The organism is Thermodesulfomicrobium thermophilum DSM 16697 (assembly GCF_059568695.1).
The window spans coordinates 1-53,819 of record NZ_JCANTW010000012.1 but is presented as its reverse complement, the minus strand read 5'-3'; the positions used below and the strand labels follow the sequence as shown (position 1 = coordinate 53,819).

General features: G+C 61.1%; 71 protein-coding genes (1 of these 71 running past the window's edge). 8 read left to right on the top strand and 63 right to left on the bottom strand.

Annotated features, from left to right (window positions below; translation table 11 throughout):
• Both BR00_RS03875 and BR00_RS03870 read left to right on the top strand, forming a co-directional pair.
• On the top strand, window positions 1-48 hold the end of the coding sequence (locus tag BR00_RS03875) for an amylosucrase (RefSeq protein WP_496476304.1). It extends 1,902 nt beyond the left edge of the window; 48 of the gene's 1,950 nt are visible here — the last part of the coding sequence; its start codon lies off the left edge, out of view; it ends in the stop codon at window positions 46-48.
• 48 nt (window positions 49-96) lie between these two features.
• Complete coding sequence (locus BR00_RS03870) at window positions 97-1,326, top strand: YihY family inner membrane protein (RefSeq protein WP_496476303.1); 1,230 nt, start codon at window positions 97-99, stop codon at window positions 1,324-1,326.
• Between the two features lie 107 nt (window positions 1,327-1,433).
• Here BR00_RS03870 and secA read toward each other — a convergent pair whose 3' ends face one another.
• From secA to BR00_RS03790, 16 genes are all read right to left on the bottom strand, one after another.
• Window positions 1,434-3,974, bottom strand: coding sequence for a preprotein translocase subunit SecA (gene secA / locus BR00_RS03865; RefSeq protein ID WP_496476302.1), 2,541 nt, complete (start codon window positions 3,972-3,974; stop codon window positions 1,434-1,436).
• A 23-nt stretch (window positions 3,975-3,997) separates the two neighbouring features.
• Entirely contained in the window at window positions 3,998-4,459 is a 462-nt protein-coding gene (smpB, locus tag BR00_RS03860) for an SsrA-binding protein SmpB (RefSeq protein WP_496476301.1), read from the bottom strand.
• Window positions 4,456-6,231, bottom strand: a complete 1,776-nt coding sequence (ptsP, locus tag BR00_RS03855; RefSeq protein ID WP_496476300.1) for a phosphoenolpyruvate--protein phosphotransferase — start codon at window positions 6,229-6,231, stop codon at window positions 4,456-4,458. Before ptsP ends, smpB begins: the two co-directional genes overlap by 4 nt.
• Window positions 6,231-6,515, bottom strand: a complete 285-nt coding sequence (locus tag BR00_RS03850; RefSeq protein ID WP_496476299.1) for an HPr family phosphocarrier protein — start codon at window positions 6,513-6,515, stop codon at window positions 6,231-6,233. The genes ptsP and BR00_RS03850 overlap by 1 nt, the downstream gene beginning before the upstream one ends.
• Complete coding sequence (locus BR00_RS03845) at window positions 6,512-7,237, bottom strand: PTS system mannose/fructose/sorbose family transporter subunit IID (protein WP_496476298.1); 726 nt, start codon at window positions 7,235-7,237, stop codon at window positions 6,512-6,514. The genes BR00_RS03850 and BR00_RS03845 overlap by 4 nt, the downstream gene beginning before the upstream one ends.
• A complete protein-coding gene (gene rsmI, locus BR00_RS03840; RefSeq protein ID WP_496476297.1) occupies window positions 7,234-8,049 on the bottom strand; it encodes a 16S rRNA (cytidine(1402)-2'-O)-methyltransferase in 816 nt (271 codons plus the stop codon). Before rsmI ends, BR00_RS03845 begins: the two co-directional genes overlap by 4 nt.
• The gene (locus BR00_RS03835) at window positions 8,009-8,416 is read right to left on the bottom strand and encodes a YraN family protein (protein ID WP_496476296.1); all 408 of its coding nucleotides are present in this window, start codon (window positions 8,414-8,416) and stop codon (window positions 8,009-8,011) included. Before BR00_RS03835 ends, rsmI begins: the two co-directional genes overlap by 41 nt.
• Window positions 8,413-9,021 (bottom strand): ribonuclease HII, encoded by a 609-nt coding sequence (rnhB, locus tag BR00_RS03830; RefSeq protein ID WP_496476295.1) that lies wholly within the window; start codon window positions 9,019-9,021, stop codon window positions 8,413-8,415. Before rnhB ends, BR00_RS03835 begins: the two co-directional genes overlap by 4 nt.
• A gap of 15 nt (window positions 9,022-9,036) precedes the next feature.
• Window positions 9,037-9,387 (bottom strand): 50S ribosomal protein L19, encoded by a 351-nt coding sequence (gene rplS / locus BR00_RS03825; protein ID WP_496476294.1) that lies wholly within the window; start codon window positions 9,385-9,387, stop codon window positions 9,037-9,039.
• A gap of 48 nt (window positions 9,388-9,435) precedes the next feature.
• Window positions 9,436-10,707 (bottom strand): tRNA (guanosine(37)-N1)-methyltransferase TrmD, encoded by a 1,272-nt coding sequence (gene trmD, locus BR00_RS03820; protein WP_496476293.1) that lies wholly within the window; start codon window positions 10,705-10,707, stop codon window positions 9,436-9,438.
• A 19-nt stretch (window positions 10,708-10,726) separates the two neighbouring features.
• Entirely contained in the window at window positions 10,727-11,263 is a 537-nt protein-coding gene (locus BR00_RS03815; RefSeq protein ID WP_496476292.1) for a ribosome maturation factor RimM, read from the bottom strand.
• A 1-nt stretch (window position 11,264) separates the two neighbouring features.
• Window positions 11,265-11,498, bottom strand: coding sequence for a KH domain-containing protein (locus BR00_RS03810; RefSeq protein ID WP_496476291.1), 234 nt, complete (start codon window positions 11,496-11,498; stop codon window positions 11,265-11,267).
• Between the two features lie 28 nt (window positions 11,499-11,526).
• Window positions 11,527-11,772, bottom strand: a complete 246-nt coding sequence (gene rpsP / locus BR00_RS03805) for a 30S ribosomal protein S16 (RefSeq protein ID WP_496476290.1) — start codon at window positions 11,770-11,772, stop codon at window positions 11,527-11,529.
• A 32-nt stretch (window positions 11,773-11,804) separates the two neighbouring features.
• Complete coding sequence (ffh, locus tag BR00_RS03800; protein ID WP_496476289.1) at window positions 11,805-13,259, bottom strand: signal recognition particle protein; 1,455 nt, start codon at window positions 13,257-13,259, stop codon at window positions 11,805-11,807.
• Between the two features lie 79 nt (window positions 13,260-13,338).
• Window positions 13,339-14,526, bottom strand: coding sequence for a pyridoxal phosphate-dependent aminotransferase (locus tag BR00_RS03795; RefSeq protein WP_496476288.1), 1,188 nt, complete (start codon window positions 14,524-14,526; stop codon window positions 13,339-13,341).
• Between the two features lie 17 nt (window positions 14,527-14,543).
• Window positions 14,544-15,926, bottom strand: a complete 1,383-nt coding sequence (locus tag BR00_RS03790; RefSeq protein WP_496476287.1) for a sigma-54 interaction domain-containing protein — start codon at window positions 15,924-15,926, stop codon at window positions 14,544-14,546.
• A 137-nt stretch (window positions 15,927-16,063) separates the two neighbouring features.
• Here BR00_RS03790 and ercA point away from each other — a divergent pair, with 137 nt between their 5' ends.
• A complete protein-coding gene (gene ercA, locus BR00_RS03785) occupies window positions 16,064-17,224 on the top strand; it encodes an alcohol dehydrogenase-like regulatory protein ErcA (RefSeq protein ID WP_496476286.1) in 1,161 nt (386 codons plus the stop codon).
• A complete protein-coding gene (locus tag BR00_RS03780; RefSeq protein ID WP_496476285.1) occupies window positions 17,208-19,037 on the top strand; it encodes an ATP-binding protein in 1,830 nt (609 codons plus the stop codon). The genes ercA and BR00_RS03780 overlap by 17 nt, the downstream gene beginning before the upstream one ends.
• Here BR00_RS03780 and BR00_RS03775 read toward each other — a convergent pair.
• A complete protein-coding gene (locus tag BR00_RS03775) occupies window positions 19,034-20,599 on the bottom strand; it encodes a lytic transglycosylase (RefSeq protein ID WP_496476284.1) in 1,566 nt (521 codons plus the stop codon). The genes BR00_RS03780 and BR00_RS03775 overlap by 4 nt on opposite strands.
• A 127-nt stretch (window positions 20,600-20,726) precedes the next feature.
• Here BR00_RS03775 and BR00_RS03770 point away from each other — a divergent pair, with 127 nt between their 5' ends.
• On the top strand, window positions 20,727-21,494 hold the full coding sequence (locus tag BR00_RS03770; protein WP_496476283.1) for a TrmH family RNA methyltransferase: 768 nt from the start codon (window positions 20,727-20,729) through the stop codon (window positions 21,492-21,494).
• Here the strand turns inward: BR00_RS03770 and fliQ are convergent.
• Genes fliQ through era form a run of 11 tightly spaced genes read right to left on the bottom strand, consistent with a single transcriptional unit; the run spans window position 21,469 to window position 28,808 of the window.
• Window positions 21,469-21,738 (bottom strand): flagellar biosynthesis protein FliQ, encoded by a 270-nt coding sequence (gene fliQ, locus BR00_RS03765; protein ID WP_496476282.1) that lies wholly within the window; start codon window positions 21,736-21,738, stop codon window positions 21,469-21,471. The genes BR00_RS03770 and fliQ overlap by 26 nt on opposite strands.
• A gap of 9 nt (window positions 21,739-21,747) precedes the next feature.
• Window positions 21,748-22,512: a flagellar type III secretion system pore protein FliP gene (gene fliP, locus BR00_RS03760; protein ID WP_496476281.1), complete on the bottom strand. Its 765-nt coding sequence runs from the start codon at window positions 22,510-22,512 to the stop codon at window positions 21,748-21,750.
• Window positions 22,427-22,783, bottom strand: a complete 357-nt coding sequence (fliO, locus tag BR00_RS03755) for a flagellar biosynthetic protein FliO (RefSeq protein ID WP_496476280.1) — start codon at window positions 22,781-22,783, stop codon at window positions 22,427-22,429. The genes fliP and fliO overlap by 86 nt, the downstream gene beginning before the upstream one ends.
• Window positions 22,784-22,786: 3 nt before the next feature.
• Window positions 22,787-23,368 (bottom strand): flagellar motor switch protein FliN, encoded by a 582-nt coding sequence (gene fliN / locus BR00_RS03750; protein WP_496476279.1) that lies wholly within the window; start codon window positions 23,366-23,368, stop codon window positions 22,787-22,789.
• Window positions 23,369-23,377: 9 nt separating this feature from the next.
• The gene (gene fliM / locus BR00_RS03745) at window positions 23,378-24,355 is read right to left on the bottom strand and encodes a flagellar motor switch protein FliM (RefSeq protein ID WP_496476278.1); all 978 of its coding nucleotides are present in this window, start codon (window positions 24,353-24,355) and stop codon (window positions 23,378-23,380) included.
• Between the two features lie 3 nt (window positions 24,356-24,358).
• Complete coding sequence (locus BR00_RS03740) at window positions 24,359-24,883, bottom strand: flagellar basal body-associated FliL family protein (RefSeq protein WP_496476277.1); 525 nt, start codon at window positions 24,881-24,883, stop codon at window positions 24,359-24,361.
• 21 nt (window positions 24,884-24,904) lie between these two features.
• Entirely contained in the window at window positions 24,905-25,618 is a 714-nt protein-coding gene (locus BR00_RS03735) for a flagellar motor protein MotB (protein ID WP_496476276.1), read from the bottom strand.
• 3 nt (window positions 25,619-25,621) lie between these two features.
• Window positions 25,622-26,449 carry an OmpA family protein gene (locus BR00_RS03730; protein ID WP_496476641.1) on the bottom strand — a complete coding sequence of 276 codons (828 nt, stop codon included), beginning with the start codon at window positions 26,447-26,449 and terminating at the stop codon, window positions 25,622-25,624.
• 2 nt (window positions 26,450-26,451) lie between these two features.
• Window positions 26,452-27,207 (bottom strand): motility protein A, encoded by a 756-nt coding sequence (locus BR00_RS03725; protein WP_496476275.1) that lies wholly within the window; start codon window positions 27,205-27,207, stop codon window positions 26,452-26,454.
• On the bottom strand, window positions 27,208-27,894 hold the full coding sequence (locus BR00_RS03720) for a YggS family pyridoxal phosphate-dependent enzyme (protein WP_496476274.1): 687 nt from the start codon (window positions 27,892-27,894) through the stop codon (window positions 27,208-27,210).
• Window positions 27,891-28,808, bottom strand: coding sequence for a GTPase Era (era, locus tag BR00_RS03715; RefSeq protein WP_496476273.1), 918 nt, complete (start codon window positions 28,806-28,808; stop codon window positions 27,891-27,893). Before era ends, BR00_RS03720 begins: the two co-directional genes overlap by 4 nt.
• An 84-nt stretch (window positions 28,809-28,892) precedes the next feature.
• Between era and topA the strand changes: the two genes are divergently transcribed.
• Window positions 28,893-31,130, top strand: coding sequence for a type I DNA topoisomerase (gene topA, locus BR00_RS03710; protein WP_496476272.1), 2,238 nt, complete (start codon window positions 28,893-28,895; stop codon window positions 31,128-31,130).
• Between the two features lie 40 nt (window positions 31,131-31,170).
• On the opposite strand, the gene BR00_RS03705 is transcribed toward topA, so the two are convergent.
• A complete protein-coding gene (locus BR00_RS03705; RefSeq protein WP_496476271.1) occupies window positions 31,171-32,043 on the bottom strand; it encodes a DUF2156 domain-containing protein in 873 nt (290 codons plus the stop codon).
• Between the two features lie 111 nt (window positions 32,044-32,154).
• Between BR00_RS03705 and recJ the strand changes: the two genes are divergently transcribed.
• Both recJ and BR00_RS03695 read left to right on the top strand, forming a co-directional pair.
• Complete coding sequence (gene recJ, locus BR00_RS03700) at window positions 32,155-33,873, top strand: single-stranded-DNA-specific exonuclease RecJ (RefSeq protein WP_496476270.1); 1,719 nt, start codon at window positions 32,155-32,157, stop codon at window positions 33,871-33,873.
• Window positions 33,874-33,882: 9 nt separating this feature from the next.
• The gene (locus tag BR00_RS03695) at window positions 33,883-34,260 is read left to right on the top strand and encodes a DUF3568 family protein (protein WP_496476269.1); all 378 of its coding nucleotides are present in this window, start codon (window positions 33,883-33,885) and stop codon (window positions 34,258-34,260) included.
• Here the strand turns inward: BR00_RS03695 and lipA are convergent.
• The 34 genes from lipA to tuf form a co-directional block, all read right to left on the bottom strand.
• On the bottom strand, window positions 34,257-35,159 hold the full coding sequence (gene lipA, locus BR00_RS03690) for a lipoyl synthase (protein ID WP_496476640.1): 903 nt from the start codon (window positions 35,157-35,159) through the stop codon (window positions 34,257-34,259). The genes BR00_RS03695 and lipA overlap by 4 nt on opposite strands.
• Before the next feature lie 14 nt (window positions 35,160-35,173).
• Window positions 35,174-36,673 (bottom strand): ASKHA domain-containing protein, encoded by a 1,500-nt coding sequence (locus tag BR00_RS03685; protein ID WP_496476268.1) that lies wholly within the window; start codon window positions 36,671-36,673, stop codon window positions 35,174-35,176.
• On the bottom strand, window positions 36,670-37,707 hold the full coding sequence (selD, locus tag BR00_RS03680) for a selenide, water dikinase SelD (protein WP_496476267.1): 1,038 nt from the start codon (window positions 37,705-37,707) through the stop codon (window positions 36,670-36,672). The genes BR00_RS03685 and selD overlap by 4 nt, the downstream gene beginning before the upstream one ends.
• Window positions 37,704-38,621 (bottom strand): LysR substrate-binding domain-containing protein, encoded by a 918-nt coding sequence (locus BR00_RS03675; RefSeq protein WP_496476266.1) that lies wholly within the window; start codon window positions 38,619-38,621, stop codon window positions 37,704-37,706. The genes selD and BR00_RS03675 overlap by 4 nt, the downstream gene beginning before the upstream one ends.
• 87 nt (window positions 38,622-38,708) lie before the next feature.
• Window positions 38,709-39,116 (bottom strand): 50S ribosomal protein L17, encoded by a 408-nt coding sequence (rplQ, locus tag BR00_RS03670; RefSeq protein ID WP_496476265.1) that lies wholly within the window; start codon window positions 39,114-39,116, stop codon window positions 38,709-38,711.
• The gene (locus tag BR00_RS03665; protein ID WP_496476264.1) at window positions 39,106-40,149 is read right to left on the bottom strand and encodes a DNA-directed RNA polymerase subunit alpha; all 1,044 of its coding nucleotides are present in this window, start codon (window positions 40,147-40,149) and stop codon (window positions 39,106-39,108) included. The genes rplQ and BR00_RS03665 overlap by 11 nt, the downstream gene beginning before the upstream one ends.
• 12 nt (window positions 40,150-40,161) lie before the next feature.
• Window positions 40,162-40,788 (bottom strand): 30S ribosomal protein S4, encoded by a 627-nt coding sequence (rpsD, locus tag BR00_RS03660; protein WP_496476263.1) that lies wholly within the window; start codon window positions 40,786-40,788, stop codon window positions 40,162-40,164.
• 14 nt (window positions 40,789-40,802) lie between these two features.
• Complete coding sequence (gene rpsK / locus BR00_RS03655; protein WP_496476262.1) at window positions 40,803-41,192, bottom strand: 30S ribosomal protein S11; 390 nt, start codon at window positions 41,190-41,192, stop codon at window positions 40,803-40,805.
• 20 nt (window positions 41,193-41,212) lie between these two features.
• Window positions 41,213-41,584: a 30S ribosomal protein S13 gene (gene rpsM / locus BR00_RS03650; RefSeq protein ID WP_496476261.1), complete on the bottom strand. Its 372-nt coding sequence runs from the start codon at window positions 41,582-41,584 to the stop codon at window positions 41,213-41,215.
• Between the two features lie 18 nt (window positions 41,585-41,602).
• Window positions 41,603-41,716 carry a 50S ribosomal protein L36 gene (gene rpmJ, locus BR00_RS03645; RefSeq protein ID WP_281752882.1) on the bottom strand — a complete coding sequence of 38 codons (114 nt, stop codon included), beginning with the start codon at window positions 41,714-41,716 and terminating at the stop codon, window positions 41,603-41,605.
• Between the two features lie 23 nt (window positions 41,717-41,739).
• Window positions 41,740-42,507, bottom strand: coding sequence for a type I methionyl aminopeptidase (gene map / locus BR00_RS03640; protein ID WP_496476260.1), 768 nt, complete (start codon window positions 42,505-42,507; stop codon window positions 41,740-41,742).
• Window positions 42,504-43,817 (bottom strand): preprotein translocase subunit SecY, encoded by a 1,314-nt coding sequence (gene secY / locus BR00_RS03635; RefSeq protein ID WP_496476259.1) that lies wholly within the window; start codon window positions 43,815-43,817, stop codon window positions 42,504-42,506. Before secY ends, map begins: the two co-directional genes overlap by 4 nt.
• Window positions 43,818-43,821: 4 nt before the next feature.
• Window positions 43,822-44,268: a 50S ribosomal protein L15 gene (rplO, locus tag BR00_RS03630; protein ID WP_496476258.1), complete on the bottom strand. Its 447-nt coding sequence runs from the start codon at window positions 44,266-44,268 to the stop codon at window positions 43,822-43,824.
• A complete protein-coding gene (gene rpmD, locus BR00_RS03625) occupies window positions 44,265-44,435 on the bottom strand; it encodes a 50S ribosomal protein L30 (protein WP_496476257.1) in 171 nt (56 codons plus the stop codon). Before rpmD ends, rplO begins: the two co-directional genes overlap by 4 nt.
• Before the next feature lie 10 nt (window positions 44,436-44,445).
• On the bottom strand, window positions 44,446-44,940 hold the full coding sequence (rpsE, locus tag BR00_RS03620) for a 30S ribosomal protein S5 (RefSeq protein WP_496476256.1): 495 nt from the start codon (window positions 44,938-44,940) through the stop codon (window positions 44,446-44,448).
• A 15-nt stretch (window positions 44,941-44,955) separates the two neighbouring features.
• Window positions 44,956-45,309, bottom strand: coding sequence for a 50S ribosomal protein L18 (gene rplR / locus BR00_RS03615; protein WP_496476255.1), 354 nt, complete (start codon window positions 45,307-45,309; stop codon window positions 44,956-44,958).
• Between the two features lie 8 nt (window positions 45,310-45,317).
• On the bottom strand, window positions 45,318-45,857 hold the full coding sequence (gene rplF / locus BR00_RS03610; RefSeq protein ID WP_496476254.1) for a 50S ribosomal protein L6: 540 nt from the start codon (window positions 45,855-45,857) through the stop codon (window positions 45,318-45,320).
• An 11-nt stretch (window positions 45,858-45,868) separates the two neighbouring features.
• The gene (rpsH, locus tag BR00_RS03605) at window positions 45,869-46,252 is read right to left on the bottom strand and encodes a 30S ribosomal protein S8 (RefSeq protein WP_496476253.1); all 384 of its coding nucleotides are present in this window, start codon (window positions 46,250-46,252) and stop codon (window positions 45,869-45,871) included.
• Between the two features lie 13 nt (window positions 46,253-46,265).
• On the bottom strand, window positions 46,266-46,451 hold the full coding sequence (locus BR00_RS03600) for a type Z 30S ribosomal protein S14 (RefSeq protein ID WP_281751113.1): 186 nt from the start codon (window positions 46,449-46,451) through the stop codon (window positions 46,266-46,268).
• A 13-nt stretch (window positions 46,452-46,464) separates the two neighbouring features.
• Window positions 46,465-47,004 carry a 50S ribosomal protein L5 gene (gene rplE, locus BR00_RS03595; protein WP_496476252.1) on the bottom strand — a complete coding sequence of 180 codons (540 nt, stop codon included), beginning with the start codon at window positions 47,002-47,004 and terminating at the stop codon, window positions 46,465-46,467.
• Between the two features lie 9 nt (window positions 47,005-47,013).
• The gene (gene rplX / locus BR00_RS03590; RefSeq protein WP_496476251.1) at window positions 47,014-47,343 is read right to left on the bottom strand and encodes a 50S ribosomal protein L24; all 330 of its coding nucleotides are present in this window, start codon (window positions 47,341-47,343) and stop codon (window positions 47,014-47,016) included.
• Entirely contained in the window at window positions 47,343-47,711 is a 369-nt protein-coding gene (gene rplN, locus BR00_RS03585; protein WP_496476250.1) for a 50S ribosomal protein L14, read from the bottom strand. Before rplN ends, rplX begins: the two co-directional genes overlap by 1 nt.
• An 11-nt stretch (window positions 47,712-47,722) precedes the next feature.
• The gene (gene rpsQ / locus BR00_RS03580; protein ID WP_496476639.1) at window positions 47,723-47,989 is read right to left on the bottom strand and encodes a 30S ribosomal protein S17; all 267 of its coding nucleotides are present in this window, start codon (window positions 47,987-47,989) and stop codon (window positions 47,723-47,725) included.
• Window positions 47,989-48,186 carry a 50S ribosomal protein L29 gene (rpmC, locus tag BR00_RS03575; RefSeq protein WP_281751123.1) on the bottom strand — a complete coding sequence of 66 codons (198 nt, stop codon included), beginning with the start codon at window positions 48,184-48,186 and terminating at the stop codon, window positions 47,989-47,991. The genes rpsQ and rpmC overlap by 1 nt, the downstream gene beginning before the upstream one ends.
• A gap of 3 nt (window positions 48,187-48,189) precedes the next feature.
• A complete protein-coding gene (gene rplP, locus BR00_RS03570) occupies window positions 48,190-48,597 on the bottom strand; it encodes a 50S ribosomal protein L16 (protein WP_496476249.1) in 408 nt (135 codons plus the stop codon).
• Window positions 48,597-49,235 (bottom strand): 30S ribosomal protein S3, encoded by a 639-nt coding sequence (rpsC, locus tag BR00_RS03565; protein ID WP_496476248.1) that lies wholly within the window; start codon window positions 49,233-49,235, stop codon window positions 48,597-48,599. Before rpsC ends, rplP begins: the two co-directional genes overlap by 1 nt.
• 12 nt (window positions 49,236-49,247) lie before the next feature.
• Entirely contained in the window at window positions 49,248-49,580 is a 333-nt protein-coding gene (rplV, locus tag BR00_RS03560; RefSeq protein ID WP_496476247.1) for a 50S ribosomal protein L22, read from the bottom strand.
• A gap of 14 nt (window positions 49,581-49,594) precedes the next feature.
• A complete protein-coding gene (rpsS, locus tag BR00_RS03555) occupies window positions 49,595-49,867 on the bottom strand; it encodes a 30S ribosomal protein S19 (protein ID WP_281751131.1) in 273 nt (90 codons plus the stop codon).
• A gap of 8 nt (window positions 49,868-49,875) precedes the next feature.
• Window positions 49,876-50,706 carry a 50S ribosomal protein L2 gene (rplB, locus tag BR00_RS03550; RefSeq protein WP_496476246.1) on the bottom strand — a complete coding sequence of 277 codons (831 nt, stop codon included), beginning with the start codon at window positions 50,704-50,706 and terminating at the stop codon, window positions 49,876-49,878.
• 3 nt (window positions 50,707-50,709) lie between these two features.
• Complete coding sequence (rplW, locus tag BR00_RS03545) at window positions 50,710-51,000, bottom strand: 50S ribosomal protein L23 (protein WP_496476245.1); 291 nt, start codon at window positions 50,998-51,000, stop codon at window positions 50,710-50,712.
• Window positions 51,000-51,620 carry a 50S ribosomal protein L4 gene (gene rplD / locus BR00_RS03540; protein ID WP_496476244.1) on the bottom strand — a complete coding sequence of 207 codons (621 nt, stop codon included), beginning with the start codon at window positions 51,618-51,620 and terminating at the stop codon, window positions 51,000-51,002. Before rplD ends, rplW begins: the two co-directional genes overlap by 1 nt.
• Window positions 51,621-51,632: 12 nt before the next feature.
• Window positions 51,633-52,265: a 50S ribosomal protein L3 gene (gene rplC / locus BR00_RS03535; RefSeq protein ID WP_496476243.1), complete on the bottom strand. Its 633-nt coding sequence runs from the start codon at window positions 52,263-52,265 to the stop codon at window positions 51,633-51,635.
• Between the two features lie 27 nt (window positions 52,266-52,292).
• Complete coding sequence (gene rpsJ, locus BR00_RS03530) at window positions 52,293-52,607, bottom strand: 30S ribosomal protein S10 (RefSeq protein WP_496476242.1); 315 nt, start codon at window positions 52,605-52,607, stop codon at window positions 52,293-52,295.
• Between the two features lie 6 nt (window positions 52,608-52,613).
• Window positions 52,614-53,807, bottom strand: a complete 1,194-nt coding sequence (tuf, locus tag BR00_RS03525; RefSeq protein WP_496476638.1) for an elongation factor Tu — start codon at window positions 53,805-53,807, stop codon at window positions 52,614-52,616.
• Between the last annotated feature and the right edge of the window lie 12 nt (window positions 53,808-53,819).

Sequence of the window (53,819 nt, the reverse complement as noted above, 5' to 3'; positions counted from 1 at the left end):
CACCACGTCAGCATTCCCGCGCTCACGTGCTATTGGCTGGTGGCGTAGCCCCACAACGATACCCACTCGCCTCGATACGCTTCCCCAGGAGGTCCCATGAGCGCCCCCACCCTTTTGGCCCGGGCTTTCCTCCAACGCTTTGCCGAACGTTTCGCGGCCACCAACTGCGGACGCGTGGCCGGAGGACTTGCCTTTACCACGCTCCTCGCCATGGTGCCATTGGCCACAATGATGCTGCTTTTTTTACGCAATGTTCCAGCATTTGCACCCTTGGGAGAAGCACTGCGCGAATTCCTCACCGCACACCTACTTCCAGAAACCGCGGCAACCCTCATCACCCGCTACACCGAGGATTTCACCACCAACGCCGGACGCCTTACCGCCTTCGGGCTCGGAATGTTGATGGTCACTGCAGTGATGCTGCTCGCCACCATTGAAGACGTCTTCAACGCCGTATGGAACGCCCGCCGCTCGCGCGGATGGATACAGCGGATTACGCTGTACTGGTTTATGCTCACCGCCGGCCCATTGATGACTGGCGGCGGCATCGCCGCAGCGCGAGGGCTCGCACGCAAGGCATCCGCCTTTGCGGGCAACGCAGCCTGGTCCGAACACCTGTTGGCCGTTTTCGTCCCCTTTGCCCTCTTGTGGTTCTTTTTCAGTTTTCTCTACTTTGCCGTGCCCAACCACCCCGTGCGCGCCCGCATCGCCACCGGGGCTGGGCTCGTGGTGACCATCGCCTTTGCCCTCATCCAGCGCGGCTTCACCACGTTCATCACCTCCATGACCTCCTACACCATCATCTACGGCGCCATCGCCGCCGTACCCATCTTCCTGCTCTGGCTCTACACACTGTGGTTACTCATCCTCTCGGGCGCCATTGCCGCCGCAGCCTTTCAGGAAGCCAGCGCCGAGGTCCCCAGCCTACCGCCTTTTGCCGGACGCCAAGCCATGGCCGCAGTAGCCATGCTGGAGACTCTTTGGGCCGCTCACCATCATGGCCGAGGCGTCGCCAACCTTGGAAACGCTGCGCACCTCCCCCCGCACCACGCAGAGCCCATCCTCGAACGAATGCGCTCTCTGGGGTGGATCGACCGCACGCAAGACAATCTCTGGGTCCCCGGCATCGCCCCGCACGCCATAACTCCAGGCCACGTCTTCGCTGTCTTTGCCGTGGACGCGACCGCTTGGAAGGCCCACGCCCCCACTGCGGCCACTGCCGCCATGGGGGAGGTCATCGACCGCGGCCTCGCCCCGCTGCACCGCCCGTTTCCGCAATGGATGTCTCCCTCGGCTTCCCTCAAGGAAGGCGAGCCCTCCACGTAGCCGCAAAAAACCGGTGTTTCCCCAGCACGCAAAAACGCAGGGCCGGGAAAAACCCGGCCCTGAACTCCACAAACGATGCAGAGGACTTCCCCCAAAGGCATGCAAACTTACATCCCCTGGCCGCAGCACTTCTTGTATTTCTTGCCGCTGCCACACGGACAGGGGTCGTTACGCCCCACTTTGGGTTCAGCGCGGCGCTGGGTCTGAGGCCGCGCGTCGGCCTCCTCGCCCGGGGCCTGATACTGCACCGCCTGAGTCTCTTCATGGCGCAGTTCCTGCGGGACCGTGACCTCCACCTTCAGATGAGTGAGTGCCCGCAACGAGCCTTCACGGATGCGGAAGAGCATATCTTCGAAGAGCTCAAAGCCCTCGCGCTTGTACTCCTGTTTGGGGTCGCGCTGGGCGTAGCCCCGCAGGCCGATGCCTTCCTTGAGGTAATCCATCTGGAGCAGATGCTCCTTCCAGGCGCGGTCCAGCGTATCGAGAACAAAGAAGCGCACGATCTCCTGGTAGTGGTCCGGCGCGGCCTGCCGGTGCGCATCGAAAATACGCTCCACCAGGGCCTTCGCCTGCTCCCGGGGGACGAACACCGCTGTCTCGGGGGCATCCGCGCCGTCCTCCAAAGGCATGGCCCGGCGGATGGCCAGAATCTCATCCACCTTGGCCGCCACCTGGGCCTGAATTTCCGCCTCGTCGTCGCCGCGGCGGCGGTTTTCCCACGGCTCATACAGGGCATCCAAAAGGTCGTCGAGGAACTCCGCAAGCAAATCGTCCAAATGGGGGGCGGTCATGACCTCACGACGCAGCGAGTAGATGACCTCACGCTGCTGGTTCATGACGTCGTCATATTCCAAGAGCTGCTTGCGGATCTCGAAGTTGTACCCCTCCACCCGTTTCTGGGCGTTTTCGATGGAGCGGGAAATGAGGGGATGTTCGATGGATTCGCCCTCGGTCATGCCAAGTTTTTCCATGAGCCCGGAGATCCGCTCCGAGCCGAAGAGCCGCATGAGCGCATCGTCCAAGGCGATGTAGAACCGGCTCTCACCCGGATCGCCCTGACGGCCGGCACGGCCGCGCAACTGGTTGTCGATGCGCCGGCTCTCGTGACGCTCCGTGCCCAGGATGAAGAGCCCTCCCAGCTCACGCACCCCTTCGCCGAGCACGATATCCGTGCCGCGGCCCGCCATGTTGGTGGCAATGGTCACCCGACCGCGCTGCCCGGCCTCGGCCACGATCTCGGCCTCCTTTTCGTGCTGCTTAGCATTGAGCACCGCATGCGGGATGCGACGCTTGGAGAGAAGCCCGGAGAGCATCTCCGATTTTTCGATGGAAGTGGTGCCCACCAGAACCGGCTGGCCCTTGCGGTGCAAGCGCTCGATCTCCGCCACGATGGCGAGATATTTCTCCCGCTGGGTACGGTAGACCACGTCGGGATGATCAATGCGGATCATGGGCTTGTTGGGAGGGATGACCACCACCTCCAACCCGTAGATCTGCTGGAACTCCACCGCCTCGGTGTCCGCAGTACCGGTCATGCCCGCAAGCTTTTCGTACATACGAAAATAGTTCTGGAACGTAATGGACGCCAAGGTCTGGTTTTCCGCCTCCACGGACACCTTTTCCTTGGCTTCCAAAGCCTGATGCAGGCCGTCACTGTAGCGGCGTCCGGGCATGAGTCGGCCCGTGAATTCGTCGACGATGATGACCTTTCCATCTTTGACGATGTAGTGATCGTCCCGTACAAAGAGGTGATGCGCCCGCAAGGCCTGCAAAATATGATGCTGCAAGGTGATGTGCGCAGGGTCAAAGAGGTTGTCCACCTGCAATATTTCTTCGCAGCGGGCGACGCCTTCGTCGGTGAGCGCCACGGTACGGGCCTTTTCATCCACGCTAAAATGGATATCTCGCGTCAACAGAGGAATAATGGCGTCGATGCGGGCATAGAGTTCGGTGGGTTTGTCGCCAGGGCCGGAGATGATGAGCGGGGTACGGGCCTCGTCGATGAGGATGGAGTCCACTTCGTCCACGATGGCGAAGTGAAGCTCGCGCTGCACCAGTTGTTCGGCGTAGAACTTCATGTTGTCGCGCAGGTAGTCGAAACCGAACTCGTTGTTGGTGCCGTATGTGATGTCCGCCGCGTAAGCGGCCTTGCGCTCTTCGTCGGAAAGGCCGTGGACGATGACGCCCACCGACAGGCCCAAAAACTGATAGAGCTGTCCCATCCATTGGGCGTCACGGCGGGCCAGGTAGTCGTTGACCGTCACCACGTGCACCCCGCGACCGGTGAGGGCATTGAGCACCACCGGCAACGTCGCCACCAAGGTCTTGCCCTCGCCGGTCTTCATCTCCGCGATCTTGCCCCGGTGGAGCGTGATGCCGCCAATGATTTGGACATCGAAATGGCGCATGCCCAAGACCCGGCGGCCGGCCTCCCGGGTGAGGGCAAAGACCTCAGGGAGCAGGCTGTCGAGATCCCGGCCCTGGGCCACCTCGGCGCGCAGCTCCGCGATCCGCTGGCAAAACGCCGCATCAGGCAAGGGGGCGACTTTGGCCTCCCACTCATTGACCGCAGCCACCAAGGGCCGCAGCGACTTGAGATACCGATCGTTTTTGGTGCCAAAGAGTTTCTTGGTCAAAAATCCAAACATAGGTCTCCTTGCAGGAACGCGCGCTAGCGGACAAAGTCCCGTTCCATGTCACGGGCGACGGCCCGACGCCGCAATTCCTCGCGGCGGTCATGCACGCGCTTGCCCCGGGAAAGCGCCAATTCCACTTTGATTTTTCCGTTTTTGAAATACATTTTGGTGGGGACCACGGTGAGACCCTTTTGCTCCACCTTGGCGGCCAAGCTCGCGATCTCCCGGCGGTGCAGGAGCAGCTTACGTGCCCGATCCGGATCGTGCTGGGCATACCCCGCATTGGGATAGGGAGAGATATGCACCCCCGTCAGCCATGCCTCACCAGAGTGGAACACCACGTATCCATCGCCCAGGTTCACCCGTCCCTCGCGCAACGATTTGACCTCGGACCCGGAAAGCACCAGGCCGGCTTCCACAAAATCCAAAAATTCGTATTCATGCCGGGCCTTCCGGTTGGCCGCCACCAGCTTGATCCCCTGGGGTTTGGCGCTCATCCCCCCACCTCCTCGCCCAACAGAGAGACTGAAAACAAAAGTTCATCCGGAACATGCCGGTAGATCATCTCCCGCACCAAACGGTTGCTGCGCATCACCGACTGGCTGGCCATGACCTGCTTGAGCAGAGCGTCGCATTCTTCCATGGTGGTCTGACGGATCAGGCGCTTGATGCTCGGGATAGAACGAGGGTTGAGGCTGATGGCATCCACCCGCATGCCCAACAGCACGGGGACACAAAATGGATCTGCCGCCAACTCACCACAGACGCAAACATCGATTCCGGCGCGATGTCCTGAGTCCACAACCCATTTGATGGACCGCACAATGGCGGGATGGAGCGGTTGGTACAACGCGGAGACATCTTTATTGGTGCGGTCGATACCCAAGGTGTACTGGATGAGATCATTCGTCCCAATACTGAAGAAATCCACTTCCTGGGCGAGGACGTCGGCGGTCATCACGGCGCTGGGCAGCTCCATCATGATCCCAAAGGGCATGTCCTCCCGGAAAGGCACTCCTTCCGCCGCCAGCTCCCGCTGCACTTCGCGGTAGAACTTCTTCACTTCCACCAATTCCTCGATGCCGGAGACCATGGGCAGCAACAGATGCACATTGCCCACCACACTGGCCCGCAAAATGGCCCGCAGTTGCGTGCGAAACACCTCCCGGTGACGCAAACAATAGCGGATGGCCCGGAGTCCCAAGGCGGGATTGGCCTCCCGTCGGTGGCTCAAAGCGGACGTAAGCTTGTCCGCGCCCACATCCAGGGTGCGGATCACCACTTTTTGCGGAGCCATGATGCTCGCCAGATCCAAATACTGCTCCGCGAGCTCCTCCTCGCTGGGAGGGGTCTCCCGATTCATGTACGTGTACTCGGTGCGATAGAGACCGATGCCCTCGGCCCCCAAGTCGCGTACCGCCACCACTTCCTCGAAAAGTTCGATGTTGGCCAAGGTCTGCACCTGAAACCCATCGCGCGTCTGGGCCGGCAAATGGCAGGAGCGCAGCACCACGGCCTGATAATCGTCGAAGCGCGCCGCCAGTTCTGTGGAGCGGGCAAGTTCGTCTTCATCAGGGTCCACGAGCACCCGGCCGTGGAAGCCATCGAGGATGATGAGTTCCCCTGCCAAGGTGCCGTCGAGGCCTTCCACACCCACCACGGCCGGGATTTGCAGCGATCGGGCAAGGATCCCCACATGCGAGGTCTTGCCGCCGGAAGCCGTGGCCAGGGCAAGGACCTTGGCAAAATCGATCTCCACCAGATCCGCAGGACTCAAATCCCGGGCCAGGAGCACCCCGCGCTGCGTCATGGAAGCGGCCCCTGCCTGTCCCACCAAGACCCCGAGCACCCGCTCGGCCGCCTGGCGGATGTCCTGCATGCGGCTGCGCAAGTACTCATCCTCGATGGCCGTGAACGTGGCTTCCACCGCGGCCACGGCCCGCTCCAGGGCCCATTCGGCATTGATCTTCTGGGCGGCGATGGCCGCCAGGGCCTGTTCTTGGAGCTTGCGGTCGCGCACCAAGAGCAGGTGCGCTTCCACCATGGCGGCGTGATCGCGCAAATCTTCGGGCACCGCGGCCAAAACCCGCTCCAGGTCCAAGGCCGCCGCGGCAAAGGCCTGGCGCAGACGGTCCTGCTCCTTCTCCACGGCATCCGGGGCAATGGGATGGTACGAGGCGCGGGCAAACCAATCCCGATCCAAAAAATGGGCCCGCCCAACGGCAATGCCTGCAGCGACCGGGATACCATAGAGCACTCGACGCGCCATCACTCCTCCCCAAAGCGGTCCACGAAAAGCTGCGCCACGGCCTCCACCGCTTCCTGGGCGTCCGGCCCATGGGCTCGAATGCACACCCGCGTGCCCCGGGGGGCCGCCAGCGTGAGGATATCCAAAATGGACTTGGCGTCCACCGCCCCGGCCTCGGTCTCCAAAAATATCTGCGAGGTGAAGCGTCCCGCCGTCTGACAGATCTTCCCTGCCGGCCGGGCATGGATCCCCAAGGGGTTGACCACCTGCACCTCACGCGTCCACGATCCATTTTCATGCGTCATGCCCACTGCCCCACGATCCACGCCACGCCAACTCCTGCCAGTACGACCAAACGCCACGGACCGCTCGGGGCGAGCACTCCGGCCACACCTACACCGGCCCCCAGCACCAGTACTGCCCACGGCCCCAAAGGGGCTGCCAGCGCAGCCCACACCGCCGCCAACGCCACCGCACACACCACCTTGATATGCCGCGCCCAATTGATGAGATTCCAGCGTTTGAGGTCCTGAAGAAAGGCGAGCCCACGAGAGTACGCCCGAAAAAACGTCAGCACCTTCATGACCTGCACCGCGATCAGCGCCGTCACAGTCCATACGACGGCCCACGCCCACAACCCGCGCACGAGCAAAAAACATTGGACAAGCGCCCAAAGCACGAACACCCCGCCGCCGAAAAAGGCGTCTCCCAACCCCGAGAGGGTGAAGACCACCGTCGAGCGCACCGTGGTCAAGGCCTGCGGCGTAAGGAGTCCTCGAGCGATACGTTCCTCCAAGGAAAGAAACAATCCTGCCAGGGCGGGAGTCCAGCACGGATGCGTATTGTACAGCCCCAAGTACCGATGCCGGGCCCGCTGCAGCGCTGCAGGGTCATGGGCATACAACGCGCAGAGGACAGGATGGAGGATAAACACCATCCCCACGTTCTGCAGCCCCCGCATGGTGTATACCGCGCCCACCAAATACGTGCGCCAGAAGGTCCGCCACAACAGACTCTTGGGGATCACACCTCCTCCACCAGCATCCGGTACACCGCTTTGGCAGGCCATCCGGAAGCCCGGGCCACCCGGCGGGCGACTTCCCGAGGAGGCAGTCCTTCAGCCGCCAGGGCCGCTGCCTCCGCAGCCACCCGCGACGCATCCCAGGCCGTGGGCGTTCCTTCCGGAGGGCCCACCACCACCGTCACCTCACCCAAAAGCTCGGGGAGATCCGACATGTCCTGGCCAAGCCGGCCATGGATAAAGGTCTCGTGCACCTTGGTCAATTCCCGGGCCACACAAAAGGATCTCTCTCCCAACACCTGGTGCGCGATCCGGAGCGAGGCGGGGACACGATTTTTGCGCTCGTACCACACCAATGTCAGCGACATACCGGCGTAGGGGGCCAGGACGGCGGCCACGTCGCCGGGCTTTCGCGGCAAAAACCCCAAAAAAGCAAAAGGATAGGGAGGAAGACCGCTGGCCGTGAGCGCAGCCAGCGCCGCACACGGGCCCGGCACCGGCGACACGGCAACGCCCGCCTGCCAGCACGCCGCCACCAAACGATAACCGGGATCCGCCACAAGAGGAGTCCCGGCGTCGGAAACCAGGGCTGCATCCTCGCCCGCCTGCAGCCGGGCAAGAACGGAGGGCAGGCGCTGGCGCTCGTTGTGCTCATGCAAGCTCACCAGTTCCCGCGCCGCCACCCCGCAGCGGACAAGGAGTTGGCCGGTGCGCCGGGTGTCCTCGCAAAGCACGAAGTGCGCCGCGGCCAACGTTTCCCGGGCCCGCGGTGAGAGATCACCACGGTTGCCAAGGGGAGTGGAGACGATCCACAGCATATGATGCTTCCACGATATGGCGGCAATGGCTCAAAGAAAATCGCGGGGGCGTGCCGACCACGGCCACCAAGTCGAACCGGCACGGGAACTCCCAGCCCCCGATCTGCAAAAGATATGCGCTCGCGGCCCGGAGCAGACGCGCCGCCTTGACCGGGGTCACGGCCTCACCCGGCGTGCCGCGGCGGGTAGATGCGCGGGTCTTCACTTCCACGAAGACGATGGTGTCCGCTTCCTGACAGATGAGGTCGATCTCCCCGCCGGGCACACGGAAGTTGCGCTCCCGAATCCGCCACCCCAGCCCCTCAAGATAACGGGCTGCGGCTTCTTCGCCCAAGCGCCCCATTTCCTGGGAAGATATGGAGGTCATCCTCCGACCCCGGGCAGACGCAGCTGCGTACTGTTCGGGAACGTCCCCCGAAAGGTATGGCGGTGCAGGGCACTCGGCCCCAAGCGGGCGATGGCCGCCCGGTGCTCGGCCGTGCCGTAGCCTTTGTGGCGCTCCAAGCCATAGCCCGGATAGCGCTCCGCCAAGGCCTCCATAAGGCGGTCCCGAAAAGTCTTGGCCAAGACCGAGGCCGCGGAGATGGCCGGCACGGACGCATCCCCCCCCACGATGGCCTCCACCGGCACGGAAGCGGGAAAGACCTGATTGCCGTCCACCAACACCCGCGCCGGAGGATAGGCCAATGCCTCCACCGCCCGGGCCATGGCCCGCAAGGTGGCCTGAAGGATGTTGACGGCCTCGATCTCCCGCGGCCAGGAAAAACCCAAGGCCCAGGACACAGCCTGGGCCTTGATCTGGCGGGCAAAGAACTCTCGGCGCCGCGAAGAAAGCTTCTTGGAATCCGTAAGCCCCGGCAGGGTCCAGTGTGCGGGCACAAGCACCGCGGCCGCCACCACGGGCCCCGCAAGACAGCCCCGTCCGGCCTCATCCACCCCTGCCACCAGGACAGAGGCTTCACGCTCGGCCACCGGTGCCCCCGTAGCCTATTCCCAATCCTTCTTGGCCTTGATGCGTGCGGCCTTACCTTTCAGATTGCGCAGGTAGAAGAGACGGCTGCGGCGCACCACACCCTGAGAGACCACTTCGATGCGGTCGATGCAGGGAGCATGCAACGGAAAAATGCGCTCCACGCCCACACCGTCGGAAACCTTGCGCACCACAAACGAGGCATCGGTGGCGCCTTTCTTGTAGCGAATCACCACGCCCTGGAAGACCTGGATGCGCTCCTTCTCGCCTTCCACGATGCGGGTATGAACCTTCACCGTATCGCCGGGACGAAACGAGGGGATATCGGCGCGCAGGTGCTCGCTTTCAATGTTGCGAATGATGTCCATACTGGTTCTCCTTCAAAATTCCTTCTCCGTCGGTGCGAAGAAGGGGACTTATCCCAGGTCGCCCACCAGCCGGTCCACCATGATGGCGGCTGCGGAGCGCACCGAGAGATGATTGTACGTTTCCAAAAAACGCACCGGTCGCAGACAGGCATGCGCCTGCTGGAGGACCTCCGGGGCCAAGCCGTGGCCGGTGCCCAACACGAGGAGCACCGGCATGGAGCTGAGCCATTGACGCACCTCTGATGCCGTCGCCGTACCTTCCCGGGCAGAGGTCACCACGATCCGGGGCGACCGGCCTGTACGCACACGGACCGCAGCCACCGCCTCCTCCAGTGAGGAAACCACGTCCACGAGGCTCAGTGCCTCGCGACGGCATGGATTGGCCGCGGCGCCCTCTCCGTCTCGCCAATGCGACAACAGCGTCCGCGCCAGGGCTTGCTGGTCCTCCACGGGGGTGCAGACCCAATAGCCCCCCAGCCCGTAGGTACGGGAAAGGCGGGCAATATCGTGGAGGTCCAGGTTTGTCAAAGAGGTGGCGATGGTGCGCCCCTTTTTGTCCAACACCGGATAATGCACCAAGGCGACAAAGAGATTCCGCCCCAAGCGCGGCCGGGACATGGCGCGCAACAACTTGTAGTCTGCGGTATCAAGTTCGGCCGTATTCAACAGATCCGGCCGCAGTTCAAGCGTCTGGCGCAGACTCTGTTCCCGCCGCCAAGCGCGGATACGGGCGTGATCCCCAGAGAGCAACACCTCCGGGACCTGCAGCCCAGCATAGCTCTCCGGGCGGGTGTAGTGCGGATACTCCAGCAGGCCGGCGCTGAAGCTCTCTTCTTCCGCACTCTCTTCCTTGCCCAAGAAATCCGGCACCAACCGCGAGACCGCCTCCATGAGACACAAGGCCGCACTCTCGCCGCCATTCAAGACCACATCCCCCACCGAAACGGCCTCCATGGGGAATAGTGCTTCCAGTCGGGCGTCGATACCCTCGTAACGGCCACAGATCACCACGAGGTCTTCTTCCTGGGCAAGTTCCCGCGCCATGGATTGGGTAAGCGGTCGTCCCTTGGGGGCCAGGAGGATGCGCCGGGCGCTGGGGGCGTCCTTGAGGGCGCGCGCCACCGGGTCCACGGTCATGACCATTCCCGCGCCGCCGCCGTACGGCCGGTCGTCCACGTGGCGGTGCTTGTCCTGGGAATAGTCCCGCGGATTGCGGAACTCCACCTGCACCAGCCCTCGCTCCACCGCCCGGCCCAACAGCCCGCAGGCAAGAGGAGAGGCGAAAAACTCCGGAAAAAGGGTAAGGAGGGTAAAACGCATACCAACGCCTTCGCGGGCCTCAAAGGGCTCCGTCTTCCTGACGGCAGAGTTCCAAGAGCCCTTCGGGGGGATCGATGACCAAACGATCGGTTACCGCCTGCACCCGCAGCGCTGCAGGCAGGACGTACCGGCTCCCGTCCGCCCCAACCACTGTCCAGAGCTCTTGGCCGGCCACCAAGGCCACGGAGCGCAGTTCCCCCAAGATCTCCCCCTGGGAAAGCTCCACCGGTGCCCCGATCCATGCCAGGGCGCCCCAGTGCTGCGGATCCGCAGCCGCCACGTCCCTGGCGCGCGCAAGCACCGCCGCATCGCGCCAGGGGTCTGCCTTGTCCCGGCCATCCAGGCCGTCCACGGCCATGAGCACCCGACCGGAATGCGCTCGACACGAAAGCACCGGCCACGGCTTGGCCTTCGCCGCGTGACGGCGTAGATACACACGCGAAAGCCGGAGCAAGGCGTTCAGGCAGCCGCCGTGAGGGGCCACGAGAAGTTCTCCCCGCAACCCGTGCGCCTTCACCACCCGGCCCAACTCCACGAGTTCCAGGCCACCAGGCACGTTACTCGAGAATCTCCAGCACGCAGCGTTTGCCGGCTTTCATGGAAGCCGCAGCCAGCACCGTACGGATGGCGCGCGCCATCCGTCCCTGCTTGCCGATGATCTTTCCCAAGTCTTCCTTGGCCACCCGCAACTCAATGACCGTGGTTTGCTCGCCTTCCACTTCGGTCACGGTCACGGCATCGGGCGCATCCACCAACGACTGGGCGATGAACTCCACGAGTCCCTTGAGCATGCTGGCCTCCCCACACCTGCGGGCGTGTTTACGCCGCCACGCCAGCGCGCTTGAGCAGCGAGCGGACTGTGTCCGTGGGCTGGGCGCCGCGCTCCATCCAGGTCTTGATGGCGTCCAGATCCAGCTTCACATCCGCCGGATCCGTCATGGGGTTGTAGTATCCCACGTAGGCCAAAGCACGGCCATCCCGGCGGGACTGCGCTTCCATGACCACCACACGATAAAACGGTTTCTTCTTGGACCCCATACGGGTCAAACGGAGCTTCAAAGCCATTGGTTTCTCCTCGTCACATGAGTAGGATATACTTACTTGCGTTTGCGCTGCTTGCGCTCTTTTTTCCGCTTCTCCCGAAGCTTGTCACGATCCACGGCGCTACGGCGCCCTCCGCCTGCCCCAGGGAGCCCCGGCATCCCGGGCATTGTCGGCATCCCGGGCGCGGCCCCGCCTGGAGCCGTCGGCATCTTGCCTTGGAGCATCTGCTGCATGAGGCCACGCATCTGCTCAAAATTTTTGATCAGCGCATTGACGTCCGCCACCGTGACGCCGCTTCCCCGGGCGATGCGCTGGCGGCGGCTGACATCGATCATCTTGGGATTGCGGCGCTCGGCCACGGTCATGGCGTTGATCATGGCCTCCACTTTGGCCATTTCCTTGTCCGGCAGACGCACGTCCTGGAGCTGTTTGCGCAGCTTCCCCATGCCGGGGATCAAGGCCAACAGCCCCTCAATGGAGCCCAGCTTGCGAATGCGACGCATCTGCGTGCGGAAATCTTCGAAGTCGAACTCCGCCTTGCGCATGCGGTCCTGGATGCGCTCGGCCTCCTTGGCATCGATGGTGCTCTGGGCCTTCTCGATGAGCGTGAGCACGTCCCCCATGCCCAGGATGCGCGACGCGATCCGGTCCGGGTAGAACACCTCGAACTCACTGGGCCGCTCGCCAGTGCCTACGAATTTCAGCGGCTTGCCCGTGATGGACTTGATGGACAGGGCGGCACCGCCACGGGCGTCGCCATCCATCTTGGTGAGCACCACGCCCGTGATGTCCAGGGTGGCGTCAAAGGCCTGGGCCACGGTGACCGCATCCTGCCCGGTCATGGCGTCGGCCACGAACAGGATCTCCTGGGGCGCGCAGGCCTCTTTGATGGCCACCAGCTCGTTCATGAGGGCTTCATCCACGTGCAGCCGGCCCGCGGTATCGAAGATCACCACCGAGTGCCCCAAGCGGGCGGCCTCGGCCAAACCCTGGCGGCAGATATCCACGGGATTCATTTCCACCGTGGAAGCGAACACCGGCACCCCCAACTCCGCCCCCAATTTGCGGAGCTGATCGATGGCCGCCGGACGGTAGACGTCCGCAGGGACCAGATACGGGCTCATCTTGCGCCGACGCAAAAACAAGGCCAGCTTGGCGGCCGACGTGGTCTTGCCCGAACCCTGCAGGCCCACCATCATCACCGCATGCGGAGGCTTGCCCGCAAATGCGAGCCCTTCGTGTTCGCCCCCCAAAAGCGCGATGAGCTCCTCATGGACGATCTTGATGACCTGCTGGCCCGGGGTGAGGCTGCCCTGGACCTCCTGACCCAAGGCGCGCTGCCGTACCCGGTCCACGAAACCGCGCACCACGTCAAAATGGACGTCCGCCTCCAAAAGGGCAAGGCGCACCTCCCGCAGCCCCTCCTGGATGTTTTTCTCATCCAGACGGCCGTGGCCGCGCAATTTCTTGAATACCGACTCCAATCGATCGGACAGACTCTCGAACATGACACTCCCGTCAGGCAAAAAGGGAGACTCGCATAGACACAGAGCGCCTATGCGTCAAGAAAGAGTGTTGTAGGACATCTCAGCCCTGCGCGCGGGCCACGGCGCGGATCATACCATCGCGGGAGCGCTCGATCACGGCTTCATCGACGCAAAACGCCAAACGAAAATAGCCCGGCATGCCGAAGCCCCGTCCCGGCACCGCCAGGATACGCTCTTCCTGCAAGATCCGCACAAAGGCCTCGTCATCGCCCCCCGGGGCTTCGGGGAAAAAGTAAAAGGCCCCCTGCGGCGGCATGTACCGGATCCCAGCCTCGTCCAAAAGCCGCATCATGGCGGTGCGCCGACGCACATACACCGCCGTATCCACCTGATGGCCCAAGGCCTTCATGAGGATGCGCTGCCCCACGGCCGGAGCGTTGACAAATCCCAAAATACGATTGGCAAGGACCATGCCGTTCATCAAGTCGTCCGCCTCGGGCATAGTCGGATTCACGGCAGCGTATCCCAGCCGCTCACCCGCCAGGCCCAAGCTCTTGGAAAACGAGCTCACCACGACACTATGCGGATGCGCCGCCATGACCGACGGCACGCGCACCCCATCGTACGTGAGGAACCGATACGGTTCATCCGCGATGATCAGAATGGGGCGGCCAAGACGCGCCTCGGCCCGCGCCAAGAGTGCTCCCAATGCCGCCAGTTCCTCGGCGGAATATACCCGACCCGTGGGGTTGTTGGGCGAATTGAGGATCACGCAGCGGGTACGCGCCGAAATGGCGGCCTCCACCGCGGCGAGGTCCAAACCGAAGTCCGGAGTGCGGGCCGGCACCGCCACCAAACGTCCGCCATGATTTTCGGCGTAGAAGCCATATTCCACGAAGTACGGGGCGATGGCGAGGACCTCGTCCCCCGGGTTGAGCACCGCCCGCAGCACCACGTTGATGGCCCCGGCCGCACCGCACGTGACCAGCACGTGGTTTGCAGACAAGTCCACGCCCTGCTCGGCGCACAACGCCTCGGCCAAGGCGGCCCGAAGCTCCGGATACCCGGCGTTGGGCATATACCCAAAGGCAAAGGGCTCGGCGGCACGGTCCGCCAAATCCCGCAAGGCATCGGCCACCACCGCGGGCGGCGCGAGGTCGGGGTTGCCCAGGCTCAAATCCTGCACCGCATCCGCACCATAGCGCCGCTTGAGTTCGATCCCGGTCTCAAACATGCGGCGAATCCACGACGAACGGGCCAAGTACCCTTCTACTGCGTGAGCGAGCATGCAACCTCCCAGACGCCTCACGGCACCGCAATGCCCTGAAGCCGATATTCATTGAGCTTGTTGCGCAGGGTGCGCACGGAAATTCCAAGAAGCTCCGACGCCTTGGTGCGATTTCCCCCGGTAGAGCGCAGGCTCTTCAAGATCAAGCGACGCTCCATCTCCTCCAAGGGGATGATCTCGGACTCGTCCGCAGCGCTCCCGCTAGGCGCGGTCTCCAAGGGGTCCGCCGCTGCTTCCCCCTCCATGGCCGGCAAGTCTTCCACGGCAGCGTTGTCGAGCAAAAAATGCCCCACGCCGATGGCCCCGCCTGCAGCCAAGAGCACGGCCCGCTCCATGAGGTTTTGCAGTTCCCGCACATTGCCCGGCCATTGGTGGGAACGCAGCCAATTTTCGGCCTCCGCAGAAAGGCGGGTGGCGGGATAGCCGTAGGAGCCGGCAAAACGGCGCACAAAAAAATGGGCAAGCTCGAGCACATCCGCGCCGCGCTCCCGCAACGGAGGAAGACGCAGGGGGATCACGTTGAGGCGATAAAAAAGGTCCTGACGGAACTGCCCCTGCGCCACGGCCTCTTCCAGGTTGCGGTTGGTGGTGGCGATCACCCGGGTGTCCACAGCCACGGACTCCGTTCCGCCCACACGGTCGATCTCCCCCTCCTGCAGGGCGCGCAAGAGTTTGGCTTGCAGGGCCAAATCCATCTCCGAGATCTCGTCCAAAAGCAGCGTGCCGCCGGAGGCGAGCTCGAATTTGCCCAGCTTGCGGGCGATGGCGCCGGTAAAGGCCCCTTTTTCGTGGCCAAAGAGCTCGCTTTCCAAAAGATGCTCGGGCAGGGCCGCGCAATTGACCGCCACAAAAGGCCCCTGGCGGCCGGAATGGGCATGGATGTAGCGGGCGAGCACTTCCTTGCCCGTGCCCGACTCTCCGCTCACCAGCACCGTGGCCTTGGACCGGGCCACCTGACGGGCCAAGGCCAGGATGCGTCCCATGGCCGGATGCGAGCCCACCACCACCGGCGCCCCGGAGGCCTTCCCCGCAGCAACGCCCGTCGGCGACGGCTCCGAGTCCGGCAATGCAGCCAGCAATTTTTCGGCAAGCAACGGCAGCAGCCAATAGTCCCGGGCACCCAAGCCCAGATATTGGCGCACTTCGTCGGCGCTGCCCCGCTCGGCCACCACCACCACCGGCACCTCGTGGTCCACCGCCGCAGCGACCACCTCCGCGGCCGCGAGACCCGGCAGGCCGACCTCACACACCGCAAGGGCCACCTGACGGGCCGCCAGGGTCTTGGTCACCGTGGACATGTCTTCGGCCAAGATTACGGACACCCCCTGCTCCTTGAGGGCAGAGTACAGACCCGAGACGTGCTGGGCCCGGCATACAAAAAGGATACGCCGCATTGCCATAGGCCCAAGTTCCTAGCCAGTTGCCAGTCCCTTGGCAAGCCAGGGAGACGCCATCGGGTCCGGCCTATGCCTTTGCCCTGGCATTTTCTTCTCTCCTAAAGTAGGAAAGCGCCAACCCTCAAACCAAGGAGGCGGCAATGGACAGCCTGGTACCCATGCGCAAGTTCGTCGTTCCAGAGATCGTCTTTGGCCATGGGGCGCTGGACGCCGTTGGCGGGTATGCATCGACCTTCGGGCTGAAACGACCGCTGATAGTTTCAGACCCCGGAGTGGAGGCCGTGGGCTGGACGCAACGGGTAAGCAAACACGTAGCGGCCGCAGGGGCCGAAGCCCAAATCTTCACCGGGATCACCCCCAATCCCAAAGACTATGAAATCATGGCCGGGGTGGAGGCATATTTCGCCCACCACTGTGACGGCCTCATCGCCGTGGGCGGTGGCAGCGTGCTCGACACCGCCAAGGGCATCGGCATCGTCACCATGAACGGCGGCCACATCCTCGACTACGAAGGGGTGGACACCATCGCCGTGCCCATGCCGCCGCTCATCTGTATCCCCACCACTGCGGGCTCCGCAGCAGATATCTCCCAATTCGCCATCATCACCGATACCCGGCGCCGCACCAAAATCGCCATCATCAGCAAGGCCATCGTGCCAGACGTCGCCCTGGTGGACCCCTGCACCCTCAAACCCCTGCCCCCGGACCTCACCGCAGCCACCGGCATGGACGTCCTCGCCCATGCCATGGAAGCCTACGTTTCGCTCGCCAGTTCACCCCTCACCGACGTGCACGCCCTGGAAGCGGCGCGCCGCATCGTCCAAGCGCTGCCGCAGGCAGTGGCCACCCCTCGCTACATGGAAGCCCGCGCCCAAACCATGCTGGCGAGCCTGCATGCCGGCATGGCCTTCTCCAATGCCAGCCTCGGCGCGGTGCATGCCCTGGCCCATAGCCTTGGCGGCTTTTTGGATTTGCCCCACGGCGAATGCAACGCCCTGCTCCTCCCACCCGTAGTGGCCTTCAACTTCCCTGCCGCGCCGCACAAATTCCGCCGCCTCGCCCAGGCCATAGGCCTGGACCTTTCCGGCGCCGACGACGCCACCGCCGCCACGATCCTGGAAGACCGCCTGACCCGTCTGCGCACCGAACTGGGCATCGTCGGTGGACTTGCGGAACGCGGGGTACACCGGGAAGACATCGGGCATCTTGCCCATATCGCCCTCCAAGATCCCTGTCTCGTCACCAATCCGCGTCCTGCCACCCAAACCGACCTCGAGGCCATCTATGCCCGAATCCTCTAGTCCATCTCCCCTGCATCGCATCATTGGAATTTCCGAGACCTCGGCGCGCAAGAGTTATTACCCGATCCTGCAGCGCACCATTGCCGAGCTGCAAGCGGAAGTGGCGGAGCGCAAACAGGCCGAGGCCGCACTGCGCACCACGGCACAGCGCATCGAACGCCAGCAGCGCGCCGTACTGCGCCTTCCCCATATCCATGCTGCAAACAGCCTGGATGCGGCCCTCGCCTCCGTTTGCACGGCCGTGGCGCAAGCGCTGGAGCTCACCCGTGCCGTGGTGTGGCGCATTACGGACAACGTCCTCACCCCTGTGGCCACAAACGGATTTCCTTCCCTGCCTTGCCCCACCGCCGACGTTCTCACCGCCTTCCCCGCAAAAGAGGTCCTCGCCATGGAAGACGCCTGCACCGATGCCCGGCTGCGGGTCCTCTGGGAGCACCTCGGCCAACCAGGGGCTTTGATTGCAACTCTTGTGTGCGACAACCAAGGCCCCTGGGGGCTTATCACCGGCGAAGCCTCCTCCCCGCGCACCTGGTTTGCCGACGAAAAGGCCTTCCTCGGCCGCATGGCCGAACACGTAGTCTTGGTGCTGGCTGAGCACGAAGCCCACCGGCTGCGCGCACTCCTCACCCGTATCGTAGATTCCATGCCGTCGGCGCTCATCACCGTGGACGTCCAGGGACGCGTCACGCAGTGGAACCGCCGCGCAGAGACCCTCACCGGCATCTCGGCAACCCAGGCCCTGGGACGGCCGCTTGTCGAAGTCGCTCCACCCCTTGCGGCGTACAGCAAACTTGCTGCGCAGGCCATGGCCACCCATACGCCCCAGAGCCGTACCCGGCAGGTACGCAGCGACGGCGCCCGCACTATCTTCGAAGACGTCACTATCTATCCCCTGGAGCAGATGGAAGGAGCGGTCATCCGCATCGACGACGTCACCGAACGCCAGCACATGGAACAACTCCTCATTCAGTCCGAAAAGATGCTCTCCCTCGGAGGGCTCGCCGCTGGCATGGCCCACGAGATCAACAATCCGCTGGCCTCCATCCTCGGCAGCGTCCAGGTGCTTGCCAGCCGTCTCACGGCCCCGCTTCCCGCCAATCTCAAGGCAGCGGCCGCAGCACACCTGGATTTCGAGGCCATGCAGCGTTACCTTGCCGCCCGGGACATCCCGGCCATGCTCGCCGCCATCCAAGAGGCTGGGCACCGAGCGGCCACGCTGGTCACGAGCATGCTTGGGTTCAGCCGCAAAACAGATCCAAAGCTCGTCCCCGCTGACCTCGGCGAGGTGATCCGGTCCACCATCGAGCTTGCCCGCATGGACTACGATTTGAAAAAGAACTATGATTTCCGAAGAATCGCCATCGATCTGCACATCGACCCGGATCTGCCCGCCGTGCCGTGCTCTCAAGGCAAGATCCAACAGGTGCTGCTCAATCTCCTGCGAAACGGCGCCGAAGCCATGGCCGAGAAGACCTATCCGCCCGAAGACGGCCCGCGCTTTACCATCCGCATAGAATCCGCCCACGATGGCGTCCGCATCCGCGTGGCAGACAACGGTCCGGGCATGGAGCCAGGTACCCTTGCCCGCATCATGGAGCCCTTCTTCACCACCAAGCCCCCCGGCAAAGGCACCGGGCTCGGCCTTTCGGTGAGCTATTTCATCATCACCCAAGAGCATGGCGGCCGCATGTACGCAGAAAGCACCCCGGGCCAGGGGAGCTGCTTTACCATCGAACTACCTCTGCAGCGCACCACCAAAAACGGAGGCCCGAAGGCCTCCGCGGAAAGGACGCGCCAACGCTCCCAGGACTAAGGGGCTTGCACCAGCACGGTGTCTCCGGGGCGAAGCGGGGCATTGGGATGGAGCCGATTCCAGCGCAGCACATCTTCGAGGGCTGCGCCGAACCTGCGGGAGATCCCCCAGACTGTGTCGCCGGGCTGCACTACATAGTAGCGAGGGGTGTCCGTAGCCGCCACCTGCGCGGCATCTGTAGGCGGGATGAAGAGTCCCTGGCCCGGACGCAGGATCGCATTTGGAGCGAGATCATTCACTGCCGCCAGGGTGCTGACCTTTACACCAAATTTTCGAGCAATTCCCGAGAGCGTATCCCCAGGCCGTACGGCATAGTTGGCTTGTCCTCCCACGGCTTTGGGGGCCTTTGATGAGGCAGTCCCCGCACGGGCCTGAACACGCGCAGGCAAATACACTACCCGCCCGGGCACCAACCGCACCCCGGCATTGATGGCCGCGAGCTCCTTGGCAGAGACCTTCGTACGCTTTGCCAAGGCACTCCAGGAATCACCAACACGCACCGTATAGGGAACAAGCCCGGCCACAGGGCGCAAACCTGACTGACGGTCGAGATACTGGCGGACCTGGGCGGCATACTGGGCAGGAACGCGCACCGTGCTCGTCCCCAAGGGCGGGGTCGCTTGCCGGAGATATTGGGCGTTGAAGGCGTGGAATTGCTTCCACGGGATCCCCACGGCCTGCGCCAATTCGCGTAGATCCGTGGCTCCACGCACCGCAACGGGGACCAACGGGAGTGCGCGCTGCCCCCGCGTAACAATGCCCGCCGACTTTTCCCAATGGCGCGCCGCGTGCACCGCAGCAGCAAACTTGGGGACATAGCTGCGGGTCTGCTCGCTAAGACGCGCCTCAGGCAGTGCATCCAAGGTCTCTGCTCCCGTGACCTTCAGGGCTCGACCGATAGCGCCCTCCCCCGCATTGTACGCAGCGAGCGCCAGCTTCCAATCACCAAATTGCGCGTACAAATACTTGAGATAACCAATGGCAGCATCCGTGGCACGAAAGATATCTCGGCGCTCGTCCACCCACCAGTCCACACGCAAGCCAAAGCGGCGGGCTGTCTCAGGCATGATCTGCCAAATGCCGACCGCTCCTGCCGCAGAGGTCGCCGTGGGGTCAAAAGCGCTCTCCACCAAAGGGAGATAGGCAAGCTCCTCGGGCAAACCTGCGGCCTGGAAGCGCTCCCGCAGCGCCGGCAAGTAGCTCTGCGCACGCTGCAGGCCGGAGACAAAAGCTTCACGGTTTTTTTCGGTATACAATGCAAAATATTGCTGAACGGCTGGGTCTTCGACAACGGAGGGTTCAAAGAGCCCCGAGGGCACGGCAACCTGTCCCGATGACTCCGCAGGAGATCCCTGTGGGGCGACTCCCTTGTGCGGGGAGGCTGCGGCATCGTCCTTGACCGCGACGGAGCCGGAGGACACGGAGGTGCCCGGTTCGTGGACCGCACCGGCTCCTGTGATGGCGTCTTCGGTCCCCTTGTGGGAAAGGCGCGGGGAAGCACAGCCCACACTCATCCCCAGAAACAGAAGCGCAATCACCGTTTTCTGGACAATTCCCGACAAAAGCCAACTCCTGGTTACGGTTTCTCCACACCACCACGGGCACGCGGTGGAGCCAAAACAACCATTGCCGTGTAGAACAAAAAAAGTCATAAGGCAAATCTGGAAACACTAACCTATCGAGGTCGTCATGTCGAGAGAAAAAATCAGCAAATCGGAAAACATAGTCCCCGGCCGCAAGCCGGTGTTCGAGCTTTTGCAAGAAAGTCCACATCACATCGACACCGTGCTCGTTGCCCGAGAAGAAGGCGGCCTCGCAAATATCGTCGCCTTGTGCCGGCAACAGCGGGTCCGTTTTCGCCTCGTGCCCCGCACCGAGCTCGACCGCCTGACTCCAGGGGCGCACCAGGGGGTGGCCGCCCGCATGCGGCCGTGCGCATCCGCAGATATGGAAGCGCTCCTCCAAGCCCTCCCCACGGCCCCGCTGCCGGTCCTGCTCGCCCTCGACCAGGTGCAAGACCCCGGCAATGTGGGGACCCTCGCCCGCACTCTCTACGGACTCGGCGGGGCAGGGCTCCTGGTGCCCAAAGACCGTAGCGCCTATCTCGGCGGCCACGCCGCCAAAGCCGCAGCCGGGGCTCTCGCCCGACTGCCGGTGCACGTGGCGGTCAACCTCGGCCGGGCACTCCGCGCCATAGCTGACCACGAAGTCCCCATCTACGGCGCCGCCGCCCACGGCGACGCTCTGGACCTTTGGCAGGTGCGTTTCTGCTTTCCGTGTGTTCTTGTTTTAGGAGGCGAGGAACGAGGGATCCGTCCCGGAATTCAATCCCGCTGCCATACCTTGGTGCGCATCCCCATGGCGCGGGACCTAAATTCCCTCAACGTCGCCCAGGCCGGCGCCATCCTCCTGGGAGAAATGTGGCGCCAGCTCAACGAATGTACTGCGGCAGGTTGATGAAAATTTCGCGGGTGAACTCGACCATCTTGTCGAGAATCCAGGGAAAGGCCACCAGCAAGGCGCCAAACACCGCCACGATCTTGGGAACGAAGGTGAGGGTGGCCTCCTGGATTTGGGTGGCGGCCTGAAGGATGCTCACCACGATGCCCACGCCCAGCCCCACTCCCAAAAGCGGCAAGGAGATGGTCAGGGTGAGCTCGATGGATTGCCGGGCAAATCCAATGACGAAATCAGGAGTCATAGGCGTTCCTTAGGTGAAGCTGTTGACCAGGGATACGACGAGAAGATTCCATCCATCCACCATGACAAAAAGGAGAATCTTGAACGGCAATGAGACCATGACCGGAGGAAGCATCATCATGCCCATGGAAAGGAGTACACTCGCAACAACCATGTCGAGAATGAGAAATGGGACATAAATCAAAAAACCAATCTGAAAGCCTGTTTTGAGTTCACTGATGACAAAAGCTGGGATGAGAATACTCGTTGGGACGTCATCTTTGGTTTTTGGCTGCTCCAACCCAGAAATAGCATAGAAAACCGACAGATCTTTTTCTCGAGTATGCTTGAAGAGAAATGAGCGCAGCGGCGTCTCGGCACGCTGCAAGGCTTCACGATATCCGATACGTTCTTCGAGATACGGCTGCAACGCTTCATCATTGATGCGCTTGCCCACCGGCATCATGATGACCACAGTCATGAAGATGGCCAGCGCCGCGAGGACCTGATTGGGGGGCATCTGCTGGATGCCCATGGCCTGACGCAGGAAATGGAAGACGAGAATGATGCGGGTGAACGACGTCAGCGTCAACAAAATGGCAGGCGCCAGCGAAAGGACCGTGAGTAGGGCGAGGATTTCCAGGCCGAGGGCCACTTTTTCGGGCTCCGTGGCCGCGCCCAATTGCACGGAGACCGAGGGCAGCGCCGGATCAGCCGCCAGCGCGAGTGTCGGGATCGTCAGGATGACCAGACTGCCGATGAGCAGCCGCGTGCAGGTGGTTGGCGAAATCGTCATGGGATGCGTCCTCCTGGGGGCGGCGGGCGAGGAGTCCGATGCCGGCCTCGCTGACCCCGAGTACCAGGAGCTCATCCAAGAAACGTACCACGGCCACCTGCCGGCGCGGCCCCAAAGGCAAGACCTCCACCAGCTCCAAGTTTCCGTGCCTGCGCCCACGCGGCGCAATCCCCAGCCGCCGTACCACCACCACCGCCGCAAAGAGCAGCGCCACCACCCCGGCGAGGCCGAGCAGCATCTTGACCGCGGCGAATCCCAATTGCCCGTCCATACGTCACGCCAATTGTTTGACCCGCTCGATGGGGCTGATAATATCCGTGAGGCGGACGCCGAATTTTTCGTTGATGACCACGGCCTCGCCGCGGGCCACCAGCTTGCCGTTGACCAGGATCTCCAAAGGCTCACCCGCGAGTTTGTTGAGCTCGATGACCGAACCTTGTCCGAGCTGCAACAGTTCGTTGATGAGGAGCTTGGTGGAACCCAGCTGGGCCGAGACTTCCAAGGGGATGTCCAGGATGAACTCCAGGTCCCGACGCAAGGACTCCGAGCCGGTGCGCTGCGCCTTGGCCTCGGCGGTCAGATCCTTGTATTGAAAATCCTGACTCTGGGCAGCGAGCTGCTTTTGTTTCTTTTCCCGCTGCACCTTGGTGGCTTCTTCGTCCGCCAGGGCCTTGGCCCATTGGTCGGCCAACTCCGCTTCCGATGACGCGCCCGCAGCGGGTTTGCCTTCCTGTTCGGCCAAGGCGCTGGCCCAGGCATCCGCCAAGTCTTCTTCCGCAGCGTCTTTGGATGCTGCCCCCTCTTCGGCCAAGGCCGCCGCCCATTCTGCCGCCAATTTGTCTTGATCTTCCGCCATACGCCGCTCCTAATATGCGATTTCCTGTTCTTTAACCACACGGAAGGCTTTGTTGCCCTTCACAAATCCAGGCTCACCGTAAAATTTGAGCACCCCCTGCACCCGGGCCTCCAAGAGATCGTCCTCATCCTGATCGAGGAGCAGGATATCACCCACCTGGAGATCCAAAAGCTGCCGGACGGTGAGACGGGTAGTCCCCAAGGTAACCGTGAAATCCACCGGGGTCTCCAAGAGCCGGTCTCGAAAGCGGGAGATCCAAGCATGGTCCACCTCCAGGCGCTCGCTCTGAAACGCGGCATAGAGCTTGGAACGGATGGGCTCGATGGTAGCATACGGCAGCGCCACCAAGAGCGACCCCATGGCGCTCTCGAGCTCCACCTCGAAAGAGATGACCACGACGACGTCGCTGGGCGGCACGATGGTGGCAAATTGCGGGTTGATCTCTGAACGCACGTACTCGATGCTCACCTCGTGCACCGGTCGCCAAGCGTCTTCCAGGTTGGCCAAAAGGACCTTCACCACCTTGGTGATGATGGACTGTTCGATGGGGGTGAAGTCCCGCCCCTCGATCTTGGGCTGGCTGCCTGCCCCGCCGAAAAAGTTCTCCACCAACGAAAACACCAAGCGGGTGTCCACCACCAAGAGGGCGTTGCCGCGCAAGGGATCGATCTTGAAGATGTTGATGCTGGTGGGCACCGGCAAAGAACGCATGAAATCCCCAAACTTGGACATGTCGATGGACAGGGGGTTCACGTCCACCCGTTTGCGCATGGTGTTCACCATGGCATTGGTGGCCAGACGGGCGAAACGATCGTTGATGATCTCGAGTACCGGCATCCGCCCCCGGATAATGCGGTCTTGATTGGCCAGATCAAAGACCACGACCCCGGAGTCGTCTTGGGTCTCGTCCTGCTCCGTCTCGATCTCCCCGCCGGAAATCCCCCGAAGCAGGGCATCCACTTCGTCCTGATTGAGGATCTTACTCATAGGTTACTGCACCACAAACTCGGTAAAATATACGTCCCGCACCTTGGATTTTCCCAAAATCTGGTTGAGCCGTTCCACCACCTGCAATTTCAGCTCCAACTTTTTGTCCATGGTGGCCACATCCGCAAATGTCTTGCTGGAAAGCAGCAACAGCAAGGCGTCCTTCACCTTGGGCATGGCGGCATCCAACTCAGCCACGGCCTGAGGATCCACCACCTCCACCTCCATGGTCACCTTGAGATACCGCCGTCCCAAAGGATCCGCCAGATTCACCACCAAAGTATCGAGCTTTACCAACTGCCCCGGCATGGTGACGTTGGTGGCGTTGGCGTCCGTTGGAGCGGCCTCCTCGGTAGCGTTGGCGTCCGCGGCCCCCTCTTTGGAAGAGGCAAAAAAATGCTGGTACGCAAAAAAACCACCTGCCCCCAACAAGGCCACCAACACCAGCAGGATGATGATCCACTTGAGTTTACCGCCCTTCTTGGGTTGCTCCTCGACTGTCTGGTCCTTCTTCTCTTTGTCCGCCATGCGCCCTCCTGGCTATACCATTTACAGATACGTTCGCCCCATGGTTTTGAAAAGAATTTCCACCCGCCGCCACCGCATTGGGTCCACACCGGGCAAAGCCGCCGCCTCTCCGGTATATGCGGACACGGAAAACCGATCCGGCTCAAAGCCGAATCCCAAAAAAAACTCCAGCACCCGCAATGCTCGACCGCGCGCCACCGCCGCCGGGTCCGCCCCGGCCTCATCGCTCCCGTATCCTGCCACATTCACCGGCAGAGGGCTTGAGGCCAAAAAAGCAGCAATCTGCCCCAGGAGCGCCCGTCCTCCCTCTCCCAGCTCACTAGATCCCGGGGCAAAAAGGAGGCCGTCGGTCAACACCAGGGCCACTCCTTCCGGCCGCTCCAGCACCAAAAGGTTCTCTTCCAAAGTCTGACGGCTCATCCACTGGGGGAGCACCTCGTCGGGAAAAAGCAAGTCCTTGATGCGCTGGGGCTTATCCAAGGCCTCCAACGGCCGCTCCAGCAGCTTGGCCAACAGTTCAAAACGGGTCGGCACCCGACCGGCGCCCTTGGCAGTCAGAAACGCGATGTCGTTGCGAAACGAAGAGAGCGTCTCCTTGATGACCACCTGGTCCATGGAGGACATGGAAAGCAGAAGCACAAAAAAGGTCAAAAGCAGGGTCATGAGGTCCGAAAAGGTGACCATCCACCCATCGCCGCCCCCGCTGGACTCCTGACGCTTTTTCCGCCGTGCCATGGGTCATCGCTCCAACCGAAAGAGAAAATCTTTGTAGCGAAAGCCTTCGTCCGCTGGCGCCTGGGTCTGATTGTCCGCCGCCATGGCCGCAGCGAGCTGCGGGGCCCAGTCCACGACCCGACGATCCAAGGTGATCTCCACCCGCCGGTTCTGCCGCCGGCCTTCAGGGGTCTCGTTGGTAGTGCGGGGCCGAAACCGGCCAAAACCTTCCACCCGCATCTTGGTGACCGGCACCCCTTCCTGGGCCAAAAACTCCGCCACTGCCTGAGCGCGCCGCAGGGACAGCGCCCACGAACCGTCCATGGCGTCTTCACGTATCCGGTAGGCGTCTCCTTCCTCGTCCCGGGGCAGCCCCGTGTATCCCGCAACCAGAAAGGGATATTCCGCGGTCCGCAGCACCGGGGCAATCCGCCGCAAAAGCCTTTGGCCTTGAGGAGAAATCTCTGCGGAACCCGGGGCAAACAAGGTGTCGGCGCCAATGCCAAGCCGTTGGATAAAACGATTGGACTCAAAGCGCAGGTCCCACGACGGATCCTCCCAGAGCAGCGGTTTGATGGGCTCCAGATCACGCACATCATTGATGGGCCCAGGTTCGAAGGCGTCGGGCCGCGGGCTTGTGGTCAGCGGATTATACCCTGCAGTACCAAAGCCAAACGAACCAAATACCGAACCCAAGGCTTCCTTGATGCGGCGCTCGTCCATCATGGAGGCCATGGAAAGGAGGAGCACGAAGAAGGTCAAAAGTAGCGTCATGAGGTCCGAAAACGTGACCATCCACGTTGGCACCCCACCATCCCCTTCGCCACTGTCTTTTTTCTCCCGCTTCGCCATAATCACCCTTGCGTCTTACGCTGTTTGGGCGGCAGATAGCTATTGAGTTTCTCTTCGATGATGCGTGGGTTTTCCCCTTTGGAAATACACAAGATGCCTTCCAAGATCATGCCCCGGACCAAGACCTCTTCCTTGCTGCGGTTTTTGAGCTTGGCCGCCATGGGGTTGAACACGAGGTTGGCGAGCACCGCGCCGTAGAAGGTGGTGATGAGCGCCACGGCCATGGACGGGCCGATGGAACTCGGATCGTTCATGGTTTTGAGCATGAGCACCAAACCGATAACCGTGCCGATCATCCCGAGCGCCGGGGCATAGGTGCCAAATGTCGCCAGGATGTCCGCCCCGGTCTGGTGCCGCTCCTCCAAATAGGCGATCTCGGTCTCCAAGATTTCTTGGATGGCCTGAGGCTCCATGCCGTCCACGGTGAGCTGCAATCCCTTACGCAAAAAATCGTCTTGAATGTCTTTGAGCAGCGGCTCCAAAGACAAGATGCCTTCCCGACGCGCCTTGTTGGCATAATCCATAAAACGGGCGATGATGTCCGCAGGTGAATCCAGCTTGAAGAGAAACGTTTTTTTGATGACTCCCACGACCCCCAAGACCTGGTTCAATGGATAGCAGATAAGCACCGCCCCAATGGTGCCGCCAAAGACAATAAGCACCGACGGGATATCCACGAACACCATGATGTCCTTGGCAATGGCCGCGATGACCAAGCCAAAGGCCACGAAGATTCCGACAATGGTAGCGATATCCATCTATGCGCGTTCTCCGAAAATTCGTGTCCCAATGCGGACCAAGGTAGCGCCCTCGGCAATGGCGGCCCCGAAGTCTCCGGTCATGCCCATGGAGAGCTCGGGGAGCCGCACGCCATATTGCTGCTCCAATCGGTCCCGCAGGTCCCGCAGGGCGGCGAAGAAGGGGCGCGCAGCCTCAGGGTCGTCAAAGACCGGAGGAAGCAACATCAGACCCTGCCAGGCAAGATTCGGGGCGGCAATCAGCGTCTCTGCCAATTCCGGGAGGTCTTCCTCCAGCACCCCGCTTTTCTGGCGCTCCCGCCCCAGGTTGACCTGCATGAGCACCGGCTGGATCACCTTCTGCCGCTGCGCTCTTTCCTGCAAAGCATGCGCCAAATGCACGGAATCCACGCCATGGAGCAAAGCGAAACTGCCCACCACCTGGCGGACCTTGTTGGTCTGCACATGTCCCACCAAATGCCATTCAATGGAGGCAGGCAGCTCGCGCATCTTGGCCCGTGCTTCCTGGACGTAGTTTTCGCCAAAGATCACCTGACCCGCGGCGTGCACCGCAGCGATGGCCGCCGCCGGATGCCGTTTGGATACCGCCACCACGCGTACGGCAGAGGGGTCCCGACCGGAACGCACCGCGGCCTCGTGCACCGCATCCATGGTCGCCCGCCAACGCGCCACCACGTCCGAGCTCATAGCACTTCTCCAATGTTCATCTCGCGCAAAAAGCCCTCATCCTCGGTCCAGCCCTCCCGCACCTTGACCCAGGTGGAAAGGTGTACCTTACCCCCCAACAGTTCTTTGAGCGCCTGCCGCGCGGCCTGCCCCACGGCCTTGAGCCGGGATCCGCCCCGGCCGATGATCATGGCCTTATGACTGGTTTTTGACACATAAATGACCACCCCAATGGAGGTAAGCTCCGGGCTTTCGTCCCACTCCTCCACCTCCACGGCCACGTGATAGGGGAGCTCCTGACGAAGCTGCACAAAGAGCTGCTCCCGCACGATCTCCGCCACCAAGAAGCGCAGGGGCGCGGTGCTCAGTTGATCGGGCGGGAAGAGTGGTGGGCCTTCCGGAAGCATGGCGAGGATTGCGGCCTCCAGCCGGTCCCGCCCTTCGCCCGTGCGGGCCGACAGCGGAAAGATGTCCACCCCGGGCCAGAGATCCGCACACGCCGCAAGCACCGCCAGCAGCCGGGCCTTGGGGGAAACCTGGTCGATCTTGTTGACCGCCACCGCCAGCGGCATGCCCAATTGACGCAGCCGCGGGGCGAAGCTGTGCACATCCCGGGCAAGGGCGGAGGATCGAGCCGCATAGCGAGCGCCGTCCAGGAATACCACCGCGCCATGGGCCGAACCGAGCGCGGCCCAAGCCGCGTCCGCCAAAAGGCGATTCATGCGCCCCCGAGCGGCGACGATCCCTGGGGTATCCAAAAAAACCACCTGCGCCGAATCCGTGGTCCAAATGCCGGTTATGGCGGTGCGCGTCGTCCCCGGCTTGGGGGAGACGATGGCCAGTTTCTCCCCGAGCACCCCATTGAGAAACGTCGACTTGCCCGCATTGGGAGGTCCTACCAGCGCTACATATCCAGAACGAAAGCTGTTTTCCATGTATCTCCTCTTCCATGGCCCCACGGCCCCGAAGAAATTTCCCTTGCCCTGGGTTCCAAGGACTGGATATAGGCCCCACCCATTATGAGCAAGGACCTCATCATCGTCGAATCGCCGGCGAAAATCAAAACCATCACCAAGTTTCTCGGCCCAGGCTACCGCGTGGAGGCCTCACTGGGGCACGTGCGCGATCTGCCGCAAAAAACGCTGGGCGTAGACGAAGAGCACGGCTTTGCTCCTCAATACGAGATCATCCCCGGCAAAGGCAATGTGGTGAAAAAGCTCCGGGCTGCGGCCAAAGAGGCAGATACCGTCTACCTGGCCCCGGATCCGGACCGCGAGGGAGAGGCCATTGCCTGGCATGTGGCGGAGCTCCTGCGCGACGCCAACACCAACCTCAAGCGTATCTGGTTCAACGAGATCACGGCCCGGGCCGTGCGCGAGGCCCTCGCCCACCCGGGAGAACTGCGCCGCCCGCTCTTCGACTCCCAGCAGGCCCGCCGTATCCTCGACCGGCTGGTGGGCTACAAGATCTCGCCGCTTCTGTGGTCCAAGGTCCGACGCGGGCTCTCCGCCGGCCGGGTCCAATCCGTAGCCCTGCGCCTCATCGTGGACCGCGAACGGGAACGCCAAGCCTTCACCCCGGAAGAATATTGGGATTTCACCCTCCATCTGGCCACGGATCCGGCCTTCAGCGCCAAGCTCTGGCGCATCGCCGGCAAAAAGGCCCACGTCCCCAACGAGCAGGCCGCCCAAGAGCTGCGCGCCGCCCTGGAAGGGGCGCCCACCGTCGTGGAGACAGTCCAGGAGAAAGAACGCGCCCGGCACCCCAAGCCGCCGTTCATCACCTCCACCCTCCAGCAGGAGGCCAGCACCCGCCTGGGGTTCTCCGCCAAGCGTACCATGAGCGTCGCCCAACGCCTCTACGAAGGCGTCGAGCTCGGCGAGCGGGGCACGGTGGCGCTCATCACCTACATGCGTACCGACTCGGTACGCGTGGCCGCGGAAGCGCAGGAGGCCACCCGCGCCCTCATCCATGAACGCTTTGGAGCGGAGTACTGTCCGACCACTGCGCGCCAGTATAAAAGCAAGGGAAGCGCTCAGGACGCCCACGAGGCCATCCGGCCGGTAGACGTCCGCCTCACGCCGGAGATGGTGCAGCCCCTTCTGCCCGCGGAGCAATTCAAGCTCTACCGGCTCATCTGGCAGCGATTCGTGGCCTCGCAAATGGCCTCGGCCCGCTTCTGGGACACCACCGTCATCCTGGCCACCGGGGACGCCCAATGGCGCGCCAAAGGCGAGCGGCTCATCTTCCCGGGTTTTCTCGCCGTCTGGCCCCATCAAAGCGACGAGGCCGTGCTCCCCAAGCTCACCGAAGGGGAACGCGTGCCGGTGGATCGCATCCACTGCGAACAGAAATTCACCCAACCCCCGGCCCGCTTCACGGAAGCCTCCCTGGTGCGCAAGCTCGAAGAACTGGGCATCGGCCGGCCGTCCACCTACGCCACCATCATTTCCACCCTGGTGGACCGCGGTTACGTGGAACTCACGGACAAGGCCTTCGTGCCCACGGACCTCGGCTGCACGGTGAGCGACCTCTTGGTGGCCCACTTTGCCCGGCTCATGGACCCCGGGTTCACGGCGGCCCTGGAGGCGGACCTCGACCGCATCGCGGAAGGGAAAACCACCCTGGAAGAAGTACTCCAGCGCTTTGCCCAGGACTTCTATCCCACGCTGGAAGCAGCCCGCCACGACATGGCCACCCTCAAGGCCGGAGTGGAGACGGACATCGTCTGCCCCAAGTGCGAGCACGGCAAGCTCATCATGCGCTTTGGCAAAAACGGCCCCTTTGTGGGCTGTTCCAACTATCCGCAATGTACCTTCACCAGTGAATACCGACGCAACGACCAGGGGGACATCGAGCTCCTGCCCCAGGCCGAAGTGCCGGACCTCGGCCCCTGCCCTGCCTGCCAGGAAGGCCGACTGGTGGTGAAGAAGACCCGCACGGGCGGCCGCTTCGTGGCCTGTTCCCGCTACCCGGACTGCCGCTACGCCACCTCCCTGTCCACCGGCGTCCCATGCCCGCAAGAAGGGTGCTCCGGCGAGTTGGTGGAAAAAACCACCCGCCGCGGCAAGACCTTCTACTCCTGCAATCGTTACCCGGAATGCACCTATGCGGTGTGGGACCTGCCGATCCCTGGGCCGTGCCCGGTGTGCGGCTTTCCCATCCTCGTGCGCAAGACCACCAAGGCAGGCACCACAATAGCCTGCCCCACCCAGGGATGCCGCTACCGCAGCAAAGAAGAAAACGGCCCAGCCTAAAGGTGGGCCGCATCTTCCACGCGCCTGCAGGGCCGTCGCATCACAACGCCACAGTCACCGCATACTTTTTCATGAAAAAGGCAGGATGATAGCTGAGCTTGGCGCGGCGCAACCCCGCGTCGCCCAAGTCTTGTTCCCGGTTGACCCACATAAAGCCCTGGCCAAAGCGCTCTAAGAACATCTGGTTGATGGCCTGGTACACGCCACGAAACTGCGGACAACCTTTTTCGAAATGGATGACCAGCGTCGTGTCGTCCAGAGGATCTGCCACGGTATAGGCAACCATCTTGCCATCAACAGTGATCCCCGCCCCCACGATACCCTCAAGCCGGGACCAATCGTGAAACACACGCACGATGGCGTGGTTTTCGGCAGCCAAGGTGGCGTCGTCCTCCGTGTCCCGCCACAAAAACCACTCGGTCTGCAAAGCCAAGGCGCATTCCACGGTGTGCTCGTCGAGCGCCACCACCTGGAAGGCATTGTCGCGCACGAATTGGTTGAGCAGGTTCTTCTTGCTGTGAAAACGCCTCCCCGCCAGCGACGCGAGCTCCTCCACCGAATACACGTAATCCCAATGTTCTCGGGCTTCTGTCACTGTCATGGGGATGCCCGCGCTGCGCCACGCCTCCACCAGCGCCTCCGGAACGCGCCCAAAATGCAGCGGCCGCGGCAGCCCTGAGAGCACCCGACGCCAATCCACGCCGTCCCAATCCCCCACCGGGGCCCAGTACACCGGAGCCGGCACGGTTTGCCGCAAAAACACGAGCCCCTCGTCCCAACACCAGGTAAGGCCGTAGTGACTGCCCCACCCCCAAATGTTGACGAAGCTGTAATCCGAGGTTTTCTGAAACATCCGTGCCAAACACAAGCGGTACGCCGTTTGACCTTCCAAGGTAATTGGTGCGAAATCCACAACTATCTCTCCGATATATTTATAAAAATATAAAACGGACCCCATTATTTGCCAAAGAAGGGATTTGAGATAGAAGGAAAGGGCTTCCACTGTCAAAAAACAAAATAAGTTATGTCCAGTACCTGGCAAATCAAAACCCTTCCCCGACCGGTGCCCGAGGAGCACATCCGCCGGCTTGCCATAGAGCTGCAGGTCAGCCCCATCACGGTGCGCCTGCTCCTTTTGCGCGGCGTGCAGGCCCCCGAGGCCATGCACCGTTTTCTTTGTCCGGGGCTGCGCTACCTCTTGCCGCTGGAATACTGGCCTGGGGTGCTCGACGCGGCCAAAATCGTGGCCCGGGCCGTGGCCGAAGGCAGAGGCATTGCCATCTGGGGCGACTACGACGTGGACGGCATCACAGCCACGGTCCTGGCCAAAGAATTTCTTTCCGGCCACGGCGCACGCGTCCTCCATGTCATCCCGGACCGCCGGGACCACGGCTACGGTCTGGCAGAAGCGGGTATCCGGCGTTTGGCGGAACACAACATCACGGTCCTGCTCACCGTGGATTGCGGAGTGGCCAATGGTCCAGAAATCGCGCTGGCCCGCAGTTTGGGTATGGAGGTGGTGGTTGCTGACCATCATGTGCCCGGCAAGGACCTGCCTCCGGCCACGGCCCTCATCAACCCCAAATTGGGCAATTGGCCCTCGGAAGATCTCTCCGGCGTTGCCTTGAGCTTTCTGCTCATGGCGGCCACCGGCAAATTTCTTCCTCGCCAGGAGATGGACATCCGCCAGAGCCTGGACCTAGTCGCCCTCGGCACCATTGCCGACGTCATCCCCCTGGACGAACAAAACCGCATCCTCGTGAAAAACGGGATGCTCCTCATCAGCGAGGCCAGGCGGGTGGGCATCCACGCCCTCAAAGAGGCCAGCGGCATCCACCATACGGACCAAGTCGGGGTGGGAGCCATTGGCTATGCCCTCGCCCCGCGCATCAATGCTGCCGGCCGCGTGGGAGACCCCAGCCTGGCCGTGGAGCTCCTCCTCGCCCAAGACTTACGCCAGGCGCGCAAGCTCGCCCACGAACTCGACGCCCTCAACGCCCACCGTAAAGAGACCGAGCGCTCCATCCTCGCCGAGGCGCTGGAGCAGGCCGAAAGCCAGCGGGAGATGGCAGGTCTGGTCCTGTACGGCGAACATTGGCACCCCGGCGTCATCGGCATCGTGGCCTCACGCATCGTGGAGCGCTACGGCCGACCGTGCATCATCCTCACCCAGGAAAACGGTCTCCTCAAGGGCTCGGCCCGCTCGGTGCCCTCCTTCGATCTCTACCAAGGACTCACCGAGTGCCGGCAATTGCTGACTTCCTTTGGCGGCCACAAGCAGGCCGCAGGGCTGAAACTGGAAGAACAGGCCTTGCCGTCGCTGCGCCAGGCTTTTGCCCGGGCCGTACAGCGCCAATGCGGGACGCAACTCGGCGCGCCCCCGCCCATCCTCGTGGATATGGAGGTGGCGTTCTCCCAGGTACATGCCCGCCTGCTCCACGAATTGGACCTCCTCCAGCCCTTTGGCCCGTCCAACCCGCGGCCCATCTTTCTCTCCCCACCCGTGACCGTCACACGGCAACGCTTCTTCGGCATGGGCAAACACGTGGAACTGTGGCTGCGCGACACCACGGACGGCGTATCCCTGCGCGGTGTGGCCTGGCGTCTCGGGGAGACGTGGAAAGCCATACGTTCCGCCTCGCGCTTCCGCGTGGCCTATACCCCGAAGACCTCGTCGTTTCGCGGTGCAGTAGGCATCGAACTGACCATCTCCGGCATCTTTCCGCATGAGCCTAACACATAAGGAGGACGCATGCGTTCATGGATCTTGATCCCCGCTCTGGCCCTCGCCCTGGCTTGCTCCGGGTGCGCTGCAGTCATCGTCGGCGGCGCGGCCGCGGCAGGCACTTATGTATACATGGCGGGCTGGCTTCACCAAACCTACAACCGCGACCTGGACGCCGTATACGCTGCGGCCCAAAGCGGCCCCACATCCTTAGGGTTGACGCTGCAGTCCGCAGAGAAACAGACAGGCAAGGCAAGCCTGCAATTCCTCGACGGCGACACGACGGTATGGATTTCTCTGGAGGCCACCAGCTCGTACACTACCAAGGTTTCCGTGCGTTGGGGCATCCTGGGGGACGAGGTGACTTCCCGCCGCATCATGGATGCCATTGGCGCCCGGCTTTAGTTGCCCTTTTGGTGCGCAAGACGCGCAAGTCCCTCCCCGGCGTGGTAGCTGCTGCGCACCAAGGGTGCGCACGCCATGGACGCGATCCCCGAGCTCTGACCATATGCGGCATACACCGCAAAGCGTTGGGGATGGACATAGCGGGCCACCGGCAGATGCTGGCGGGAAGGGCGGAGATACTGGCCCACGGTCATCATGCGGCACCCCAGCTCCGCCACTTGGCGGATGGCCTTGAGGACTTCCGTGTCCTCTTCGCCCAGGCCCACCATGATACCCGTCTTGACCACCATGCCGCGCTCCACAGCGCGGGCGAGCACCTCGAGGCTGCGCTGCCAATCCGCCTGGGGCCGCACCAGGGCATAGAGCCGCGGGACCGTCTCCAGGTTGTGATTGAACACGTCCGGTCGGGCCGTGAGCACCTCCTCAAGGGCAGCACGGTCTCCGGAAAAATCCGGAACGAGCACTTCCACCGTAGCCTGGGGGCAGGCCTGACGCACGGCCTCCATGGTGCGCACAAAATGCCCGGCCCCGCCATCGGGCAGATCATCGCGGGTGACCGAGGTGATGACCACATGCCTGAGCCCCAAACGCACGGCAGCCTCGGCCACACGCCTGGGCTCGTCCGGGTCCACGGGAGCCGGTGCGCCGCCGGACACATTGCAAAACCGACAATGACGCGAACAGCGTGGACCCAAGATCAAAAACGTCCCTAAACCGCAGCCAAAACATTCGAACATATTGGGACAGCGCGCCGCCTGACATACCGTGCCCACCGCCAGGTCCTCCACCGTCCGCAAGGTACGGGCAAATTGATCCTGACGGGGAAGGTTGGTGCGCAGCCACGGCGGCAGCCGCCGCGTATCCCGAAGGTCCTCAGGGCACTGCGCCAATCGCTGCATCGCCTCGTGATGCGTCATATTCCATACCCCCAACGCCCCCACTCGCCCAAGTGCATGGCACCGAGGTAGCGGGAAGGAAAGTCGGCCTCTGCCGTGGCGTCCACCACGTGCACCCCATGCGGGAGCTCTTCGACCACGGACCGAAGCTGCGGCCGCGTGCCCAAAAGCAGGGCGCCACGCAAAGCAGTATTGCCCACCACCCGGATGCGGTCCCGCCACTTGGGCGGAAAAAATCCCAGCGTCACCAAATCCTCCACCGCCACATGGCTCCCCAAGGCACCGGCCACGGCCACGCACGCCACCCGTTCCTCCACTCGCTCCAACACCGTTTGGAGCGCCGCCACCAGGGCCGCCTTGACCTTCAAAAATTCTTCCACGTCCGCCTCGAAGAGCTCCACAGGCCCAGCCACAGGGAAGGAGCGCATCGCCCCCCCTTCCCGCACCATACGACGCAAACGCCAGGCAAGCGGTGACGGCGGCGCAGAGGCAAAATGCCCGGCCCGGTCCACGACACCGATGCGGCGCAAGGCCGCCAAAAGGGAAATATACCCCGTGCCGGAGATCCCCTGCCACGGCCCTCGGCCTCGAGGCACAAGCCCTGCGGGCCCCACGTCCACCGCGCTGATGACCCCAGGCCCGGCCAGACGCCCCCAGCGCAGGCCCACCCCCTCTACTGCAGGGCCCATGGGCACGCTGGACACCACCAGCGTTCCCTGTTCATACCACACGATTTCGCCATTGGTGCCCAGGTCTACCAATACGAAGGGCTGCGGCAGGTTTTCCGCCAGACACGCAACGACGCCAGCGCTGAGGTCACTTCCCACGAAGGGCGCAAGAGGCGGCGGCACGTATGCCGACGGCAGATCCGCAGAGAGGCACACCGCCCCGCCGAACGCAGGCATGCGATACGGAGCCGCGCCCAGCCCCGCCACGGACACGCCCAAGAGCAGCGCAAGCATGACCGTATTTCCCGCGAGCACCACCTCGCGCACGCCACGCGCCGCCATGGCCGCAATGGAGTCGAGCACCGCCGCACGAAGGACATCCCCGCCTTCAGGGCGGCTTGTGGCATAGCGGACGCGCGCCAGCACGTCGCTGCCTACAGGTGCTTGCGGGTTGGGGGTGGAAAAAGGCCCGTGATCCGGGAGTGCGTACGCCCACTTGAGGGCGGTCGTGCCCACGTCCACGGCCAAAATCTCGGCGGGATACGCAGGCAAAAAGCGCACGGGGGCTTGCCCAAGCCACTGCACCTGCTGGCCAGGAAGCGGCCTGTGCCGGCAGGCCAACCGCCATCCCCCGGCCAATTCATCCGCATCGAACCGCAACCGGTCTTCGGCACACGGCTCCGGAGCTGCTGCCTCGAAACGCACGCGACACGCCCCGCACGCGCCGATACCGGCACACACCGCACGCGGAGCAAAGAGCCCGACTTCGAAAAGCAGCTCCAGCCACGTCTGGCCTGGACGCGCGGCAAAGGTCTGCACGCCATCCACGGTGCGCACTCGGACCGTCACTCCACCACCACCACCAAGCCGGTCTCTGTCGGGCCCTCCACCCAGCCGATCTCTGCCGCCAGATCGCCGCAGGAAAGAAGAAAATCGCGCACTGCGGCGAGCTTGGCCTCAGGCACCGCCAATACCAGGCCGCCGGAGGTCTGGGCATCGAAGAGCAGGTCCGCCACCACGGGATCCACGTGTGGGGCGATGCGCACCCGACACGCACAGAACTTGCGATTGGCGTGACTGCCTTCCGGAAGCAGTCCCATGGCCGCCAAATCCCGCACTCCGGAAAGCAGCGGCACTGCATCCGCGCGCAGCACCACCTGGCACCGCGAGGCAGCCGCCATTTCCAGCACGTGCCCGACCAGGCCAAAGCCCGTCACATCTGTTGCCGCACGCAGCCCAAAACGCGCGATGGCCTCGCCGCCAACGCGGTTGAGGCGACCCGCCCAGCGTACGAGCTCCGCTTCCATGGCATCCGCTCCTTCCCAATTGGCCTTGACGGCCGTGGCCAAGACACCTGTGCCGATGGGTTTGGTCAAAAGCAGGTGATCACCAGGGCGAAGTCCCGTGTTGGAGGCCAGGACCTGAGGATCAAGGACGCCAGATACCGAAAGCCCATATTTGATCTCCGTGTCCTGAACGCTGTGCCCGCCGACCAGTACGGCCCCGGCTTCATGCACGGCGTCCGCGCCTCCGCGCAAAATTTCCCGCAGGACCTGCACGTCCATGGTCTTTGAAGGGAAGCCCACGATATTCATGGCCGCAAAAGGCCGTCCTCCCATGGCAAAGACGTCGGAAAGGGCATTGGCGGCGGCAATGCGGCCAAAGGCAAACGGGTCGTCCACGATGGGGGTGAGGAAATCCACGGTCTGCACCAAATATTGCTCTGCAGGAAAGCGGAGCACCGCCGCGTCCTCGTTGTTGCCGAGCCCCAAAACCAGGCGAGGATCGTCCTCCGGCACAAGTTCCGCCAGGGCCTGCTCCAGGTCCCCTGGAGCGAGCTTGGCCGCTCAGCCGGCGGCGTGGGCAAAATGCGTGAGTTTCATGCTTCCTCCACGGCAAACTTCTGGGAAAGCCAACCCGGGAGCTCTTCCATCAAACGGTATGCGGCGGGAAACAAGGTTTGTTTCGCGTGGTGCACGAGATAGAATTGTCGTTCCACCACGACCTCGGGGACCGCCACGCGCACCAGCCGTCCCTGATCCAGGGACTCCCGCACCGTGAGCGTAGACGTCATGCCGGCCCCCATGCCTGCTTCCAAACAACGGGCCATGATGCTTGCCTGACGCACCACCGCCACCGGACGAATATCCTGCCACGAAAGCCCCAGAGCCGAAAGTGCCTGCTCCATCACCTGCCGGGTCCCGGAACCCACCTCCCGCACCACCCAGGGCAAGGCGCGAAAGAGCTCGGCCCCTGCGAGCTTCTCAAAGCGTTTCGCCAACTCCGGACTCATGACCAAAGCCACGTCATCACAAAGGAGCGGCACGGCCCGCAGATCCGGACTCGACGGAGGGCTTCCCACCACCGCCACCGTCAAAGCCCCTTCCTGCACCGCCTCCATCATCTCCGCCGAATCCCCAATGCGCAAATCCACCACCACCTCGGGATAACGGGCGTGGAACCAGGCCAAAAATTCTGGCAACAAATAATGGGCAGGAATGGAACTCCCCCCCAAGTCCACCTCGCCGGCCACCCGGTCCTGCAATTGCCGGATCTCGGCCTTGGCGAGGTGCACTGCCGCAAACATGGACTGCGCATGCCGGTAGAGGATGTGACCTGCCTTCGTGGGCACAACGGAGCGGCCGATGCGGTCAAAAAGCAGCACCTCCAATTCGCTCTCCAAGGCAGCAACATGCGCGCTGATGGTCGGTTGCGACAAATAGAGTTCCTTGCCTGCCTTGGAAAAACTCCGCAATTCGTATACCTTGGCAAAAGCGATGATCTTATGGATATCCATGGACACCTATCTTTGGCATAGAGCGAAACTATCCATGAGCACGCAAAAAAAGGCAGGGGAAATCCCCTGCCTTTGGGATGGCGTCCTTTATTCGGCGTGTGCTTCCTCAGTACTTGCCGTGGAGACCTCTTCCGGAGCCCCCACAGAGAACTCGATGAGCGCCATGGGGGCACAGTCGCCGGGCCGCGGGAGGGCGAATTTCACCACCCGGGTGTAGCCGCCCGAGACACCCTGAAACCGGGGACCAATGACATCAAAGAGCTTCTGGACACTGCTATGGCTTCCCAAAACCGCATAAGCCTGACGGCGGGCGTGCAGCGAATTCTCCTTGGCCAAGCTGACCAATTTGTCAGCCAAGATCTTGAGTTCCTTGGCCTTGGGTTCCGTGGTGCGGATGCGCTCATGCTCCACCAAGGAGCGCGCCATATTCCGCATCATCGCTTTGCGGTGCTCCCAGGTACGGCCAAGTTTTCTGCCTGATTTTCTATGCCTCATTGTTTTCGTTCCTCTTCAGCCAATCCTGGTACAAGGCGTCGAAGTTATCAATGGCGAGACCGAAATCCAAACCCATGCTCTCCAGCACCCGCCGGATGTCCTCCAGGGACTTACGGCCAAAGTTCTTGGTCTTGAGGAGCTCGTTTTCGGTCTTCTGGACCAGTTCACCCACCAAATGGATCCCAGCGCTCTTGAGGCAATTGGCCGCACGCACCGGAAGTTCCAATTCTTCGATGGTCTTGAAGAGATGCTCGTTGATCTGCGCCTGGGGCTTTGCCTTGGCGTGCTGGATGTCCGCAGAGCTTTCGTCGAAGTTGATGAACACCGAAAGCTGATCTTTGAGTATCTTGGCGCTGTACGCTACGGCATCCTCAGGACGCACCGAACCGTCGGTCCAGACTTCCAGGATAAGCTTGTCGTAGTTGGTCATCTGGCCCACGCGGGCCTGTTCCACGGTATAGGCCACCTTCCGAATGGGCGAAAAGCTGGCATCCAAGGCAATCACCCCGATCTGCAGATCCAGGTCTTCATGCATGTCCGCCGGCACGTAGCCTTTACCCATGCGGATCTCGAGATCCATGACCAGCTCCACGTCCTCGGAGAGGGTGGCGATGTGCAGGTCGGGGTTGAGGACACGCACGTGCTGGTTTTCGCGGATGGCGGATGCCGTCACCGGTCCCCGAGAGTTGGCCACGAGCTGCACCCGCTGGGGTTCGGCCGTGTCCATGGCGATGCGTAGTTGCTTGATATTGAGAACGATATCCGTCACGTCCTCAATCACACCGGGGATCGTCGTGAACTCATGCTGGATTCCCTGAATCTTCAGGGCCACAGGGGCCGCCCCTTGCAACGAAGAGAGCAGCACACGGCGCAGGGCATTGCCAATGGTGGTCCCAAAGCCACGTTCCAGGGGCTCGCAAATGAACTTCCCATAGGTGTCGTTGGACTTGGGATCGCATTCCAGCTGCGATGGCCGGACGAGCTCCGCCCAATTGCGGACGAAAACCTTGCTGTCTCCGCTCAGAGAACTCATGGGTACCGCCCTTTATTTGGAGTAGAGTTCGACGATGAGCTGCTCGGTCATGGGGAAGGTCAAATCCTCACGCGTGGGCAGGGCTTTCACGGTACCGCGCATGGCAGTGGGATCAACTTCCAGCCACGCCGGCACCCCCCGCCGGGCCACAGTCTCCAGGGCTTCCGCAATCACCAAATTCTTTTGGGAACGCTCCCGCACTTCGATGACGTCGCCCGGACGCACCTGTATCGAAGGCACGTTCACCTTGCGCCCATTGAGGCGGAACAGGCCATGGCGCACCAATTGGCGGGCCTGAGCGCGGGAATGGGCAAAGCCCATACGGTACACGATGTTATCGATGCGCGATTCCAGGAGCACCAACAAATTGGTACCTGTCACACCCTTGCGACGATCGGCCTCCTGGAAGTAACGGCGGAACTGTCCCTCAAGGAGCCCGTACATCCGACGCACTTTCTGCTTTTCCCGCAGCTGCAAGGCGTAGTTGCTGGGCTTCTTCCGCATCTTTCCATGATCGCCCGGGGCATACGGACGACGATCAAAAGCGCATTTATCCGTATAGCAGCGGTCACCCTTGAGGAACAACTTCGTTCCTTCACGGCGACAAATTCTGCATTTTGCTTCCGTATATCTAGCCAAGGTTACTCCCCCTCTTAGACTCGACGGCGTTTGGGCGGACGGCATCCATTGTGCGGGATGGGGGTGACATCGCGAATGAAGGCGACCCGCATCCCCAAGGCATTGATGGCACGCATGGCCGACTCCCGGCCAGCGCCCGGACCTTTGACATAAATCCCCACGGTACGCATGCCGCAATCCATGGCCTTACGGGCAGCGGTCTCCGCGGCTTTCTGCGCCGCAAACGGGGTATTCTTGCGGGATCCACGAAATCCCGAAGCACCGGAACTCGCCCAGCTCACCACGTTGCCCGCAGGATCGGTAAACGTCACGATGGTGTTGTTAAACGAGCTGGTAATGTGCGCAATTCCCACGGGAATATTACGCTTTTCTTTCTTTTTGGTCACGCGCTGTGGTCTCGCCATAACGATTCTCGCTCCTCAGCTTACTTCTTCTTTTTCCCCACCACAGCCCGACGCGGTCCCTTACGGGTACGAGCGTTGGTGTGCGTCCGCTGACCACGGCAAGGCAAGCCCTTGCGGTGCCGAAGCCCACGATAACAGCCGATATCCATGAGCCGCTTGATGTTCGTCACCACCTCACGGCGCAGGTCACCTTCCACCTTGTAGTTGGCTTCGATCTCCTTGCGCAGGGCGTTGATGTCATCGGAGGTCAGGTCATCGCTCTTCTTCGTCCAATCGATGCCCGTCGCATCGAGAATCTTGAGCGCAGTCGTCCGACCGATGCCATAAATGTAGGTCAACGCAATATCGAGCCGCTTGTTTCGCGGCAAATCAACACCGACTAATCTCGCCACACGTTCCCCCTCATTCCGCTAGCCCTGGCGCTGCTTATGCCGGGCATTTTCACAGATAACCCGCAAGACGCCCTTGCGTTTGATCAACTTGCATTTCGGGCATACTTTCCGAACGGAAGGCCGCACTTTCATACGCACATCTCCCTCATGCCGGCCTACGAAAGCCGACTTAAGATGATTGGTCCTTTTTCCGTGATGGCCACGGAGTGTTCAAAATGGGCGGCAAGGCTTCGATCCTTCGTGACTGCGGTCCAGCCGTCGGAGAGGATATCGACGAGCTCGGTTCCCACCGCCACCATAGGTTCAATAGCCAGGACCATCCCTGGCCGAAGCGGCAGACGCGATGCACTCCGAGGAACAAAATTAGGCACCTCCGGCTTTTCATGCAGCATACGGCCAATACCGTGCCCTACAAAGCGCCGGATGACATGGTAGCCCTGTCCCTCCACATATTCCTGCACCGCACGGGAAATATCGTAGAGGTCGTTTCCCGGCTGCGCCTGCGCAATCCCCAAATAGAGAGAGCGCTCGGTCACTTCCAGGAGACGAGCCGCGTCCTCCGCAATAATTCCCACTCCTACCGTCCGGGCCGAATCGCCATAAAAACCATCACATACTACACCGAAATCAATGGACAAAAGGTCTCCTTCCCGCAGTGGACGCAGCGAAGGAAAACCATGCACGATTTCTTCATTCACCGAACAACACAGGGCATACGGGAACCCGTGGTACCCTTTAAAGGCAGGCCGAACCCCATATTCCGCGCACAACGCGACAGCCTGCTCTTCCAAATCCATGGTGGTTATCCCAGGCCGGACCATGGAGCAGACCCGGTCTAAAATCTCCGCCACGATACGATTCGATCGTTCCAGCGCAGCGATTTCCTGATCGTTCTTCAGGAAAATGCCCCGGTATTTTTTCATGCCCGACGCCCTTTCACCCGTGCCTTGGCAAGCAGACCCTCGTACTGGCCCGAGATGAGATGCGACTGCACCTGACTCATGGTGTCCATGGCTACCCCCACCACAATGAGCAACGAAGTGCCGCCAAAGTAGAAGGGGACATGGAATTGGCGCATGAGCACAACCGGCAAAACGCAAACGACCGAAATATAGAGAGCGCCCCACAAAGTCAAACGGTTGAGGACCTTGTCAAGGTATTCCTCGGTCTTTTGTCCGGGACGAATCCCTGGGACGAAGGCGCCTTGTTTCTTCAGATTTTCGGCAATTTCCTTGGGGTCGAAAATGATCGCTGTATAAAAATAACAGAAGAAAATAATAAGACCAATAAACAAAATATTATACAGCACCGTATCCGGACGAAACCATTCTGAAACCCGCTGCAAAATCTCCGCGTGAGAGAAGTTGGCCAAGGTTGCCGGAAACATCAACAACGAAGATGCAAAAATGGGCGGGATCACCCCTGCGGTATTGAGCCGCAGCGGAAGATGGCTGGTCTGGCCGCCATAGAGCTTCCGCCCGATCATTCGCTTGGCATAATGAATGGGAATCCGCCGCTGACAGCGCTCCACGAACACGATCCCCACCAATACCGCGGCCATGAAAACCAAAAGCAAAAGGGCCGTAAAGAGCGAAAGCTCTCCTGCTCCCAAGAGGCGGAACGACCGCCCCAGTCCACTGGGCAGCCCGGCGACAATACCGGCAAAAATGATCAGGCTGATACCGTTGCCAATGCCCTTTTCCGTGATCTTTTCCCCCAGCCACATCAAAAAGACCGTGCCCGCGGTGAGGGTGATCACCGTGATGGCCCGAAATCCCCACCCCGGCAGATACACCACAGACGCGCCGGTGGGGCTCGACATGCTCTCTACCCCCACCGCGATCCCCAGTCCCTGGACCACGGAGATCAGCACCGTGCCATACCGGGTGTATTGGGTGATCTTTTTTCGGCCCGCAGCGCCTTCCTCGCGGGAAAGACGCTTGAGCTCGGGGCTCACCACGGTGAGCAATTGGAGGATGATGGAGGCGGAGATATACGGCATGATGCCCAAAGCAAAAATGGACAAATTCCGCAGCCCGCCTCCCGAGAACATATCAAAGAGCCCAAACAAGGTGTTTTGGACGCTGGCAAAAAAGTCTGCCAGGGCCTTGCCGTCCACCCCAGGGATGGGCAAATGAATGCCCACCCGGTATACGGCGAGGAGAAGAAACGTCCATAAGATCTTGCCTTTGAGGCTGTCCAACCCTGCGTTGGCACCCTTTGTCGCGCTCACAGCATCACCCTTCCAAAGCCACTGCAGTGCCGCCAACGGCGGAGATTTTTTCCACAGCCTTTTTGCTGAACTTGTGCGCGGTGATGCGCATGGCCGCGGTCAATTCACCGTCCGAGAGCACCTTCACCGGCGCGCCCTCACGGGCAAGACGCGCGGCATACAGATCCTCAACACTCACCTCGGCCTTGCCTGCAAACACCGACGCAATGGTTCCCAAGGCAACGGGTTGATATTCCACGCGGAAAGGATTTTTGAACCCCCGCTTGGGCAGACGCCGGAAAAGGGGCATCTGTCCTCCCTCGAAACCCGGGGCCACCTTCCCGCCGCTACGGGCTTTCTGTCCCTTGTGGCCGCGGCCTGCGGTGCCGCCCTGCCCCGAGGCGTTGCCCCGGCCCAGGCGCTTGCGCTGCGACCGCTCCTCAGGGAACGGATAGAGTTCATGCAAGTTCATCGAACCACCTCCACCAGATGCTGGACTTTGCGAATCATGCCCCAGGTACAGGGATTATCGGGAAGTTCCCGAACCTGATGGAGCCGCCGCAGCCCCAGGGCCGCGACAACTTTCCGCTGAGCCGTCGGCTGGGTGATGAGACTCTTGATCAATTTCACCTTGAGCATGGTAAACCGCCTACTTTCGCTTGATGGTCAAGGTTTTCCCCCGCATGGAGCTCACCTGCTCCGCGCTGCGCAAGGAACGCAACCCGGCAAAGGTGGCGCGCACCACATTGTGGGGATTGTTGGTGCCAATGGCTTTGGTGAGGATGTCGTGAATGCCCACGGCCTCCATAACGGCACGCACCGGACCGCCGGCGATGATTCCCGTGCCCGCCGAAGCCGGCTTGAGGAGTACACGCCCTGCGCCAAATTCACCAATGACATCATACGGGATAGTCCCGTCTACCAAGGCCACGGCCTCCATGTTCTTCCGCGCATGGTCCGTTGCCTTGCGAATGGCATCCGGCACCTGATTGGCCTTGCCGAGGCCGAAACCAACCCGGCCCTTACCATCGCCGACCACCACCAAAGCGCTAAAGCTGAAGCGACGGCCACCCTTAACCACCTTGGCCACACGATTGAGGGCTACAAGCCGCTCGATAAGTTCCAATTCGTTGTGCTGCTGCATGGATATCCCCGGCGCTTAAAAGTTCAGACCGCCTTCCCGGGCGCCATCGGCTACGGCCTTCACGCGGCCATGGAACAAAAAGCCATTGCGGTCGAAAACCACAGTGGAGATATCTTTCTTTTTGGCCTCTTCCGCGATTTTCAGGCCCACCCGTTTGGCAGATTCTACCGTCAGGCTCACCGCGCTTTCCTCGAGATTCAGCGTGGACGCCGCGGCCAGGGTCACCCCTCGGGAGTCATCAACGATTTGCGCATAGATATGCTTGTTGGAACGGAAAACCACCAAGCGAGGACGCTCCGGTGTCCCGGAAATCTTTTTCCGGATCCGAACTTTACGTTTTTTCCGTGATTCTTGTCTGGACAACGTCATACGCCCACCTACTTCTTACCGCCGGACTTACCGGCCTTGCGACGGATCACTTCGTTCGCGTACTTAACGCCCTTGCCCTTGTACGGCTCGGGTTCCCGCACGCGACGAATCTGCGCGGCCACTTCGCCCACCACCTGCTTATCACAGCCCGAGATGACGATTTTGTTGCCATCCACCTTGGCCTGAATGCCCTGGGGAAGGGTATAGTTGACCGGGTGAGAGTATCCCACCGACAGCACCACAGTATTGCCCTGCACATTTACCTTGTAGCCCACGCCGACCACTTCCAGAGACTTCTCAAATCCCTTGGTGACGCCCAAAATCGCATTAGCCAACAAGGTCCGACGCAGGCCGTGCTGCTGGCGGGCAATACGGGAGTCATCACGGCGACGTACGGCAGCCATGCCCCCCTCGAGCACCACTTCCACTGCCGGATGCTGCGCAAGGGTAATCGTCCCTTTCGGCCCTTTGACCGTAATGGCATCCGCGGCAATGGCAATGTCCACGCCCGCAGGAACAGGGATGGGCAATTTTCCAACTCGAGACATCGCTTTCCTCCCTACCAGATCTCGCAGATCAGCTCACCGCCGATCCCCTTGGCGCTTGCATGCTTTCCTTCCATCACCCCCTGGGAGGTGGAAAGGATACAAATCCCTAAGCCATTCTGCACCGACGGGATCTGCGCAGCCGGAACATACACCCGGCGGCCGGGCTTACTGACGCGGCGAAGTCCAGAAATGACGGGCTTCTGGTTGTGGTACTTGAGGCGCACCACCAACTGGTCATCCCGCTTCTCAAACTGCTCAATAAAGCCTTCTTCCTGGAGGATCGTCAGGATACTTTCCCGCATCCGGCTGGGAGACATGGCCACCTGCGTATGGCGCGCCATATGGGCATTGCGAATTCTCGTCAGCAAATCCGCGATAGGATCAACAACAGCCATGGAGCCTCCCATTCTACCAGCTCGATTTCCGCACACCAGGCAGCTCACCAGCCAGTGCCAGGTTCCGAAAACAAATTCTGCACACACCAAATTTCCGCAAAAAGGCACGCGGACGTCCACAGATAGGACATCTATTGTATTTCCGTGTGGAAAACTTGGGCTTCCGCTGAGCCTTGACCATCAAGGATGTACGAGTCAAGTTACATTCCTCCTTACTTCCTGAAAGGCATTCCAAGGAGCTTGAGAAGCATTTTGGCTTCTTTGTCCGTTTTTGCCGTTGTGATCATCGAGATATTCATACCGACGGCCTTCTCGACCTTATCCATCTCGATTTCCGGGAAAATGGTATGCTCCTTGATGCCCAGCGTATAATTCCCACGGCCATCAAAGCCACGGTCGGGAATTCCACGGAAGTCACGCACCCGCGGAAGCGCAATAAGGATCAGCTTCTCCAGAAAAGCCCACATTCTATCCCGACGCAGGGACACACGGCAACCAACGGGCATCCCTTCACGCAGCTTGAACGCAGCGATGGATTTTTTGGCCCGCGTCACAACAGCCTTCTGCCCAGCAATCAAGGTCAAATCGCGTACAGAATCCTGGATAAGCTTGTTGTTCTGGCTTCCCTCGCCCAACCCCATGTTCAACGAAACATAGGTAATCCGCGGAACTTCCATGATGCATTTGTACTGAAATTCCTTGGCGAGCTCAGGGGCGACTTTTTCCCTGTAGATCTTTTCGAGGTTGGTCATCACGACACCTTAGCTGATCGTTTCGTTGCACTTTTTGCAGTAGCGCAGTTTTTTGTCGTCTTCGGTGAAACGGTAGCCCACCCGCGTCGGCTTAGCGCACGCCGGGCACACCAACTGCACATTGGACACGTCAATGGGCATCTCTTTTTCGACGATCCCCCCTGGCTGTCCTGCATATGGATTCGGCTTCATGTGCTTCTTGACCACATTCACCTTCTCCACGACGACTTTGTTCTTGTCACGCAGAATACGCGTCACCTTACCGATCTTGCCCTTATCCTTGCCGGCAAGGACCATCACGGCATCGTCTTTATGGATCTTCCAGACGCGATTAGCCATTACAGCACCTCGGGAGCGAGAGAGACAATTTTCATGAAGTTCTTGGCACGCAGCTCACGGGCCACCGGGCCAAAAATACGGGTGCCAATGGGCTCCATGTTCTTGTTCAGCAGGACCGCAGAGTTTGTGTCAAAACGGATGTAGGTACCATCCGGGCGGCCGATCTCTTTTTTCGTCCGCACGATCACTGCCTGCAGCACATCGCCTTTTTTCACTTTGCCATGGGGGATGGCCTCTTTCACCGAGACCATGATCACATCCCCAATCTGGGCATAGCGACGCTTGCTGCCGCCGAGCACCTTGATGCAGGCTACCTTTTTGGCCCCGGAGTTGTCCGCGACATCCAACGTCGTTTGCATCTGAATCATAACGGATACCCCTACAACGCCCGTTCGATAATTTTCACCAAATGCCAGTTCTTATGAGCACTCAGCGGACGATGCTCCACGATCTGGACCTTATCGCCCACGCGACACTCATTGTTGGGGTCATGCGCCATAAATTTCTTTCTACGGCGAATGTATTTCTTCAAGACAGGATGCTTGACCAAGGTTTCAACGCGGACGACGATGGTCTTGTCATTCTTGTCGCTCACGACGAAGCCAACAAGAGTTCTCTTATTCGAAGTCTTACCGCTATTGCTCATCACCTTGTCTCCATCTGCTTCTCTTTCAAGACAGTCAAAATCCGAGCAATGGATTTTTTGACTTGCGGTATTCTTTGCGTATTTTCCAACTGCGCAGTGGCATGCTGGAAACGGAGATTCATCAACTCCTTACGGAACTCCTGCAGCTTTTCGTTGAGCTTTGCGGCATCCATCGCACGCAATTCCTGAGCGTTCATGCATTACTCCTTTTCGACTATCATAGTCTTGATCGGCAGTTTATGCGCCGCTCTGCGCAAAGCTTCCTTGGCAAGCTCAACATCAACGCCCTTGATCTCGTACAACATCCGACCGCGCTGCACCGGAGCGCACCATCCCACGGGAGAACCCTTTCCACTCCCCTGGCGCACTTCCAACGGCTTGGCCGTGATTACTTTGTCCGGAAAGATGCGGATAAAGACCTGGCCGCCACGCTTGATATGCCGCATCATGGCAATACGGGCCGCCTCAATCTGCTGGTTGGTGATCTTGCCACACTCGAGGGCCTTGAGGCCCACGTCCCCAAAGGCAACGGTAGTGGCGCGCTGAGCGACCCCCCGGATCCGTCCCTTCTGCTGCTTTCTGAATTTGGTGCGTTTTGGACTGAGCATCAGCTATTCACCTCACTCAAAATCTCGCCCTTGAAGACCCACACCTTGACCCCGATGACCCCGTATGTGGTCTTGGCCAAGGCCAGGCCGTAGTCGATATCGGCGCGCAAGGTATGCAGCGGCACACGGCCTTCACGGGCCCACTCGGTACGCGCGATTTCCGCACCGCCCAAACGGCCACTCACCTGCACCTTGATGCCCTGAGCACCAAATTTCTGCGCCAACGAAATCGTCTTCTTCATGGCCCGACGAAAGGCCACCCGCCGCTCCAGCTGTTGGGCGATGGACTCCGCCACCAACTGCGCTTCGATCTCGGGGCGACGAATTTCATTGACCTCAATGGCAAACTCACGACCGAATTTCTGACGCAGCTCCAAACGCATCTTCTCGATTTCTGCGCCTTTCCGGCCGATAACAATACCAGGACGAGCCGTGTAGAGAATCAGACGGACCTTGTCCGCTGCGCGTTCAATATCAATTTTGGCAATCCCGGCATGATTCAGCTTCTCTTTGACGTAGCGACGCAGCTTGTGATCTTCGAACACGTACTCGGCGTACTTCTTGTCGCTGAACCAGCGCGATTTCCAAGGCTTATTATAGCCGACACGAAATCCGTAAGGATGTACTTTATGACCCAAGGCTCTGTCCTCCTATCGCTCGTCCACGACCACAGTAATGTGGCTGGTTCTCTTGATAATGCGGTATGCACGGCCCATGGCCCGAGGACGAATGCGCTTCCAGCTTGGACCACCGTCGATACGGACCTCCTTCACGAACAGGCTATCGACATCCAAATTCGCATTGTGCTCGGCATTGGCGATGGCGGAGGCCAAAACTTTCTCAATGAGACGGGCAGCCTTCTTGGGAGTGAACTTCAAAATGTTCAAGGCGTCTTCCACAGGCTTGCCCATGACGTTACGCGCCACGAGCCGCGCCTTCTGGGGCGAGACGCGCAGGAACTTGGCAACGGCTTTCGCTTCCATATCTCCTTCCCGCCTTATTTCTTCTTCTTGTCTGCGGCGTGGCCGAAGAAAGTCCGCGTGGGGGCAAACTCGCCGAGCTTGTGCCCCACCATATTTTCCGACACGAACACAGGCACAAACTTCTTGCCGTTGTGCACCGCAAAAGTCAGCCCCACCATCTCAGGGATAATAGTGGAACGGCGGGACCAGGTCTTGATCACCTGACGGCTCCGCTCTGCGTTGGCTTTTTCCACCTTTTTCAAGAGATGGTCATCCACAAAGGGGCCTTTCTTGAGGGATCTCGGCATAGCTACTCCTACTTGGTACCGCGGGGTTTGACGATAAACTTGGAGGACGCCTTCTTGGGCGAACGCGTCTTGGCACCCTTGGTGGGCTTACCCCACGGGGTCACCGGATGGCGACCACCAGAGCTGCGGCCCTCGCCACCACCCAAAGGATGGTCCACAGGGTTCATCGCCACGCCACGCACCTTCGGACGGCGCCCCAACCAACGGTTGCGGCCAGCCTTGCCCAAAGAGATGTTCTCATGCTCCAAGTTCCCCACCTGGCCCACTGTGGCCATGGCCGTGGCCAACACCTTACGCACCTCACCCGAAGGCAGACGCAGCAAGGCGTACGTTCCTTCCTTGGCGATGAGCTGCGCATAGGTGCCCGCAGAACGCGCCATTTGGCCGCCACGGCCAGGATGGAGCTCCACATTGTGCACCAAAGTACCCAGCGGGATCCGCCCCAGCGGCAGGGCATTGCCGGGCTTGATGTCCGCGGAGTCTCCCGCCACGACAGTATCTCCCACCTGCAGACCCACCGGACACAAAATATACCGCTTCTCGCCGTCCGCATACGAAAGCAGGGCGATACGTGCGCTCCGGTTGGGATCGTACTCGATACTGGCCACGCGGGCGGGAATGTCCAGCTTGTTCCGCTTGAAATCGATGATCCGATAGCGCCGCTTGACCCCACCGCCTCGACGACGGGACGTAACCCGGCCGAAATGGTTGCGGCCACTCTTCTTGCACAGACCCACGGTGAGGGACTTTTCCGGCTCGACCTTGGTGATTTCCTCGAAGGTATGCACCGTTTGCGTCCGCCGGCCCGCAGAGGTCGGCTTGAGTTTCCGAATCGCCATACATCAAACCCCTTCGAAAAAGTCGATGGAAGCCCCAGGAGCAAGGGTCACATAGGCCTTCTTATAGCCCCGAATCTTGCCCACGGCTCGACCGAATTTTGTCCGTACCCGGGGACGATAGCGAACCATGTTCACCGCCGTCACCTGCACGCCGAACACATCCTCCACGGCGCGCTGTACATCGATCTTGTTGGCAGCCGGATGCACGAGAAAAGCCACCTGATTGGCATTCTGCTTCATCAAGGTGGTCTTCTCGGAAATGAGCGGCCGCAACAAAATTTGCGTGCTCTCCATCACTTCAACCTCGCATGCAAGGCCTCGACGGCGCCCTTATCCAGCACCAGCTGAGGATATTTCAGGATTTCGTAAACATTGATGGCAGAAGGCTCCACCACCAACATACCCGGCACGTTCCGGGCCGAAAGAGTAAGATTGCTATCGGGATCGCTCACAACAATCAAGGCTTTTTTCAGGCCCAAATCTTTGGCGCAGGCCACGAAATCCTTGGTCTTGATACGCTCCAAGGACAGCTTGTCCACCACCACCAAACTTTCCGTGGCATATTTGCTCGAAAGCGCCATCTTCAGTGCCAGCCGGCGGACCTGCCTATTGATCTTGAAGCCGTAATCACGAGCCACCGGGCCGTGCACCACAGCACCGCCGCGCCACAGAGGAGAGCGGATGGATCCGGCCCGAGCACGGCCCGTGCCCTTCTGGCGCCACGGCTTCTTACCGCCACCGCGTACCAATCCCCGAGTCTTCACGCCCACGGTACCTGCACGCAATTTGGCGAGATGAGAACGCACCGCCAGGTGAAGGATCTCCGGTCGCACTTCGACACGGAAAATCTCATCGGCCAGATCCATCTCACCGACGACCTCGTTGCGTTGATTAACTACCTTTGTATGTGCCATGGTACGCATCCTTTATTTCATCTTACGCAAGACCACGATCCCCTGCTTGGGGCCGGGCACCTGGCCACGAACAAGCACCACGTTTTCTTCAGGCCGAATATCCACGATCTCCACATTGAGCACCGTGGAGCGTTTCGCCCCGTAGTGGCCAGGGAGCTTCTTGCCCTTGAATACTTTACTCGGCCATGCGCACTGGCCAATGGAGCCCGGCTTACGATGCACCTTTTCATGGCCGTGCGTGGCAGGGGCTCCACCGAAATTCCACCGGCGGATAACACCGGAAAACCCGCGGCCCTTAGAGGTCCCCGTAACCGCGACGCGATCGCCGCGCTGGAAGATCTCCACAGTCAGACTGTGCCCTACCTCGAAGCCCGAGGCATCCGGCAAGCGAATCTCCTTCAGCATTTTGTAAAAGCCACAATTTGCCTTCTGCTGATGGCCTCGCTCCGGTTTGTTGAGGCGATGCGCAGGCACTTCCTCAAAACCAATCTGCAACGCAGAATACCCGTCGCGCTCGGGAGTTCTCTTCTCCACAATAGGGCAGGGACCGGCCTGAATCACCGTCACCGGGATGGCATTGCCATCCGGCCCAAAAATACGGGTCATGCCGATTTTTCTGCCCACAAGTCCCATGGTCTGCTTCATAACAATTCGCCTCTATAATAATCCCGCTTACAGCTTGATCTCAACATCAACGCCAGCAGGAAGATTCAATTTCCCCAAAGCATCCACGGTCTGCTGAGTGGGCTCCAGGATGTCCAAGAGACGCTTATGCACACGCAGCTCAAACTGCTCCCGCGACTTTTTATCCACATGCACCGACTTCTGGATAGTCTGCTTGTGGATACGCGTCGGCAGTGGAATCGGACCTGCAATGGACGCACCCGTATTGCGTGCAGAGTCCACAATCTCCGCTACAGCTTTGTCCAAAATACGGTAGTCGTAGGCACGCAATTTGATGCGGATTTTATCACTTTGCATCATCATGATCCACTACTCCACGATTTCCGAGACCACGCCGGCGCCCACGGTACGACCACCCTCGCGGATGGCGAAACGCAGACCCTTCTCCATGGCCACAGGATTGATGAGCTGCACGTGGAACGTGGTGTTGTCGCCCGGCATCACCATCTCCACGCCCTCGTTGAGGGTCACCACTCCCGTCACGTCCGTGGTGCGGAAGTAGAACTGCGGACGGTACCCCGAGAAGAACGGCGTATGACGGCCGCCCTCTTCCTTGCTCAAGACGTACACCTCGGCCACAAACTTGGTGTGCGGCGTGATGGATCCCGGCTTGGCCAACACCTGGCCACGCTCCACCTCGTCTCGCTTCACACCGCGCAGCAGCGCACCGATGTTGTCCCCAGCCTGACCTTCGTCAAGCAACTTGCGGAACATCTCCACGCCCGTGCACGTGGTCTTGCGGGTCTCACGGAAACCCACAATCTCCACTTCATCGCCCACCTTGATGACGCCGCGCTCCACACGACCGGTCACCACCGTGCCACGGCCCGAGATGGAGAACACGTCCTCAATGGGCATCAAAAACGGCTTGTCGATCTCACGCACCGGATCCGGAATGTAGCTGTCGCACGCGTCCAGCAGCTCCAAAATAGGCTTGGCATCCGGAGAATCCACGGACTCGCACTCCAAAGCCTTCAGCGCCGAACCGCGAATCACCGGCACGTCGTCCCCAGGGAACTCGTACTTGGTCAAAAGCTCGCGCACCTCCATCTCCACCAGCTCGATGAGCTCCTCGTCGTCCACAAGGTCCACCTTGTTGAGGAACACCACCAGGTAGGGCACGCCCACCTGACGAGCCAGAAGAATATGCTCCCGCGTCTGCGGCATGGGACCATCCGTGGCCGCAACCACGATGATGGCGCCGTCCATCTGCGCCGCACCCGTGATCATGTTCTTGATGTAGTCCGCATGACCAGGGCAGTCCACGTGGGCGTAGTGGCGCTTCTCGGTCTCGTATTCCACGTGCGCCGTCGCAATGGTGATGCCACGCTCCTTCTCTTCCGGGGCCTTGTCGATCTGATCAAAACCCACATACTGGCCCTGGCCGCGCAAGCTCGCAATCTTCGTGATCGCTGCCGTCAGCGTCGTCTTCCCATGGTCAATGTGCCCAATGGTGCCAATGTTGACGTGCGGCTTCTTCCGTTCAAATTTCTGCTTCGCCATAATCTTTGCCCC

Bases quoted from the DNA above. Each gene is read 5' to 3' on its own strand.
- secA (WP_496476302.1), bottom strand. From the start codon at position 3,974: ATGTTTGGATTTTTGACCAAGAAACTCTTTGGCACCAAAAACGATCGG.
- rplS (WP_496476294.1), bottom strand. From the start codon at position 9,387: ATGGACATCATTCGCAACATTGAAAGCGAGCACCTGCGCGCCGATATC.
- BR00_RS03810 (WP_496476291.1), bottom strand. From the start codon at position 11,498: ATGCTCAAGGGACTCGTGGAGTTCATCGCCCAGTCGTTGGTGGATGCG.
- rplE (WP_496476252.1), bottom strand. From the start codon at position 47,004: ATGACCAACCTCGAAAAGATCTACAGGGAAAAAGTCGCCCCTGAGCTC.
- BR00_RS03835 (WP_496476296.1), bottom strand. From the start codon at position 8,416: ATGACCTCCATATCTTCCCAGGAAATGGGGCGCTTGGGCGAAGAAGCC.
- topA (WP_496476272.1), top strand. From the start codon at position 28,893: ATGAGCAAGGACCTCATCATCGTCGAATCGCCGGCGAAAATCAAAACC.
- rsmI (WP_496476297.1), bottom strand. From the start codon at position 8,049: ATGCTGTGGATCGTCTCCACTCCCCTTGGCAACCGTGGTGATCTCTCA.
- BR00_RS03850 (WP_496476299.1), bottom strand. From the start codon at position 6,515: ATGACGCATGAAAATGGATCGTGGACGCGTGAGGTGCAGGTGGTCAAC.
- smpB (WP_496476301.1), bottom strand. From the start codon at position 4,459: ATGAGCGCCAAACCCCAGGGGATCAAGCTGGTGGCGGCCAACCGGAAG.
- rplB (WP_496476246.1), bottom strand. From the start codon at position 50,706: ATGGCGATTCGGAAACTCAAGCCGACCTCTGCGGGCCGGCGGACGCAA.
- tuf (WP_496476638.1), bottom strand. From the start codon at position 53,807: ATGGCGAAGCAGAAATTTGAACGGAAGAAGCCGCACGTCAACATTGGC.
- rplD (WP_496476244.1), bottom strand. From the start codon at position 51,620: ATGGCACATACAAAGGTAGTTAATCAACGCAACGAGGTCGTCGGTGAG.
- ptsP (WP_496476300.1), bottom strand. From the start codon at position 6,231: ATGGCGCGTCGAGTGCTCTATGGTATCCCGGTCGCTGCAGGCATTGCC.
- BR00_RS03790 (WP_496476287.1), bottom strand. From the start codon at position 15,926: ATGGCAATGCGGCGTATCCTTTTTGTATGCCGGGCCCAGCACGTCTCG.
- trmD (WP_496476293.1), bottom strand. From the start codon at position 10,707: ATGCGTTTTACCCTCCTTACCCTTTTTCCGGAGTTTTTCGCCTCTCCT.
- rpsK (WP_496476262.1), bottom strand. From the start codon at position 41,192: ATGGCGAGACCACAGCGCGTGACCAAAAAGAAAGAAAAGCGTAATATT.
- BR00_RS03735 (WP_496476276.1), bottom strand. From the start codon at position 25,618: ATGGCACGGCGGAAAAAGCGTCAGGAGTCCAGCGGGGGCGGCGATGGG.
- rplF (WP_496476254.1), bottom strand. From the start codon at position 45,857: ATGTCTCGAGTTGGAAAATTGCCCATCCCTGTTCCTGCGGGCGTGGAC.
- rplR (WP_496476255.1), bottom strand. From the start codon at position 45,309: ATGACGTTGTCCAGACAAGAATCACGGAAAAAACGTAAAGTTCGGATC.
- ercA (WP_496476286.1), top strand. From the start codon at position 16,064: ATGGACAGCCTGGTACCCATGCGCAAGTTCGTCGTTCCAGAGATCGTC.
- recJ (WP_496476270.1), top strand. From the start codon at position 32,155: ATGTCCAGTACCTGGCAAATCAAAACCCTTCCCCGACCGGTGCCCGAG.
- BR00_RS03695 (WP_496476269.1), top strand. From the start codon at position 33,883: ATGCGTTCATGGATCTTGATCCCCGCTCTGGCCCTCGCCCTGGCTTGC.
- fliM (WP_496476278.1), bottom strand. From the start codon at position 24,355: ATGAGTAAGATCCTCAATCAGGACGAAGTGGATGCCCTGCTTCGGGGG.
- rpsJ (WP_496476242.1), bottom strand. From the start codon at position 52,607: ATGATGATGCAAAGTGATAAAATCCGCATCAAATTGCGTGCCTACGAC.
- rplX (WP_496476251.1), bottom strand. From the start codon at position 47,343: ATGGCTAATCGCGTCTGGAAGATCCATAAAGACGATGCCGTGATGGTC.
- fliP (WP_496476281.1), bottom strand. From the start codon at position 22,512: ATGACGATTTCGCCAACCACCTGCACGCGGCTGCTCATCGGCAGTCTG.
- rplC (WP_496476243.1), bottom strand. From the start codon at position 52,265: ATGAAGCAGACCATGGGACTTGTGGGCAGAAAAATCGGCATGACCCGT.
- rpsQ (WP_496476639.1), bottom strand. From the start codon at position 47,989: ATGAGCAATAGCGGTAAGACTTCGAATAAGAGAACTCTTGTTGGCTTC.
- fliO (WP_496476280.1), bottom strand. From the start codon at position 22,783: ATGGACGGGCAATTGGGATTCGCCGCGGTCAAGATGCTGCTCGGCCTC.
- BR00_RS03730 (WP_496476641.1), bottom strand. From the start codon at position 26,449: ATGGCGAAGCGGGAGAAAAAAGACAGTGGCGAAGGGGATGGTGGGGTG.
- rpsE (WP_496476256.1), bottom strand. From the start codon at position 44,940: ATGCAGCAGCACAACGAATTGGAACTTATCGAGCGGCTTGTAGCCCTC.
- BR00_RS03780 (WP_496476285.1), top strand. From the start codon at position 17,208: ATGCCCGAATCCTCTAGTCCATCTCCCCTGCATCGCATCATTGGAATT.
- rplQ (WP_496476265.1), bottom strand. From the start codon at position 39,116: ATGAGGCATAGAAAATCAGGCAGAAAACTTGGCCGTACCTGGGAGCAC.
- map (WP_496476260.1), bottom strand. From the start codon at position 42,507: ATGAAAAAATACCGGGGCATTTTCCTGAAGAACGATCAGGAAATCGCT.
- era (WP_496476273.1), bottom strand. From the start codon at position 28,808: ATGGAAAACAGCTTTCGTTCTGGATATGTAGCGCTGGTAGGACCTCCC.
- fliN (WP_496476279.1), bottom strand. From the start codon at position 23,368: ATGGCGGAAGATCAAGACAAATTGGCGGCAGAATGGGCGGCGGCCTTG.
- BR00_RS03870 (WP_496476303.1), top strand. From the start codon at position 97: ATGAGCGCCCCCACCCTTTTGGCCCGGGCTTTCCTCCAACGCTTTGCC.
- BR00_RS03795 (WP_496476288.1), bottom strand. From the start codon at position 14,526: ATGCTCGCTCACGCAGTAGAAGGGTACTTGGCCCGTTCGTCGTGGATT.
- rpmD (WP_496476257.1), bottom strand. From the start codon at position 44,435: ATGCTCAAGGTGAAATTGATCAAGAGTCTCATCACCCAGCCGACGGCT.
- BR00_RS03770 (WP_496476283.1), top strand. From the start codon at position 20,727: ATGTCGAGAGAAAAAATCAGCAAATCGGAAAACATAGTCCCCGGCCGC.
- rplW (WP_496476245.1), bottom strand. From the start codon at position 51,000: ATGGAGAGCACGCAAATTTTGTTGCGGCCGCTCATTTCCGAGAAGACC.
- rplV (WP_496476247.1), bottom strand. From the start codon at position 49,580: ATGGAAGCGAAAGCCGTTGCCAAGTTCCTGCGCGTCTCGCCCCAGAAG.
- BR00_RS03720 (WP_496476274.1), bottom strand. From the start codon at position 27,894: ATGAGCTCGGACGTGGTGGCGCGTTGGCGGGCGACCATGGATGCGGTG.
- rplN (WP_496476250.1), bottom strand. From the start codon at position 47,711: ATGATTCAGATGCAAACGACGTTGGATGTCGCGGACAACTCCGGGGCC.
- fliQ (WP_496476282.1), bottom strand. From the start codon at position 21,738: ATGACTCCTGATTTCGTCATTGGATTTGCCCGGCAATCCATCGAGCTC.
- rpmC (WP_281751123.1), bottom strand. From the start codon at position 48,186: ATGAACGCTCAGGAATTGCGTGCGATGGATGCCGCAAAGCTCAACGAA.
- rpsP (WP_496476290.1), bottom strand. From the start codon at position 11,772: ATGGCTTTGAAGCTCCGTTTGACCCGTATGGGGTCCAAGAAGAAACCG.
- rpmJ (WP_281752882.1), bottom strand. From the start codon at position 41,716: ATGAAAGTGCGGCCTTCCGTTCGGAAAGTATGCCCGAAATGCAAGTTG.
- BR00_RS03675 (WP_496476266.1), bottom strand. From the start codon at position 38,621: ATGGATATCCATAAGATCATCGCTTTTGCCAAGGTATACGAATTGCGG.
- BR00_RS03725 (WP_496476275.1), bottom strand. From the start codon at position 27,207: ATGGATATCGCTACCATTGTCGGAATCTTCGTGGCCTTTGGCTTGGTC.
- rpsH (WP_496476253.1), bottom strand. From the start codon at position 46,252: ATGGCTGTTGTTGATCCTATCGCGGATTTGCTGACGAGAATTCGCAAT.
- BR00_RS03665 (WP_496476264.1), bottom strand. From the start codon at position 40,149: ATGAGTTCTCTGAGCGGAGACAGCAAGGTTTTCGTCCGCAATTGGGCG.
- rplO (WP_496476258.1), bottom strand. From the start codon at position 44,268: ATGAACTTGCATGAACTCTATCCGTTCCCTGAGGAGCGGTCGCAGCGC.
- rplP (WP_496476249.1), bottom strand. From the start codon at position 48,597: ATGCTCAGTCCAAAACGCACCAAATTCAGAAAGCAGCAGAAGGGACGG.
- ffh (WP_496476289.1), bottom strand. From the start codon at position 13,259: ATGTTCGAGAGTCTGTCCGATCGATTGGAGTCGGTATTCAAGAAATTG.
- rpsS (WP_281751131.1), bottom strand. From the start codon at position 49,867: ATGCCGAGATCCCTCAAGAAAGGCCCCTTTGTGGATGACCATCTCTTG.
- lipA (WP_496476640.1), bottom strand. From the start codon at position 35,159: ATGCAGCGATTGGCGCAGTGCCCTGAGGACCTTCGGGATACGCGGCGG.
- BR00_RS03740 (WP_496476277.1), bottom strand. From the start codon at position 24,883: ATGGCGGACAAAGAGAAGAAGGACCAGACAGTCGAGGAGCAACCCAAG.